The organism is Achromobacter deleyi, assembly GCF_016127315.1.
In the GTDB taxonomy this organism is placed as follows: domain Bacteria; phylum Pseudomonadota; class Gammaproteobacteria; order Burkholderiales; family Burkholderiaceae_B; genus Achromobacter; species Achromobacter insuavis_A.
The window spans coordinates 5,925,748-5,982,332 of the sequence record NZ_CP065997.1; the positions used below are offsets into that span (position 1 = coordinate 5,925,748).

Sequence of the window (56,585 nt, forward strand, 5' to 3'; positions counted from 1 at the left end):
ACGGGTGATCGACCTTTGCCTTGCCCTGCGGGCCGATCATTACCTAACAGGCCACGGCGCGCGCCATTATCTCGACCACCAGGCTTTCGAAGCCCGTGGTATCGCGGTGTCGTACATCAAGTACGGCACCCCGCCCTATCCCCAGTTGCATGGCGAATTCACGCCCTACGTCAGTGCCTTGGATCTGATTGCGAATTGCGGTCCGGAGGGCATCGCGAATATCGGCGGCCAACCCCTCGCCTGGCGCGACTTTCTCTCCACGCCGGCGCCGGCCGCGACTTGAACATGAAACCCGACCTGAACGCCGTCTCTTCGGAATACCGCCCCAACGGCGCGACCGAAATCGAAAACAATCTGGTGCTGAACTGGTACCCACGCAGGATCATCGATCGCTTCAAGCATGCCGATTCGCTGCTGGAATTGGGCCTGGGCCACGGCTATACATCGCGGATATTCGCACAGGCGAGCAACCGTCACGTCATCCTGGATGGCGCCAGCGTGGTGATCGAACAGTTTCGCCAGAACACGCCGGATTTTTCCGGCGAGATCATCGAGACCTATTTTGAGGACTACGCCTCGGACGAACAATTCGATGTCATCGTCATGGGCTTCATCCTTGAACACGTGGAAGACCCCGACCTCATCCTGAGCCGCTACCGGCGCTTTCTGAAGCCTGGCGGGAAAATGTATGTGGCCGTGCCGAATGCGAAATCCATGAATCGGCGCCTCGGGCTGGAACTCGGGTTGATCGACGACATCTACAGCCTCAATGCCAACGACATCGCGCTGGGACACGTGCGACAGTATTGCCGCGATACATTGACCGCCGCCGTGCGCCAAGCCGGCTACCGTATCACGTACGAGGAAGGCATCTACCTGAAACCGCTGCCGCTGGCCGTGCTCAAGACCATGGACGACTTCGATGCGAACCTGCAGGCGATGTTGCGGGTGGGCGTCGATTTTCCCGATCTGTGCGTCGCACTGCTCATGGAACTGGAGCTGCAATGAACCCGCTTGCGGATCAGGGCACTAGCATGGCGGCCGGATCGAAAGGCCCATGGGCGGTCGCCGTCACCGGCGTGGGCGCGATCATCGGCCAAGGCATCGTCAAGAGCTTGCGGCAATGCAAGTATCAGGTGCGCATCATCGGTATCGACCGTAGCGCCGACTCGCCCGGCCCCCGGTTTTGCGACGCGTTCGAACAGAAGCCCGATGCGCCGGAAGACAGCCAAGCCTATCTGGATTACTGGACCCATATCGTCCATACCCATGGCATCCGATTGATCCTGCCCGGCTTGGAAATCGATGTGGCCTTTTTCGACCGGCATCGGGAATTGTTCACGAACCTGGGCGTGCGGCTCGCGCTGAATACCACCGAACTCATCGCAAAAACCAGCGACAAGTGGGATTTCGGCCTCGAATTGGGCGCTTTCGGCTACCCCTCGATTCCTTCGGCACGCCCGACGTCCTGGGTCGACGCCGTCGAACGCCTCGGCCCACCGCCATTGCTCCTCAAACCCCGGCGGGGCAACGGCTCGCGGGGCATCCACGTGCTTGAAGACGAAACCGATTTTGCCTACTGGCAACGCAAGGCCGGATCCGCCTGGATGTTGCAACGCATCGTCGGTAGCGACCAGGAAGAATACACGGTTGGCGTTTTCGGGCTCGGCGGCGTTCGATGGCTGGGCCCCCTGATATTCCGGAGGCGCCTGTCGACCGCCGGCAATACACTGGTCGCCGAAGTGGTAAATGAGCATCCCGTCATCGAGGCCGCCCTCGACAGACTGTGCCAGTACTTCAAACCGTGGGGCCCAACCAATTTCCAGTTCAGAGTGGAAAACGGCACCGCCTTCCTGCTGGAAATCAATCCGCGCTTTTCCAGCAGCAACTCGTTGCGGACGGCATTCGGCTTCAACGAAGCGGAGATGGCGATCGAACTGTACCTGCTGGACCGGGAGCCTGACGCTCCCCGTATCCACCCCGGCAAGGCCTGGCGCTACACCGAGGATTTCGTGACTCATGCTGGCCATCCTCTCTGACATCCACGGCAACCTGCCCGCGCTGCAGGCCGTGGTCGCGGATGCCCGGGCACAGGGCTGCACCCGCTATCTTTCGCTCGGCGACGTCGCCGGCTATTACGCCGAGCCGGGCGCCTGCATCGACCTGCTGCGCGAACTGGACGCGCCCAACGTGCTGGGCAACCACGACAGCTACATCACCCTGGATGAGAACTGCCCACGTTCGCGCGTGGTCACCCAGATCATCGATTTCCAGAAGACCCTGCTCAGCAAGGAGCAGGTGGACTGGCTCAAGGCCTCGCATCCGTTCATCCGCCAGGACGGCATCCTGTTCGTGCACGGCGGTCCCGAGGATCCCCGCGACCAGTATCTGTACACGATCAGCCGCGACAAGATCCCGGCTGACGTGCGCCTGCTGTTTTCGGGGCATACCCACGTCCAGGTGCTGGCCGATTTCGGCGCACAGCGCTATTGCAACCCGGGGTCCGTCGGCCAGCCACGCGACGGCAACAGCAAGGCGGCCTACGCCATCCTCGACGACGACCGGATACGGCTGCGCCGCGTGGCGTACGACATCGACCGCACCGCGCAGGCGATGAAGGACGCAGGCTTCGAGCCGTTCTGCTACGAAAACCTCTACAAAGGCGCCCAGATCGGCGGCAGGGTCGATCGCGTCAACATCACCCATACCTCTGAGTAGACACACCATGGACGCAATCCAGCAGTTCAAAAGCGAAGTACAGGCGAACATCCAGCGGCTGGGCCAGGATCCGGCGCTGGCCGCCGACACCCTCGCATGGATGATCAAGGCAGGCACCGTCGGCGCCTATACCTATAACTTTCAGTGGCTTGGCCGGCCCATCATCCAGTATCCGCAGGACATCCACGCGATGCAGGAACTGATCTGGGCGACGCGTCCGGACGTCATCGTCGAGACCGGCATCGCGCACGGCGGTTCGCTGATCCTCAGCGCGTCCATGCTGGCGCTGCTCGACTATTGCGACGCCCAGGTCAACGGCACGCCACTGTTCCCCGGCAAGTCGAACCGCCGCGTCGTCGGCGTCGACATCGATATCCGCGCCCACAACCGCCAGGAAATCGAAGCCCATCCGCTGAGCCACCTGATCACGCTGATCCAGGGATCCAGCATTGCTCCCGACATCGTCGACCAGGTACGCCAGGCGGTCGGCGACGCCAAGCGGGTATTGGTGTGCCTGGACTCCAATCACACCCACGACCATGTGCTGGCCGAACTGCAGGCCTATGCGCCGATGACGTCCGTCGGCAGCTACTGCGTGGTCTTCGACACGGTGATCGAAGACATGCCGGCCGAGCTCTGCGCCCATCGCCCGTGGGGCCAGGGCAACAGCCCGAAATCGGCGGTCCGTGCCTGGTTGCCGCAGCACCCCGAGTTCGAGCAGGACCTGGCGCTGCAGCACAAGCTGCAGATCACCGTGGCCCAGGACGGTTTTCTGAAGCGCGTACGCTAGCCGGCACCTCGGCATTCCGCCCGACATGCCGGGGCGCCAGCGCAACGCTGGCGTCCCGATGCGTGGGTTCGCTCGCGTCCCGGGCACGCCGAATCTACGCCGAGACCCGTTTTTTCCCAGCTGTTCGGGCTATGCCCCGAAGAGGCCGTCCTTCATAATTCAACACAGCCGTTTTGTATCTATATTTTTCCTAATATGACCACCCCTCGACTCGATCCACTTGCTACGCAGCACGATGGCACCCCGGATTCCGAGCATGAGGGGCCGGAGGATCCGCAGACGGCGCGCCTGCGCGACGAAAACCGCGCCCTGCGCGAGCTGCTGGCGGCGCAGGTGCAGGCCTCGATCCCGCGGCCCGGCCTGTTCAAGCGGCTGGGCTGGGCGCTGATCAGCGCGCCCGGCGCCGCCCTGGTGGGCTGGCGCAGCCTGATCGGCCGCGAGGACGCCACCCCGATTACCGGCAAGCGCGTGGGCTACGCCACCCTGACCGTCCTCTATACGCTGGCGATCTATGGCGCGCTGGTGTTGCTGGTGGTGTCCTGGAGCACGCCCAATGCCGCGCGCACCGGCGTGCACGCCGCCGGGCCGGTGCGGGTGCCGCTCGACGCGCCCCAGGGGGCCGGCCAGGAGCCGGCGAGCCCCATCGCCCCGGCCAACGGGAACAGCGGCGACGGCGCCGCCACGCCTCCCAAGGAAACCGAGCCGCCCCCCGCCCCGGCGCAGGCGCCGCATGGCGCGCCCCAGGAGGACGACCCGGAAACGACCGTGCCGGCCGGCCATGCCGACAGTCCGGCCGCGCGCCCCGCCGCCCCCGCGGGCGCCAATGCCGCGCCGGCAGCTACGCCAGGCACGCCCAAGCCGACGCTGCGGATTACCGAGATCCCCGCCGAGAATCCCCTGGCCTGGCTCGACAGCCTGAAGACCGAGCTGGCGCGCTGCGCGTCCCTGGGCTTTTTCGACCGCCCCGATTGCGCCTGGGCCGCGCGCAAGCAATATTGCGGCCCCAACCGGGGCTGGGGCGCGGTCAAGGAATGCCCGCCGCAGCCTTGATGCCGGCGCCAGCGCCGGAAAATTCCGCCGCGATGCCGCAAACTTTGCGATAATCGTTCAATCCCGGGCTTCGGTCCGGACAGCCTTCCACAGGACACCCGCCATGGATCTTTCCATCAGCAACACCGTGAACACCGGCCTGGCCATGCGCGACGCGCAGCTGATGCAGGAAGTCCAGGCTCGCGTCACCAAGAAAGCCATCAACGCCCAGGCCGACACCGTCGCCACGCTGATGCAATCGCTGCCGGTGGTCGCCATCGACGGCAAGATCGGCACCCGCATCAATACCCAGGCGTAACCGCCCCGGCACTCGCCGCCGCGCCCTTCTCCCTTCCGCTTTTCCCGTCTTCGCCAGGGGCCGTCAGGCCTCCAGGTGGCTGCGCATCAATTCCTCGAACCATTCCAGAAAGACCGCCAGCCGGCGCGAACGCTGCCGCCGGTGCGGATAGAGCAGCGTCACCGGCATGAGCGCGGCGCGATGCGCCGGCATGATTTCCACCAGTTCGCCGGCATCCAGCAGGTCCTGCACGTCGAAGCGCGGAATCTGGATCAGCCCCAGGCCCGCCAGGCAGCAGGCGATATAGCTTTCGGCGTTGTTGACCACCACCCGGCTGGGCACCGCGATGGCCTGGCGGCCGCCGTCGCCGGCCGCCACCTCCCAGGGCAGTTCGCGGCCCGTGGTCGGCGAGGCGTATCCCACCATCCAGTGCTCTCCCGGCAGTTCCTGCGGCGCCCGTGGCACGCCGCGCTCGCGCAGGTAGGCGGGGCTGGCGCAGTTGATCAGGGCGATGCCGCCCAATGGCCGCGACACCAGGCTGCTGTCATGCAGCGCGCCGACGCGCACCGCGCAGTCGACGCCCTCCTGGATCAGGTCGATGGCGCGGTCGCTGGAGCCCAACGACAGTTGCAGCCGCGGATGGCGGCGCAGCAGGCCCGGCAGCGCCGGCGCCACCAGGCGGCGCGCGATGCGGCTGGGCACGTCGACGATGAGCCGCCCGGAAACCTGGCGCTGGCTTTGCTGGAACAGGTGGTCGATGTCCTCGACCTCGGACAGCAGCGGCCGCAGGCGCTCCAGCAACTGGGCGCCGTCGGCGGTCAGGCGCACCTGGCGCGTGGTCCGGTGCAGCAGCCGCGCGCCCAGTTGGGCCTCCAGCTGCTGGACTGCGGCCGAGACGGAAGCGCGCGGCAGCTCCAGCGCATTGGCGGCCTTGATGAAGCTGCCCATCTCCGCCACCTGCGCGAAGACGCGGTACTGTTCGAATCTGTCCATGCTCCTCCGGCTGGCGCGCGCGCCCGCGGCACGGCGCCGCCCATGACAGCATAGCCGGTACGCCGGCCGTCGCGCAGTGCCGGCGGTGGCACAGCGCCAGCGTTGGCGGGCGCCCGGCGTGTGCCGCCACGGGCCGTCGCGATGGCGATGCCCGGGCGGTGGCGGCGATCACTTGGTGGTGTAGCCGCCGTTGATCAGGATGGTCTGCCCGGTGATCCACCAGCCATCGCTGACCAGGTGGCGGATGAACGGCACCACGTCCTCGATGTCGGTCAGGCCGGTCCTGGAGAACGGCGACAGCGCGGCGGCGGTCTTGTGATACGCGACGGCATCGGCGCCTTCGGCCGGATAGAAGAACGGCGTGTCCATCGGGCCCGGCCCCACCGCCGTCACCGAGATGCCGCGCGCGCCGAACTCCTTGGCGGCGGCCCGGGTGTAGTGCTCGACCGGCGCCTTGGAGCCGGCATAGGCGGCGTAGAACGGCGTGAACGCGCCCAGCAGCGAGGTCACCAGGGTGCAGACCTTGCCGTTGTCGTTGACGTGGCGGCCGGCCTCCTTGAGAAAGAAGAACGCCGTCTTGGCGTTGACCGCGCTCATCTCGTCGTACTCGGCTTCGCTGATCTCGGTCAGCGGCTTCTTCAGTACCTTGCCGACGGTGTTGATGGCGATGTCGGGCCGTCCCACCGCCGCCACCGCGTCGGCGAACAGCTTCTCGACCGCGCCCGCGGTGGTCAGGTCGGCCTGCAACGCCACCGCCTTGGCGCCGGCGGCCTGGATCGCCGCCACGGTGGCGTCGGCGTCGGCCTTGGAGGCGGCGCTGTTGTAGTGGATGACGACGGCCTTGGCGCCCTGCTGCGCCAGGTCACGGGCGATCAGTCCGCCCAGGTTCTTGGCGCCGCCGGCGATCAGCGCGACTTTGCCCTTGATGGAATGGTCTGCCATGGAAAATCTCCCGCATGTGTCGATGGAGATTCGATTCTAGGCAGCGGCGCCGCGCGGATCAGCCGGGCGCGCCCGGATGGATCATCCAGGAAATCGTTCCAATGAAAAACAGCCCGAAGGCCGGGAGGCGCTTCGGGCTGCGGTGCCTGCGTCCGGATGCGAAGATCCGGCCAGCCAGGGCGATTTACTTCTTCTTCATCGGCGGCAGGTCGGTGCACACGCCTTCGGCCACTTCGGCCGCCATGCCCACCGATTCACCCAGCGTCGGGTGCGGGTGGATGGTCTTGGCGATGTCGATGACATCCGCGCCCATTTCCACGGCCAGCGCCACTTCGCTGATCAGGTCGCCGGCATGGGTGCCGACGATGCCGCCGCCCAGGATGCGGTGCGACTCGGCGTCGAACAGCAGCTTGGTGAAGCCTTCGTCGCGGCCGTTGGCGATGGCGCGGCCGGAGGCGGCCCACGGGAACACGCCCTTCTCGACCTTGATGCCCTGCTTCTTGGCTTCGTCTTCGGTCAGGCCGACCCACGCCACTTCCGGATCGGTGTAGGCCACCGACGGGATCACGCGGGCGTCGAAGAACGACTTCTGGCCGGCGGCGGCTTCGGCCGCCACGTGGCCTTCATGCACCGCCTTGTGCGCCAGCATCGGCTGGCCGACGACGTCGCCGATGGCGAAGATGTGCGGCACGTTGGTGCGCATCTGGCGATCGACCTCGATGAAGCCGCGGTCGGTCACGGCCACGCCGGCCTTGTCGGCGCCGATCTTCTTGCCATTGGGGCTGCGACCCACGGCCTGCAGCACCAGGTCGTAGCGTTGCGGCTCCTTCGGCGCGCCCTCGCCCTCGAAGGTGACGTAGATGCCGTCTTTCCTGGCTTCCGCGCCGACCGTCTTGGTCTTGAGCATGATGTTGTCGAAGCGGCCGGCGTTCTTCTTCTGCCAGACCTTGACCAGGTCGCGGTCGGCGCCCTGCATCAGGCCATCCAGCATTTCCACCACGTCCAGGCGCGCGCCCAGCGTGGAGTACACCGTGCCCATTTCCAGCCCGATGATGCCGCCGCCGATGATCAGCATCTTCTTGGGGATTTCACGCAGCAGCAAGGCGCCGGTGGAATCGACGATGCGCTCGTCCTGCGGCAGGAACGGCAGCTTCACCGACTGGCTGCCGGCGGCGATGATGGCCTGCTTGAAGCGGATGGTCTGCGACTTGCCGTCGGCGCCCTTGACCGCCAGGTGGTTGGCATCGGCGAATTCGCCCACGCCGGTCACCACCGTGACCTTGCGCGCCTTGGCCATGCCGGCCAGGCCGCCGGTCAGCTTGGCGACCACGCTGTCCTTGTAGCCGCGCAGCTTGTCCAGGTCGATCTTGGGCTCGCCGAAGCTGATGCCGTGGGCGGCCAGCTCGCGCGCCTCGTCGATGATGGCGGCGTTGTGCAGCAGCGCCTTGGACGGGATGCAGCCCACGTTCAGGCAGACGCCGCCCAGCGTGGCGTAGCGTTCGACCAGCACCACGGACAGGCCGAGGTCGGCGGCGCGGAAGGCGGCGGAATAGCCGCCGGGGCCCGCGCCCAGCACCAGCATGTCGTATTCGGCGTCGGCCGAGCCCTTGAAGGTCGCGGCGGCGGGCGCCGCGGCGGCCGGCTTGGCCTCGGCCTTGGGGGCTTCGGCCTTCGGCGCGTCGGCCTTGGGCGCGTCCTTGGCGGCCGGCGCGGCGGCGGCATCGGCCGCTTCCACTTCGAGCACCACGGCGCCTTCGGCGACCTTGTCGCCGACCTTGACCGCGATCGACTTCACCACCCCGCCCTGCGAGGCGGGGATTTCCATCGAGGCCTTGTCGGATTCGACGGTAATCAGGCTTTGCTCGGCCTTGATCGTATCGCCCACGGCGACCAGCACCTCGATGACTTCGACTTCCTTGAAGTCACCGATGTCCGGCACTTTGATTTGAACGGTATTGCTCATAGGGCTCCCCGTTTACAGCGCGATGCGGCGGAAGTCGGCCAGCAAGGCGCCCAGATAGGCGTTGAAGCGGGCAGCGGCGGCGCCGTCGATGACGCGGTGGTCATAGGACAGCGACAGCGGCACGATCAGGCGCGGCACGAACTGCTTGCCGTCCCAGACCGGCTTGTGCGACGAACGCGACACGCCCAGGATGGCCACTTCGGGCGCATTGATGATGGGCGTGAACGAGGTGCCGCCGATGCCGCCCAGCGACGAGATCGAGAAGCAGCCGCCCTGCATGTCGGCCGGCGAGATCTTGCCGTCGCGCGCCTTCTTGGACAGGTCGGTCATTTCCTGGGCGATCTGCAGGATGCCCTTCTTGTCGGCATCGCGGATCACCGGCACCACCAGCCCGTTGGGCGTGTCGGCGGCGAAACCGATGTGGTAGTACTGCTTGAGCACCAGGTTGTCGCCGTCCAGCGAGGCGTTGAACTCGGGGAACTTCTTCAGGGCCGCGACCACGGCCTTGATCAGGAAGGCCAGCATCGTGACCTTGATGCCCGACTTCTCGTTTTCCTTGTTCAGCGTGACGCGCAGCGCTTCCAGGTCGGTGATGTCCGCTTCGTCGTTGTTGGTGACGTGCGGGATCATGACCCAGTTGCGGTGCAGGTTCGCGCCGGATATCTTCTTGATGCGCGACAGCGGCTTGGCTTCGACCGGGCCGAACTTGGTGAAGTCGACCTTGGGCCACGGCAGCAGGCCCAGCGCGGCGCCATCGGCCGAACCGCCGGCGGCGGCCACCGGGCCGGCGGCCAGCGCGGTCTTGACGAAACCGCGCACGTCGTCGGCGGTGATGCGATCCTTCGGACCCGAGCCCTTGACCTTGCTCAGGTTCACGCCCAGTTCGCGGGCGAACTTGCGCACCGACGGCGAAGCGTGCGGCAGCTGGCCGGGCTTGAGGTTGGGGTCTTCCAGCGCGGCGGCCGGCGCCGGGCGCGAGGCGGCGGCGGGGACCGGGGCCTGCTCCTTGGCGGCTGGAGCCTCGGCCTTGGCCGGCGCGGCTTCAGCCTTGGCGGCCGGGGCCGCGGCGGCGGCAGGCGCGCTGCCTTCCACCACGACCACGATCGAGCCCTTGGCGACCTTGTCGCCGACCTTGACCTTCACTTCCTTGACCACGCCGCCCTGCGAGGCCGGGATCTCCATCGAGGCCTTGTCGGACTCGACGGTGATCAGGCTCTGCTCGGCCTTGATGGTGTCGCCCACGGCGACCATGACTTCGATGACTTCCACTTCCTTGAAGTCGCCGATGTCCGGCACTTCGATCTCGATCGGACCGCTGGCGGCGGCCGGCGCGGCGGCCTCGGCCTTGGCGGCGGGCGCGGCGGCGGCAGCGGCCTGCTTGGGCGCTTCGGCCTTGGGTTCTTCCTTGGCGGCCGGGGCGGCGGCGGCGTCGGCCGCTTCCACCTCGAGCACCACGGCGCCTTCGGCGACCTTGTCGCCGACCTTGACCGCGATCGACTTCACCATCCCGCCCTGCGAGGCGGGGATTTCCATCGAGGCCTTGTCGGATTCGACGGTAATCAGGCTCTGCTCGGCCTTGATCGTGTCGCCCACCGCCACCAGCACTTCAATGACTTCCACTTCCTTGAAGTCGCCGATGTCGGGAACCTTGATTTGCACGACGTTGCTCATGTCTCTTTACCCTCAGGCGTATTGCGGGTTGGCTTTGTTCGGGTTGATGCCGTACTTCTTGATGGCTTCGGCCACCTTGGCAACCGGCACCTTGCCTTCGTCGGCCAGCGCGCGCAGCGCGGCGACCACGACGAAGTGGCGGTCCACCTCGAAGTGCTCGCGCAGCTTGGCGCGGAAATCCGAACGGCCGAAACCGTCGGTGCCCAGCACCTTGTATTCGCGGCCCTTGGGCACGAACGGACGGATCTGGTCCGCGAACAGCTTCATGTAGTCGGTCGACGCGATGATCGGGCCTTCCGTCTTGGCCAGCTGTTCCGTGACGTAGGCCACCTGCGGCTTCTTCTCGTCGGGGTGCAGCATGTTGTGGCGTTCGGCGTCCAGGCCGTTGCGGCGCAGTTCGGTGAAGCTGGTGACGCTCCACAGATCCGAGGCCACGCCCCAGTCGGCTTCCAGCAGTTCCTGGGCCGCCATGACTTCGCGCAGGATCGTGCCCGAGCCCATCAGCTGCACGCGGTTCTTGCCCTTGCCGTGCGACTTGAGCTTGTACATGCCCTTGATGATGCCTTCCTCGTCGCCGGCGGTCAGGCCAGGCTGCGGGTAGTTTTCGTTCATCACCGTCAGGTAGTAGTAGACGTTTTCCTGGTCTTCCACCATGCGCTTGAGGCCATGCTGGATGATCACGGCCAGTTCGTGGCCGAAGGTCGGGTCGTACGAGACGCAGTTGGGGATGGTCGAGGCCAGGATGTGGCTGTGGCCGTCTTCGTGCTGCAGGCCTTCGCCGTTGAGCGTGGTGCGCCCGGCGGTGCCGCCCAGGAGGAAGCCGCGCGCCTGCATGTCGCCGGCCGCCCAGGCCAGGTCGCCGATACGCTGGAACCCGAACATCGAGTAGTAGATGAAGAACGGGATCATGATGCGGTTGTTCGAGGAGTACGACGTGGCCGCCGCGATCCACGAGCTCATGGCGCCCGCTTCGTTGATGCCTTCCTGCAGGAGCTGGCCGTCGGCCGCTTCCTTGTAGTACATGACCTGGTCCTTGTCGACCGGGGTGTACTTCTGGCCTTCCGGCGCATAGATGCCGATCTGGCGGAACAGGCCTTCCATGCCGAACGTGCGCGATTCGTCGGCCAGGATCGGCACGACGCGCGGGCCCAGCTGCTTGTCGCGCAGCACCTGGTTCAGGATGCGCACGAAGGCCTGGGTGGTGGAGATCTCACGGCCTTCGGCGGTGGGTTCCAGCACGGCCTTGAAGGCGTCCAGCGCGGGGGCCTGGAGCTGCTCGTCGGCCTTGGCGCGGCGGCGCGGCAGGTAGCCGCCCAGCGCGGCGCGGCGCTCGTGCAGGTACTTCATTTCGGGCGAGTCTTCCGCCGGCTTGAAGTACGGCAGGTCGGCCAGCTGGTCGTCCGGGATGGGGATGCCGAAGCGATCGCGGAATTCGCGGATCGAATCCAGCTCCAGCTTCTTCTGCTGGTGGGTCGGGTTCTTGGCCTGGCCCACGTGGCCCATGCCGTAGCCCTTGATGGTCTTGGCCAGGATCACGGTCGGCTGGCCTTCGTGCTTGGAGGCCGAGTCGAAGGCGGCGAACACCTTGTGCGGATCGTGGCCGCCACGGTTCAGGCGCCAGATGTCCTCGTCGCTCATGCGCGACACGGCTTCCAGCAGCTTGGGGTGCTTGCCGAAGAAGTGCTCGCGCACGAACTTGCCGTCGTTGGCCTTGTACGCCTGGTACTCGCCGTCGACGGTGTCTTCCATGATCTTGCGCAGGATGCCTTCCTTGTCGTGCGCCAGCAGCGGATCCCAGTAGCCGCCCCAGATCAGCTTGATCACGTTCCAGCCCGAACCGCGGAAGTCGCCTTCCAGTTCCTGGATGATCTTGCCGTTGCCGCGCACCGGGCCGTCCAGGCGCTGCAGGTTGCAGTTGATGACGAAGATCAGGTTGTCGAGCTTTTCACGCGCGGCCAGGGCGATGGCGCCGAGCGACTCGGGTTCGTCCATTTCGCCGTCGCCGCAGAACACCCAGACCTTGCGGCGGCTGGTGTCGGCGATGCCGCGGGCGTGCAGGTACTTGAGGAAGCGGGCCTGGTAGATGGCCATCAGCGGGCCCAGGCCCATCGATACCGTGGGGAACTGCCAGAAGTCCGGCATCAGCTTCGGATGCGGGTACGAGGACAGGCCCTTGCCGTCCACTTCCTGGCGGAAGTGGTTCAGCTGTTCTTCGGTCAGGCGGCCTTCGAGGTAGGCGCGGCCGTACATGCCGGGCGAGGTGTGGCCCTGGAAGTAGACTAGGTCGCCGCCGTGGTTTTCGTCTTCGGCGTGCCAGAAGTGGTTCTGGCCGCAGCCGATCATGGTGGCCAGCGAGGCGAACGAGGCGATGTGGCCGCCCAGGTCGCCGCCATCCGGCGGGTTGTGCTTGTTGGCCTTGACCACCATGGCCATGGCGTTCCAGCGCACGTACGAGCGGATGCGCGATTCCAGTTCCAGGTTGCCCGGGTGCGCCGGCTCCAGGCCGGGGGGAATCGTGTTGACGTAAGCGGTATTCGGCGAGAACGGGATGTGGGCGCCGGAACGACGGGCTTCGTCGATCAGGCGTTCCAGCAGGTAGTGCGCGCGCTGCGGTCCTTCGCGATCAAGGACTGCCGCCAGGGCTTCGAGCCACTCCTGGGTTTCTAGGGTGTCTTCGTCGTTGGCAGCCTGCACGGCGCCAGCCTGGGCGAAAGAGGACATCGTGTGTCTCCTGTTGGGGTTCGTTCGTGACCACACCCGCTTATTTATCTACTCGCGGACATGCCATGGTAGTCGGGATCATCCGGGCTACCATGCCATGCATGGGTCGGGGTGTTGTGCTGGATGTCGGGGTCTGGGCCCTGTCAGCCGGCATTCTAAGAAAGAAGATTAACCGGTCGCAAGGAAAATTTCATGTTGCGGTACGGCATTTCATAATGCGAAAATATGAACAGAAGCTGAAAAGACCGGCGGGCACTTTTTTAGCCCATCCCCCTTCCGGCTGGCTTGATTCCCGGCAATTCCCCGCCAACACGCACTAAAATGCCGGGTCTATCCCGCCCGAATTCCATGTCCAGCGCGCCCAAGTCCAATATACCCACGCCGTTCCACGACCACGCCCGCACGCGCAGACGCGGGGTGTACTGGGTCACGCCCGCGATGGTGCTGATCCTCTATATCTGTGTGATGGCGGTGTTCTTCTGGTTGCAGCGCATCCATGACGACAGCGTCATGTTCGTGACCATCGACCAGGAAATGCGGCAGCAGCGCCTGATCTGGGTGGTGCTGGCGCTGTCGTGCGTGATCGTCATCAGCCTGCTGATGCTGTGGCGCTATACCCGTTTCCGCTCGGCCGCCGAGGCCGCCCTGATCGCCGAGACCGGCTTTCGCCGCGCCATGGAGAACTCCATGTCGACCGGCATGCGCGTCCTGGACATGGAAGGCCGCATCGCCTACGTCAATCCGGCCTTCTGCCGCATGATCGGCTGGAACGAGGCCGACCTGATCGGCCGCAGCCCGCCCTTCCCCTACTGGGTGCCGGGCCGCCACGAACAGCACCAGCACACCCTGGACGTGCTGATGTCCGGCAAGACCCCCAGCAGCGGCCTGGAAGTCGAGGCCCAGCGCCGCGACGGCTCGCGCTTTACGGCCCGCATGTACGTGTCGCCGCTGCTCGACCCCAACGGCAACCAGATCGGCTGGATGACGTCGATGACCGACATCACCGAGCCCAAGCGCATCCGCGAGGCCCTGACCGCCGCGCACGAGCGCTTCATGACGGTGCTGGAAGGCCTGGACGACGCCATCTCGGTCACCGCCGACACCCACGACGGCCTGGAGCTGCTGTTCGCCAACCGCACCTACCGCCGCGTGTTCGGCGCCCAGACCGGCGGCCACGACGAGCTGCTGGCCGGCCGCCGCGGCCGCTTCACGGATGAATCCGTGGAAGTCTTCGCGCCCTCGGTGCAGCGCTGGTTCGAAGTGCACCACCGCATGCTGGCCTGGACCGACGGCCGCCGCGTGCGCATGCAGGTGGCGCGCGACATCACCGAGCGCCGCGGCCACGAAGAAGCCTCGCGCGTGCAGCAGGAAAAGATCCAGCTCACCAGCCGCCTGACCACGATGGGCGAGATGGCCTCGTCGCTGGCGCACGAACTGAACCAGCCGCTGACCGCCATCGCCAACTACAGCATGGGCGCGGTGGCCCTGGTCAAGGCCGGCCACACCAGCCCCAACATGCTGCTGCCGGCCCTGGAAAAGGCCGCCTCGCAGGCCGAGCGCGCCGGCAAGATCATCAGCCGCATCCGCGAATTCGTGAAGCGCAGCGAGCCTCGCCGCCAGCGCGTGGCGATCGGCCGCATTGTCGACAACGCCATCGGTTTTGCCGAGATCGACGCTCGCAAGCGTCGCATCCGCATCGACAGCTTCGTGCCGTCGAACGCGCCGGACGTGCTGGCCGACCCGATCCTGATCGAACAGGTGCTGCTGAATCTGCTCAAGAATGGCCTGGAAGCGATGGAAAAGAGCGAGTCCGACGAGCTCAAGGTGGCCGTGATCCTGCACGAACAGCACATCGAGGTCGCGGTGGTCGACCGCGGCCATGGCCTGGCCGAGCCGGAACGCCTGTTCGAACCCTTCTTCAGCACCAAGACCCAGGGCCTGGGCATGGGACTGAATATCTGCCGTACCATTATCGAATCGCACCACGGCCGCCTCTGGGCGGACCCCAATCCCGCCGGCGGTACTATTTTCCGCTTTACCCTGCCCTGCGCTGCGTCTCAGACGCAGGCTCAGAATGATCAGTCCGAGGAGTTGCACGCATGAACACGCCCCACCTGTCGAGCACGGTATTCATTGTTGACGACGACGAAGCGGTCCGCGATTCGCTGCGCTGGCTGCTTGAAGCCAACGGCTACCGCGTCCGCGCCTACGCCAGCGGCGAGTCGTTCCTGGAAGACTACGACGCCAGCCAGATCGGCGTGCTGATCGCCGACGTGCGCATGCCCGGCATGAGCGGCCTGGAACTGCAGGAGCAGTTGATCGCCCGCAACGCCCCGCTGCCCATCGTCTTCATCACCGGCCACGGCGACGTGCCGATGGCCGTGTCGACCATGAAGAAGGGCGCCGTCGACTTCCTCGAGAAGCCGTTCAACGAATCCGATCTGCGCGAAATCGTGGCGCGCATGCTGGAGCAGGCCACGCAGCGCGTGAGCAAGCACCAGGCCCAGAAAGACCACGAAGCCATGCTGGCGCGCCTGACCGCGCGCGAGCAGCAGGTGCTGGAGCGCATCGTCGCCGGCCGCTTGAACAAGCAGATCGCCGACGACCTGGGCATCAGCATCAAGACCGTCGAGGCGCACCGCGCCAACATCATGGAAAAACTTGAAGTGACCACCGTTGCCGACCTGATGAAAGTGGCCCTGGCCAAACCGGAGGCGCATGCATGAGCCGCCGGGCCGTTCCCAAGGCGAATACCGTAGCGCACCGCGCGGAGGTTGCCTAATGTCCGCCAGGATTATTGACGGCGCCGCCCTGTCGCAGCGCATTCGCGAAGAAGTCGCCCAACGCGTCGCCGCCCTGGCCGCCAAGGGCACCCGCCCCGGCCTGGCCGTGGTGCTGGTGGGTGAAGACCCCGCCTCCCAGGTGTACGTGCGCAACAAGGTCGCCGCGTGCGAGAAGGCCGGCCTGCATTCCGTCAAGGAGCAGTACCCCGCCGACATGACCGAGGCCGAACTGCTGGCCCGCATCGACAAGCTGAACCGCGATCCGTCCATCCACGGCATCCTGGTGCAGCTGCCGCTGCCCAAGCACATGGACGCGCACAAGGTCATCGAAGCCATCGCCGCCGAGAAGGACGTGGACGGCTTCCACGTCAGCAACGCCGGCCTGCTGATGACCGGCCAGCCGCTGTTCCGCCCCTGCACGCCCTACGGCGTCATGAAGATGCTGGAATCGGAAGGCGTGGCCCTGCGCGGCGCCGAGGCCGTGATCGTCGGCGCCAGCAACATCGTCGGCAAGCCCATGGCCATGCTGCTGCTGGCCGCCGGCGCCACCATCACCATCTGCAACTCCAAGACGCGCGATCTGGCCGCCCAGACCCGCCGCGCCGACGTGCTGGTGGTGGCCACCGGCAAGCCCGGCATGATCGACGGCTCGATGATCAAGCCCGGCGCCGTCGTCATCGACGTGGGCATCAACCGCGGCGCCGACGGCAAGCTGTGCGGCGACGTCGACTTCGCCTCCGCCAGCCAGGTGGCCGGCGCCATCACCCCCGTGCCGGGCGGTGTCGGCCCCATGACCATCGCCATGCTGCTGGTCAACACCGTCGAAGCGGCGGAACGGGCCGCGGCCTGAAGACCGGTCCCGCGCCCCGCCGTGGCACCCTTGTGGGTTTGCCCCGCGCCCTTCCGGGGGACGGGGGCAAACCCACAGTCGTCTCTGGACGCGCCGCGCGGAACGGGGCGCGCCCGCGGCTGACCCCGCCCTTGCTTTTCGGCCTGCCGCCCCAACCTGATCCCTATGCCTGCCGGCGCGCCCGCGTGCTGCCCGCCCTTCTCTCACGCAATTGGTAACACCATGACCCAGAATCCCCTGCTCGCCCCCGTCTCCGACCTGGTCGACTACCAGGCGGTCAAGCCCGCCCACGTGGTGCCCGCCATCGAGGAACTGCTGGGCATCGCCCGCCAGGCCGTGGACCGCGCCGCCGATCCGGCGCTGGCGCCCACCTGGGAAGCCGTGGTCGAGCCGCTGGATACCGCGTCCGAGCGGCTGTGGCGCGCATGGTCGGTGGCCGGCCACCTGAACGCCGTGGTCAACACCCCCGAACTGCGCGAGGCCTACAACGCCGCGCTGCCGCTGGTGACCGAGTTCTCGACCTGGGTCGGCCTGCACGAAGGCCTGTACCAGCAGTACCAGCGCCTGGCCGCCGCGCTCGATTTCGCGTCGTGGACGCCGGTGCGTCGCCGCATCGTCGAGATGGCCCTGCGCGATTTCCGCCTGAGCGGCGTCGAGCTGCGCGGCGCCGACCGCGAACGCTACGCCGCCATTTCCGACCGCGAGGCGCAGGCCTCGCAGAAGTTCTCCGAGAACGTGCTGGACGCCATCGACGCCTGGTCGCTGCGGATCGAGGACGAGGCCCGCCTGGCCGGCATCCCGGCCGACGTGCTGGCCGCCGCCCGCGCCGCCGCCGAGGAAGACGGCCAGCCGGGCTGGAAGCTGACGCTGAAGATGCCGTGCTACCTGCCCGTCATGCAGTACGCGCAGGACCGCTCGCTGCGCGAGGCGCTGTACCGCGGCTACGGCACGGTGGCGTCCGAACAGGGCGATGCCCAATTCGACAACTCGCCGCTGATCGAGGAGCTGCTGTCCCTGCGCGCCGAGGAATCGAGCCTGCTGGGCCTGGGCACCTTCGCCGCGCTGCGCCTGCAGACGCGCATGGCGCGCGACGCCAAGGAAGTCACCACCTTCCTGCGCGACCTGGCCGCGCGCGCCAAGCCCTACGCCCAGCGCGACCTGGCCGAGCTGAAGGCCTACGCCGCCGCCGAGCTCGGCCTGGCCGAGCTGCAACCGTGGGACGTGGCCTATGCCTCCGAGCGCCTGCGCGAATCGCGCTACGCCTATTCCGAAGACGAGGTGAAGCAGTACTTCACCGAGCCGCGCGTGCTGTCCGGCCTGTTCGAGGTCATCGAGACCCTGTTCGACGTGCGCCTGGCGGAAACGCCGGTGTCGTCGTGGCATGCCGACGTGCGCGGCGTGCGCGTCGAGAGTCCCAAGGGCGACCTGATCGGCTACCTCTACCTGGACCTGTACGCCCGCGCCGGCAAGCAGAGCGGCGCCTGGGTCGACAGCGAGCGCACCCGGCGCGTCGTCGCCGGCCGCGTGCAGACGCCGATCGCCTACCTGACCTGCAATTTCTCGCGCCCCAACGGCGACCGCGCCGCCGTGCTGACGCACGATGACGTCATCACGCTGTTCCACGAAACCGGCCACGCCCTGCACGCGCTGCTGTCGGAAGTGGACGAGCCCGGCGCCGCCGCCTTCGCCAGCGTCGAATGGGACGCCATCGAGCTGCCCTCGCAGTTCATGGAAAACTTCTGCTGGGAATGGGCCGTGGTGCAGAAGCTGTCGGCCCACGTCGACAGCGGCGAACCGCTGCCGCGCGCGCTCTACGACCGCCTGGTCGCGGCCCGCAACTACCAGAGCGGCATGCAGACCGTGCGCCAGATCGAGTTCGCGCTGTTCGACATGCTGATGCACGACCGCGCCAAGGGCGCCAGCATCACTGAAGTGCTGGCCCTGCTGCAGGAAGTGCGCGCCGAGGTCGCGGTGCTGTTCCCGCCCGCCTGGCACCGTCTGCCGCACGCCTTCTCGCACCTGTTCGCGGGTGGCTACGGCGCCGGCTACTACAGCTACAAGTGGGCCGAGGTGCTGTCGGCCGACGCCTACGAGGCGTTCGAGGAAGCCGCCGCCAAGCAAGCTGGCAACGCCCTGGGCACGCTCGATCCGGCCACCGGCGCGCGTTTCCGCCGCGAAGTGCTGGCCGTCGGCGGCTCGCGCCCCGCGGCCGAATCGTTCGCGGCCTTCCGCGGCCGCGCGCCGCGCATCGACGCCCTGCTGCGCCACAGCGGCATGAGCGCCGCCTGAGCGCACCGCGCCCGCAGGACCGACGGCCCGCCTCGCGCGGGCCGTTTTTCATGCGGCGGCGGCGGGAACAGGCCGCCGCCACCGCGCCGCGCCTGGCGACCGATGGCCGGCCAGTTCAAGGCGCGGTTGACCCTCGACGCACCCTAGGCCGGCCGCCGCGCCGACACCACCAGCCAGCGCCCATGCACCGACGGATCCGATCCGGCCTGGCGCCAGAAGTGGCGGCTGTCCTCGTCCTGCGCGTGCTTCAGCCGGGTCTGGCAATAACGCCGCGCCGGCCAGCCCAGCAGGCGATCCAGCCAGCCGCGGCGCCCAGCCTCGGCGACGTTGTGCAGGGTGATGTCGCCAAAGCCATGCCGCGCCAGCAGCAGATGCAGCTGCGCAAAGCCCCACGGCAGTACCGCGGCGCGCGCGCCGGCGTCGGCGCGGCCCGCGCCGGTCCACGGATCCGCATGAAAGCCCCGCACCAGCGCCTGCAGCCGGCCGCGCACGTGCCAGGCGTTGGGCGCGGTCAGCACCAGCGTGCCGCCCGGTCGCAGGACGTCGCGAAAGCCGCGCACCAGCAGGCCCGGATTGGTCGCCCGGTGGATGGCCTCGCTACAGACCACCGCGTCGTAGGCCGCGGTGGCGGGTAACGGCGTTTCCAGGTCATGCACGGTCAGGCGCCGGTAGCCATTGGCCGGCGCCGGCAGCATCGCCGGACCGATGCCGTCCACCTCGACCAGACGCCCGGTCGCCGGGCGCGCCATGTCGCCCAGCCAGCCGCGGTCGCACGGCGCGTCCAGCACGCTGTCGGCCAGGCGGCTGCGCAGGATGTCGAGCACCACGGGGTAGTACGGGAAATAGGGATAGCCCAACGCGGGATTGGCCGTGGCATTCATGGAGGGCACCTCGCCGGTCACTGACAAGGCCCTGAATGTACCGATCCGCGACGGCCGCGTGGGCGCTTTTGCCTGTTCTCAAACAATATTCCGACAAAGCTTCACAACTGTCCCCCGCCCCGCTTTGCGCCAGGACAAGCCCGCCCCCGCGCGACCCGGCGGCGGCCCCACCGGCTGCGGGTAGAATCGACGGGTTTATCCCTCAACCGGCGATGGAACCCATGCGACACCTGATTACCGGCCGCGCCTGGCGCGGCTTGCTGTTGGCCCTGTGCATGCTGCTTGCCGCCTGCGGCGACCGCAATGTCGATTGGACGCTCTACAACGTCAAGGGCCACCTGCCCGACCTGAAGTTCTCGCTGCCGGGCGCCGGCGGCAAGACCGTCAGCAGCGATGACCTCAAGGGCAAGACGGTGCTGCTGTTCTTCGGCTACGCCAGTTGTCCCGACATCTGCCCGACCACCCTGGCGCAATTGACGGCGGTGCTGCAGAACCTGGGCGACAAGGCGCGCGACGTGCGCATCCTGTTCGTCAGCGTCGATCCGCACCGCGACACGCCGGATATCCTGCAGGCCTACGTCAATGCCTTCAACAACAACGCCATCGGCGTCACCGGCAACGAGAAGCAGGTGGCCGACCTGGCGCGCCGCTACCGCGTCGCCTACCAGATCGAAAAGCCCCGTCCCGGCGACGACCCCGACCAGTACGAAGTGACCCACAGCCGCGGCGTGTACATTTTCGACAACCAGGGCCGCGCCCGCCTGCTGGCCTCGGACACCGACAGCATCGAGGCGATGACCAAGGACCTGCGCCAGCTGATCGACCTGACGTCGTGAGGCCCCGTGCAACATTGCTGCATCGACGATGCGCCGCAACATGTTGCGTCCTTGCCCCACACACCAGTTGTTACAGCCCCGGCGGCGCGCGCGTGAGTAATATCAGGGCACATCGCCCTTTACCCTCGCAAGGAGTACGCGCATGAGCATCATCATCATGATCATCGTCGGCTTCATCGTCGGGCTGATAGCCCGCGCGATCATGCCCGGAGACCAGAACATGGGGATCATCATGACCACCATACTGGGCATCGTGGGCGCGGTCGTGGCCGGCTTCCTCGGCCAGCACCTGGGCTGGTATGCCCCGGGCGAACCGGCCGGCTGGATCGGCTCGGTGGTCGGCGCGATCATCGTGCTGTTCGTGGTCGGCCTCATCGCCAAGAAGCGCGCCTGACACCGCGGCGCACGCATCAAGCCAAGCGGGCCGATCTTTCGATCGACCCGCTTTTTTCATGCCTGCGTCGTGCTCAGCCCGGCTGGCCGGCGGCCGCGGGCGTCTCGCCCGTGGCCGGCTGCGCGGCCGTGACGGTGCGCTCGGTCCAGCCGCCGCCCAGCACCTTGTACAAGGTGACCAGGTTCGACAGGCGCGACAGGCGCGTATCGACCAGCGACTGCTGCGCGGTGTAGAGCGAGCGCTGCGAATCCAGCACCGTCAGGTAGTCGTCGATGCCCTGGCGGAAGCGCTGCTCGGACAGATCGTAGGCGCGCTGATTGGCGGCCACCAGCAGTTGCTGGGCCTGGATCTGCTCGTCCAGCGTGCCGCGCCCGGCGAGCGCGTCGGCGACTTCGCGGAAACCGGTCTGGATCGACTTCTCGTACTGCGCGACCTGGATGTTCTTCTGCACCTTGGCCAGGTCCAACCCTGCCAGCAGCGAGCCGCCGGCGAAGATCGGCACCGTGATCTGCGGCACGAAGCTCCAGGCGCCCGAGCCCCCGTCGAACAAGCCGCCCAGGCTGGCGCTGGCGGTGCCGGCGGAGCCCGTCAGGCTGATGGTCGGGAAGAACGCCGCGCGCGCCGCGCCGATGTTGGCGTTGGCGCCCTTGAGCTGGTGCTCGGCCGCGCGGATGTCCGGGCGGCGCGCCAGCAGTTCGGACGGCAGGCCGGCCGGCAGCGCGGTCGGCAGCATGCCGTCGTCCAGCTTGATGGCGTTGTCCAGCGCGGCCGAGATTTCCGGCGACAGCGGCTGGCCCACCAGCAGCACCAGCGCGTTGCGGTCCTGCGCGGCCTGGCGCGTGTACTGCGACAGGTTGCGCTGGGCGGTGCGCAACGACACTTCGGCCTGGCTCAGGTCGAGCGCGGTGGACAGGCCCTGGTCGAAGCTCTGCTTGGTGAGCTTGTACGAGTCGTCCTGGCTCTTGAGCGTGTCGCGCGTCAGGCTCAGCAGCTCCTGGTCGGCGCGCAGCGTCAGGTAGGCGTTGGCCACCTCGGCGATCAGCGTCAGCTGGGTCGCGGTGCGGGTCTCGTCCAGCGCCAGGTACGATTCCAGCGCCTTGTCGCTCAGGCTGCGGATGCGGCCGAACAGGTCCAGTTCCCACGAGGACAGCGCGGCGCCGACCTGGTAGTTGTGGCTGGTGCTGGCCTGGCCGCTGGGCGACAGGTCGGCCGGCGTGCGCTGGGCCGTTTCCTTGCCGGCGATGCCGACGCTGGGCAGCAGGTCGGCGCGCTGGATGCGGTACTGCGCCCGCGCCGCCTCGACGTTCAGGGCCGCCACGCGCAGGTCGCGGTTGTTGGCCAGCGACTGCTCGATCAGCTGTTGCAGCAGCGGATCGGCGAAGAAGTCACGCCAGCCGATGTCGGCCGTGGCCACGGGGCCGGCGGCGTCGGCCTTGTAGGCCGGGCCGGCCGGATAGGCCGACGAGACCGGCGCGTCGGGCCGTTCGTAGGTCGGGGCCAGCGAGCAGCCCGCCAGGGCCGCCGCCAGGGAAAGGGAAACCAGGGTTCTCATCTGCAGCTTCATTGCGGTTTTCCTTCGACGGACACGTCCTGCGCGTCGTTAGCGCTGGGGTCGTGCGGATCGCGTCGCGCGCTCATGCGTTCCACCTTGAACAGGCGCAGCATGATCACGAAGAACGCGGGGACGAAGAAGATGGCCAGGAAGGTCGCCGTCAGCATACCGCCGATCACGCCGGTGCCGATGGCGTTCTGGCTGCCCGAACCGGCGCCCGAGGAGATCGCGAGCGGCACCACGCCCAGGATGAACGCCAGCGACGTCATCAGGATCGGACGCAGGCGCTGGCGGGCGGCGTGGATCGCCGATTCCGTCAGGCTCGCCCCGGCCTCGTAGTGCTCCTTGGCGAACTCCACGATCAGGATGGCGTTCTTGGCCGCCAGGCCGATGGTTGTGAGCAGGCCCACCTGGAAGTACACGTCGTTGGACAGGCCGCGCAGCAGCGTCGCCCCCAGCGCCCCGATGATGCCCAGGGGCACCACCAGCATGACCGCGGACGGAATCGTCCAGCTTTCATACAGCGCCGCCAGGCACAGGAACACCACGATCAGCGAGATCGCGTACAGCGCCGGCGCCTGGGCGCCCGACAGGCGTTCTTCGTACGACATGCCGGTCCATTCGAAGCCCACGCCCACCGGCAGCTTGCCGGCGATGCGTTCCATTTCGTCCATGGCCGCGCCCGAGCTGTAGCCCGGCGCCGCCTGGCCCTGGATGTTGTACGACGGCACGCCGTTGTAGCGGTTCAGCTTCTGCGGGCCGAAGCTCCAGGTGGCCTTGGCGAACGCCGAGAACGGCACCATGTCGCCATCCTTGTTGCGCACGTACCATTTGTCCAGGTCTTCGGGCAGCATGCGGGCCGAGGCCTCGCCCTGCGCGAACACCTTCTTGACGCGGCCGCGGTCGATGAAGTCGTTGACGTACGACGAACCCCAGGCGGTGGACAGCGTACTGTTGATGTCCGACACGGCCACGCCCAGCGCCCGCGCCTTTTCGCGGTCGATGTCGAGCTGGTACTGCGGCGCGTCCTCGATGCCGTTGGGGCGCACGCCCTGCAGGATCTTGCTTTGCGCCGCCTCGCCCAGCAGCTGGTTGCGCGCGGCCAGCAGTTTTTCATGGCCCACGCCGGCGCGGTCCATCAGCTGGAAGTCGAAACCATCGACGTTGCCCAGTTCCATCACCGAGGGCGGCGGCACCACGAACAGCATGGCGTCGCGCTCGGTCTTCCTGAAGTGGGCGTTGGCGCGCGCCGCCACGGCGGCGGCCTTGAGCTTGGCGTCGCCGCGGTCTTCCCAGTCGCGCAGCTTGATGAACAGGATCGAGGCGTTCTGGCCGCGGCCGCCGAAGTTGAAGCCGTTGACCGCGAACACCGACGTGACCGCGTCCTTCTCTTCGGTCAGCAGGTAGTTGGTGGCCTCGTCGATGACGGCCTTGGTGCGCTCGGCGGTGGCGCCGGCGGGCGTCTGGATCTGGGCGAACAGGATGCCCTGGTCTTCGCCCGGCAGGAACGCGGTCGGGATGCGGGTGAACATCCAGCCCATGGCGATGACGATGGCCAGGTAGACCACCATCAGGCGCTTGGTGCGGCCCAGGCCGCGCGCCACGGTATTGGCGTAGCCGTGGCTGCTGCGGTCGAAGGCGCGGTTGAACCAGCCGAAGAAGCCGCGCTTGGTGCCGTGGTGGCCCTTGGGGATCGGCTTGAGCAGCGTGGCGCACAGCGCCGGCGTGAAGACGATGGCGACAATCACCGACAGCACCATCGAGGACACGATGGTGATGGAGAACTGGCGATAGATCACGCCGGTCGAGCCGCCGAAGAACGCCATCGGGATGAACACCGCGGCCAGCACCATGGCGATGCCGATCAGCGCGCCGGTGATCTGGCCCATGGACTTGCGCGTGGCCTGCTTGGGCGTCAGGCCCTCTTCGGCCATCACCCGCTCGACGTTTTCCACCACCACGATGGCGTCGTCCACCAGCAGGCCGATGGCCAGCACCATGCCGAACATCGTCAACGTGTTGATGGAGTAGCCGAACGCGGCCAGCACGCCGAAGGTGCCCAGCAGCACCACCGGCACCGCCAGCGTCGGGATCAGCGTGGCGCGGAAGTTCTGCAGGAACAGGTACATCACCAGGAACACCAGGATGATGGCTTCCACCAGCGTCTTGAACACTTCCTCGATCGACAGGCTGACGAACGGCGTGGTGTCGTACGGATACACCACGTCCATGCCCGGCGGGAAATACGGCTTGAGGTTGTTGATGGTGTCGCGCACCGCCTGCGCCGTATCGAGCGCGTTGGCGCCCGGGGCCAGCTTGATCGCCAGGCCCGAGGCGGGCTTGCCGTTGTAGTAGCTGTCGATGGCGTAGGTCTGGCCGCCCAGCTCGATGCGGGCGACGTTGGCCAGGCGCACCTGGGAACCGTCGGCATTGACCTTGAGCAGGATGCGGCCGAAGTCTTCCGGACGCTCCAGGCGCGACGGGCCGATGATGGTGGCGTTGAGCTGCTGGCCACGCACCGCGGGCAGGCCGCCCAGCTGGCCGGACGAAACCTGGACGTTCTGTTCCTTGATCGCGTTGACCACGTCGACCGTGGTCAGGCCGTAGTTCACCAGCTTGGACGGATCCAGCCAGATGCGCATGGCGTACTGCGAACCGAACAGCTGGAAGTCACCCACGCCCTGCGTGCGGCTGATGGGATCCTGGACATACGAGGCGACGTAGTCGGCCAGGTCGTCCTTGGTCATCGTGCCGTCGGTGGACACGAAGCCCGCCACGATCAGGAAGTTCTTGGTGGCCTTGGTGACGCGGATGCCCTGCTGCTGCACTTCCTGCGGCAGCAGCGGCTGCGCCAGCGACAGCTTGTTCTGCACCTGCACCTGGGCGGTGTCGGGGTTGGTGCCCTGGCGGAACGTCAGCGTGATGGACATGCTGCCGTCGGAGTTGCTTTCCGAGGAAATGTACTCCAGGCCGTCAAGGCCGTTCATCTGCTGCTCGATCACCTGCACCACGGTGTCCTGCACCGTCTGCGCCGAGGCGCCCGGGTAGGTCACCGCGATGCCGATGGCCGGCGGCGCGATATTCGGATATTGCGAAACCGGCAGCTTCAGGATGGACAACGCGCCGGCCATCATCAGCACGATCGCGATCACCCATGCGAAAACCGGTCTATCGATAAAAAACTTTGCCATGCAAGGCTCCCTGACTACTGCTTGGCCGCCGCGGCGCCCGCTTGCGGTTGCTGCGCCGGCTTGGCGCCGGCTTCAGTGGCAACCACCTCGACACCCGGGCGCACCATCTGCACGCCTTCCACGATGACCTTTTCACCGGCCTTCAGGCCGTCGGTGACCAGCCACTGGTCGCCGATGGCGCGGTCGGTCTTGAGTTCACGCAGTTCCACTTTGTTCTCGGCATTGACCACCAGCGCCGTCGGCAGGCCGCGCTGGTTGCGCGTCACGCCGCGTTGCGGCACCAGCAGGCCGTCGGCGGCGACGCCGTCGACCAGGCGGGCGCGCACGAACATGCCCGGCAGCAGGCGGCGGTCCGGATTGGGGAACACCGCGCGCAGCGTGACCGAGCCGGTGCCCGGATCGACCGTGACTTCGGAGAACTGCAGCTTGCCCTGCTGGGTGTATTGCGACCCGTCTTCCAGGGTCAGCGTGACCAGCGCGGCCTGCTCGCCCTCGGCCTTCTTGAGCTGGCCGCTGGACAGCGCATTCTGCAGGCGCAGCAGCTGCACGCTGGATTGCGTCACGTCGACGTAGATCGGATCGATCTGCTGCACGGCGGCCAGCGCCGTGGCCTGGTTGGCCGTGACCAGCGCGCCCTCGGTGACCGAGGAACGGCCGATGATGCCGTCGATCGGCGACAGCACCTTGGTGTAGACCACGTTGATGCGCGCGGTGTCGAGCGCGGCCTTGGCGGACATCACGTCGGCGACGGCCTGGTCGCGCGTGGCGACGGCGTTGTCGTAGGTCTGCTGGCTGACGGCGCGGGTGGCCACCAGCGGCTTGTAGCGCTCGGCCAGCAGCGCGGCGGTCTTCTGCTGCGCCTGGGCGCGCGCCAGGGCGGCCTTCTGGCTGTCGAGGCTGGCCTGGTAGAGCGCGGGGTCGATCTGGTAGAGCTGCTCGCCGGCCTTGACCTCGCCGCCTTCGGTGAACAGGCGCTTTTGCACGATGCCGTTGACCTGCGGCCGCACTTCGGCGACGCGGAACGGCGAGGTGCGGCCCGGCAATTCAGTGGTGAGGGAAACCGGTTTGGTGGTCAGCGTGACGACCGTCACCTGCGGCTTGCCCGCCTGGGGCGCGTCCTGCTTCTTGCCGCAAGCGGCCAACGTCAGGGCCGATGCCGTCAGCGTAAGCACCGCCGCACCGCGCCACATCGCGTTTTTCTTGTTCATAGATTGCATTCCCGATTTCCAACTAAAAAGGTAGCCTCGAGCCCGCCCGCCGGGGCCTGCGCCCACGGGGAGACCGCGGCGGCCGCCGGACATCTGGCGGCAACAACGGCGCGACCCGGACCGTGCATCGGTTCGGCTCGTGAGGATTGACTGGGGTGTGGTTTCGCCTCAGACATTCAGGCAGGGCATCGACGCTTTGCTGCATTGCAGAATTGGCATTTTGCGTTATCCCGCCCGAGAAACAAAGAGGCATATTGAGAAAACATCATTCCAGATATGGGACAATAAATCGCCCCATCGTGTGACAGAATCCCTTCCATGAAACGTCTACAAGGCATGGAGCTCTTCGTGGAGGTGGCCAAGACGCACAGTTTTAGCCGTGCGGCCGCCGCCCTGGGAGTGCCCAAATCGACATTGTCTCGCCAGGTGGCCGAACTGGAACGGTCCGTTGGCCTGCGCCTGCTCAGCCGCACCACCCGCAAGGTGGAGCTGACCGACGCCGGCCGGCTGTACTTCGAGCGCTGCCAGCGCATCGTCGCCGAGGCCCAGATCGCCCACGAGGAACTGCAGAAGCTGGTCGACACGCCGTCGGGGCCGCTGCGGGTGAACATGCCGGCCGATTTCGGCACGGACTTCCTGGCCGAATCGTTCATGGAGTTCTCGCGCCGCTATCCCGACGTCACCTTCTTCCTGGACCTTGCCAACCCGGACCACGCACAACGCGTGTTCCAGACCTGCGATATTTCCATCGAGATCGGCGAACTGCCCGACTCGACCCAGATCGCGAGACTGCTGGGCATGCTGCCCGCCCATCTGTATGCCTCGCGGGAATACCTGGAAAAGCACGGGGAACCCAAGCACCCCAGTGACTTGACCCGCCATGAGTGCATCGAGTTCCGCGCCGAAGGCGCCGGCCGCGTCACCCGCTGGCCGCTGAACAGCGGCGACCAGCACATCCAGTTCACGCCCGGCAACCGCTTTTCCGTGAACGGCGTGGCGATGGCCCGGCGCCTGGCCATGCTGGGCGCGGGCATCACCGTGCTGGTCGGCGGCCAGACCGCCGAGCAGAAATCGGGCCAGCTGCGGCGCGTGCTGCCGGACTGGCAACTCGGACCCTTCCCGGTGTATGCCGTCACGGAAACCCGGCTGCTGCCCGCCAAGACCCGGATCTTCATCGAATTCCTGATGGAGCGCCTCGGGGGTGACGGGCAGGCGAAGGATACCGCGCCATTCATGAAATGACGGCGGCTCGGAAACAGACTGAAAAATTTGCTCGCGGCCGGTAGGCGCCGGCCCGCCATGCGCGCGGCGGCGCCCGGCCGCCGCCGCGGTCAGAAGCGTTCGTCGTCGCGCAGGTAGCGCCACTGCCCCAGCGGCAGGTCGCCCAGGGCCACGCGGCCGATGCGCACGCGCTTCAGGCCCACCACCTTCAGGCCCACCAGCTCGCACATGCGGCGGATCTGGCGCTTCTTGCCCTCGCGCAGCACGAAGCGCAGCTGGTCGTGGTTCTGCCAGCGCACCTGGGCCGGCTTGAGCGCCTTGCCGTCCAGCGACAGGCCGTGGTTGAGCAGCGCCAAGCCATTCTCGGACAGATCGCCCTGCACCCGCACCAGGTATTCCTTGTCGACGCTGGAATCCTCTCCGATCAGCAGTTTGGCCACGCGGCCATCCTGCGTCAGCACCAGCAGGCCCTGCGAATCGATGTCCAGCCGCCCGGCCACGGCCAGGCCGTCCAGGTGGCCGCGCTCGAAGCGATGCGGGCTGCGGTCGCCCGCAAAGCGCGAACGCGCGTCGATCAGCGCGACCGCGGGCGTGTAGCCCTTTTCGGCCTGGCCCGAGACATAGCCCACCGGCTTGTTGATGAGGATGGTGACGCGCGAGGTCTGGCGCGCCTGGGCGGCGCGTTCCAGCGTGATGGCCTGGTCGGGGAAGGCGCGCGCGCCCAGTTCGGACACCACTTCGCCATCGACCCGCACCCAGCCGCGCTCGATATAGCTGTCGGCCTCGCGGCGCGAACAGAGTCCTCGCTCGGACATGAGCTTGGAGATTCGTACTTTTTCCATGGGCGGTATTGTATGCGGAGCGCACCCGGCGGCCACCGGCCACGTGCCGCGCCGGCGCGGGGGCCTGCGGCAATCGGCCACAGGGGCAGGCATCGAAGCCCAGCCCCGGCCTTGGCATAATACGCAGCCATGATGACCTCAGCAGCAGCACATCGCCCTCCCCTCGCGGCTGGCTGGCTGGCCAGCGCGCCGCCGATCCTGTCGCTCACCCAGCGCCACTGGCTGTTCCGTCCCGGCGCCCTGACCGCCGGCCTGCGCCAGGTCGGCCACGTGCGCCTGCGGGTGCTGGCCGAGTATGCCGACGGCGCGCCGGCCGACGAAGCCCGCGCCATGCGCATCGCCCCCGGCGCGCCGGTGTGGGTGCGCGAGGTGCTGATGTCGGTCGACGGCATCGACAGCGTGCCGGCGCGCAGCCTGACGCCGCTGCGCGCCTCGCACGGCGCCTGGCAAGGCATGCGGCGCCTGCTGACGCGGCCGCTGGCAGACATGCTGTACCACGACAGCACCGTGGTGCGCTCGCCGTTCGCCTGCCGCCTGCTGGCGTCGCCGGTGCCGTTCCACGCCACCGCCGCCGGCGTCCTCGTCCGCAATGGCCGCGAGCGCGACGCGCAGCGCGTCTGGGCCCGGCGCTCGGTGTTCTGGCGCCAGGGCGAACCGCTGCTGGTGGCCGAATGCTTCCTGCCCGACTTCTGGGCCTTGCAGGCGGGCCGTCAGGCTCCGCCCCTGGTGCCGCACCAGCGCACCCCGCGCTGACCGCCCCGCCGCGCCGCGCTCAGGCATGCGCGGCACGCGGCCGGGTATCCACCGCCAGGCACAGCAAGGCCGTCAACAGGGCCAGGCCGACGTGGCCCAGGTACAGCGGATCGAAATCGGCATGGCTGAGCGCGCCCTTGCCCAGCAACAGCACGGTCAACGCCACGCCCAGCACGGCGCCGATCTGGCGCGTGGCCTGGTTGACGGCGCTGCCCACCGCGTAATGCTGCGGCGGCAGGCGGTTGACCGCGGCGCCGGCCAGCGACGGCAGCACCAGGCCCACGCCCAGCCCGCTCAGGATCAACCCGGGCAGCCAATGCGCCAGATAGGCGGGCTCGGCGCCCGGCACCAGCAGGAACCACAGCCCGCTGGCGGCGTACACCAGTGACCCGCCGACCAGGAACGGGCGATGGCCCAGGCGCGCGGCCAGCTTGCCGGTGATGATCGCGGTCGGCATCACCAGCAGCGGCCCCGGCGTGACCGCCAGGCCGGCCTTTGGCAGGCTGTAGTGCCAGACGCCGGTCATATAGAAGAAGAACGCGAAGAACATCATCGCGAAGGCGATGCCGAAGCTGAGCGTGGCCAGGTTCACGTAGCGATAGGTGCGGTGCTTGAACAGGGCCAGGTCGACCAGCGGATGCGGCGTGGTGCGGGCCCAGCCGACGAAGGCCGCCAGCGACACCAGCCCCACCGCCGCCACCATCCAGAGCTCGCCGCGGCTCCAGTGCGGCGATTCCGACTGCACGATGGCCAGCGCCACCGCGCCCACGGCCACCATCAGCAGGGCCATGCCGACGCCATCGACCCGGCGGCGCGCCTCGGGGCGCACCGATTCCTTGAGGCGGTTGGCGCCGAACCACAGCGACAGCGCCCCCAGCGGCAGGTTGATGTAGAAGGCCCACGGCCAGCCGGCGGCATCGACCACGAACGCCCCCAGGCTGGGGCCGACCGCCGCCGCCAGCGCGGCCACGGCGCCCCACAGGCTCACCGCCACCGAGCGCTGCGAGGCCGGGAAGGCCGCCAGCACGATCGACAGCGAGGCCGGCGTCAGCAGCGCCGCCCCCACCGCCTGCGCCACGCGCGCCGCGATCAGCCAGCCGACCGTGCCGGCCAGGCCGCAGGCGGCGGACGAGGCCAGGAACAGCAGCACCCCGATCATGAACATGCGCTTGCGCCCGTGCGTGTCGGCCAAGCCGCCGGACGGGATCAGCATGGCCGCGTAGACCACCGTGTAGGCGTTCAGCACCCACGACATGTCGGCGGCCGAGGCCTCGGGAAAGCCGGCGCGCATGGCGCTGAATGCGGCGTAGAGCATGGTCGCGTCGAGCGAGACCAGGAACACGGCGACGCTGGCGATCCAGAAGATCGGCCAGGGCGACGCGGCCGCGGACGGCGAGGCGGCGGCGGAAGCCGCGGGGGTGGCGTGGGAGTGCATGGCGGTCGGGCTTGGAGGAAACGAGGGATCGGAAGGAAAAGGAGCGGCTTACGCCAGCAGATAGGAGGCCGGGCTGGCCGACAGGCCCTGCTTGACCTGCCGCGTCGCGTCATCGGCCAGCACTTCCTCGGCGCCGGCTTCGAGGGCGTCGAAAGCCTGGACCACGACGTCCTCGGGCGCGAGCTTGGGCGCGTCCAGGTCGCGCGTCAGGTCGGTGTCCACGAAACCCATGTGCAGGCCCAGCACCTGCGTGCCCTGCTCGCGCAGTTCATGGCGCAGGCCGTTGGTCAGGGCCCAGGCAGCGGACTTGCTCATGCCGTACACGCCCAGGCGCGGCCGGTTGATCCAGCTGGCGATCGACAGCACGTTCAGCAGCGCGCCGCCGCCGTTGGCCGCGAGCACCGGCGCGAACGCCTGGGCCACGCGCAGCGAGCCCAGCAGGTTGGTTTCCAGGTGGCGGCGCGCCGACTCGATGCTGTCTTCGGCCAGGAAGCCGCCGATCGCCGCGATGCCGGCGTTGTTGATGACCAGCGTCACGTCCTTGGCCAGCGCGGCCGCGGCGGCCACGTCCTGGTCGCGGGTGACGTCGAGCTGGATGGCCTGCACGCCCGGCAGCGTGACGCTGGCCGGATCGCGCGCGCCGGCGTAGACCTTGCGGGCGCCGCGGGCCAGCGCCTCGCGGGCGAAGGCCAGGCCGATGCCGCGGTTGGCGCCGGTGATGAGGACGGTGGCGTTCTTCAATTGCATGATGGATCTCCTGGGTGCTGCGTTCGGCTGTGGCCGGTGGTGCCGGCCGGTTATATAAATATGATGATCGTCATATTTACGGTGGAAAGAATGGCCGCGCAATGCGGCCTGGGATGAACCGGGTCAGTGCGACGCTTGCCGTCCCTCGCTGTCGTATTGCGCCAGGATGGACTCGCGCGCCGCCGCCAGCATGGCGCGCCCCTGCGCGTTGTCGCCCAGCGCGCGCGCCAGCTGGATCGCGCCCACCAGGTTGCTGGTGATCGCCATGGCGGCGTGCGGCGCGGCGTCGGCCGGCAACGCGCGTCCGACCACCTCCACCAGGCCCTGCACGCGGCTGGCGGACATCTCGCGCACCTCGGGCGACTGGCGCGGCATTTCGGAGGCCAGCGCCGAAATCGGGCAGCCGCCCTCGCAACTGGCCAGGTGGGTCTCGGACAGATAGCCCTCGACCAGGGCGCGCAGCGGGCTGGCGCCTTCGGCGCGCCGGCGCGCGATGCTCTGGGTCATGCGGGCGGCGCCGTCGCGGCCGGCTCGCTCCATCGCCGCCACCAGCATGGCGTCGCGCGACGGGAAATGCGCGTAGAAGCCGCCGTGCGTCAGCCCGGCTTCCTTCATGACGTCGGCCACGCCCACGCCGGCATACCCCTCGCGGCGGATCGCGCGCGCGGCCGCGTCCACGATGCGTTCGTGCGACAGCTCTTTACGGGAAGCGGGGCCGGCCATGGTCGGGACTCCTTGAATATGATGACCATAATATAAATCCGCCCCGCGCACTTTGCACGCTTTTTTTGTTGCGGCGCACTAATTGGCCGCGGCCGCCCAGGATGGCAAACGGCCGGCCGCGGAAAACCGGGCCGGCCGTTGAAAAAACGGGGACAAAAAGCCTGGCGCGGTCAGCGCCAGATTTCGGGCTCGATGCTGACTTCGCCCTTGTCGGCCGAGAAATACACCACCCCGTCCGAGATATTGGCGTTCAGCTGCATGGTGCGTTCGGCCAGGCTGGCCAGCGCGCGGGTCTGCTCGGACGGCAGGTTGATGACCTTCAGGTTGCGGGTGCGTTCCAGCTTGTTGCGCACGCCGTCCCACCAGATCTTGCTGGCGGAGCCGCCGTAGCAGTAGATGATGACCTGTTCGGCGCGGCCGCAGGCGCGCAGGATGCGGCGCTCTTCGGGCTGGCCGACGTCGATCCACAACGTGATGGCGCCGGTCAGGTCCTTGACCCACAGGTCCGGCTCGTCGGTGTCGCTCAGGCCCTTGGTGAAGGCCAGCTCTTCCTGGGCCTGCAGCGCGTAGGCCACCAGGCGCACCATCATGCGCTCGTCGGTTTCGGAAGGATGGCGGGCGACCGTCAGCGAGTGGCTGCCGTAGTAGTGCCGATCGGTGTCGGCCACGTTGAGGTCGGCCTTGTAGATAGTGGCGCGCAGGGCCATGGCGAAAAAATCCGTTGAATGGGGCTAATGGCGAAGGCCGCCATGATACCGCCTGCGGCCGGCCGCCCCGCTGCCGGGGCGATCCGCCCGCCGGCGAGGCGGCGGGCGGGAACCTCGGGTTCAGTAGACGCCGATGGGATGGCGGGCGACGAAGTGCCCTTCCCCGACCTGCACCAGCGGCGCGACCAGCGGATCGTCGCCCAGCTTGCGCATCGGGCTGGGGATCTCGTCGACCAGCAGCGAACGCTCGCGGTGGCGGCGCTGCGGATCGGCGATCGGCACCGCCGCCATCAGCTTCCTGGTGTAGGCATGCTGCGGATTCTCGAAGATGGCGCGGCGCGGGCCGATCTCGACGATCTGCCCCAGGTACATCACCGCCACGCGATGGCTGACCCGTTCGACCACGGCCATGTCGTGCGAGATGAACAGGAACGACACGCCCAGTTCGCGCTGCAGGTCCAGCAGCAGGTTGACGATCTGCGCCTGGATCGACACGTCCAGCGCCGACACCGATTCATCGGCGATCACCACCTTCGGGTTCAGCGCCAGGGCCCGCGCGATGCAGATGCGCTGGCGCTGGCCGCCCGAGAACTCGTGCGGGTAGCGGTCGATCATCTCGGGCACGAGGCCGCACTTGTCCATCAGCCAGCGCACCCGCTCCTCGGCCTTGGCGCCGCTGGCGACGCGGTGGATCAGCAGCGGCTCCATGATGGAGTAGCCGACCGTCATGCGCGGATCGAGCGAGGCGAACGGATCCTGGAAGATGAACTGGATGTGCCGGCGCAGCGTCTGCATGGCGCTGCCGCGCAGCGCGCCGATGTCCTGGCCGTCGAATTCGATCGAGCCGCCGCGGCTCTTGACCAGCTGCAGCAGCGAGCGGCCGGTGGTGGTCTTGCCGCAGCCGGACTCGCCCACCAGCGACAGGGTCTCGCCGGGATACAGGTCGAAGCTGACCTTCTCGACCGCGTGCACGCGCTTCTGCACGCGGCCGAGGATGCCGCCGGTGATGTCGAAGGTGGTGGTCAGGTCGCGCACCTTCAGCACCGGGCCGTTCTCGCGGCGCACGGTGGACGGCGCCGCCATGGCGGGCTCGGCGGGCGCGCCAGGGCGCGCCGCGTCCTCGACCTTGAGCAGCGGGAACGGGGCCGGCTCGTCGGTGCCGTGCATGGCGCCCAGGCGCGGCACGGCCGACAGCAAGGCGCGGGTGTAGGCATGCTGCGGCCGCGCGAAGACTTCGTCGGAACCGCCCTCCTCGACCTTGTCGCCGCGGTACATGACCAGCACCCGGTCGGCCACTTCGGCCACCACGCCCATGTCGTGGGTGATGAAGATCACGCCCATGTCCATTTCTTCCTGGAGCTGGCGGATCAGCTGCAGGATCTGGGCCTGGATGGTGACGTCCAGCGCCGTGGTGGGCTCGTCGGCGATCAGCAGCTGCGGCTTGCAGGACAGCGCCATGGCGATCATGACGCGCTGGCGCATGCCGCCGGACAATTGGTGCGGATAGCGGTCGAGGATGGCGCGGGCCTCGGGGATGCGCACCCGTTCAAGCATGCGCAGCGTCTCGGCGCGCGCCGCGGCCGCGTCCAGCCCCTGGTGCAGCTGCAGCGCCTCGGCGATCTGGTTGCCGGCCGTGAAGCTCGGGTTGAGCGAGGTCATCGGCTCCTGGAAGATCATGGCCACGTCGGCGCCGCGCACGCGTTGCAGCGTGCTGTCGGGCGCGTTGACCAGGTCCAGCACGTCGCCGTTGCGCCGGCGCAGCAGCATGCCGCCGTTGACGATGCGGCCGCCGCCGTATTCCACCAGCCGCATCAGCGCCAGCGAGGTGACCGATTTGCCCGAGCCGGATTCGCCGACGATCGCCAGCGTCTCGCCGCGATCGACGTGGAACGACACGTTGCGCACCGCTTCGACGACGCGGTCCGGGGTCTTGAAGCGCACGGTCAGGTCGTTGACCTGGACGACGCGTTTGGGATCCATTGTTGCCATGATGATTACTTGTCCTGACGGGGATCCAGCGCGTCGCGCAGCCCGTCGCCCAGCAGATTGAAGCCCAGCACCACCAGGAAAATGGCCGATCCGGGGAAGATCGACATCCAGGGCGCCTGGGTCATGAAGTTCTTGGCCGTGTTCAGCATCGAGCCCCACGACGGGTTCGGCGGCTGCAGGCCCAGGCCCAGGAACGACAGGCTGGCCTCGGCGATGATGGCCGTGGCGATGGTGATGGTGGCCTGCACGATCAGGGGCGGCATGACGTTCGGGAACACGTGGCGGCAGATGATGCGCAGGTCCGAGGCGCCGAGCGCGCGGGCGCTCTGCACGTAGTCCTCGCTCTTGACCGCCAGCACCTGGCCGCGCGTGAGCCGCACGAACTTGGGCGCGGCCGACACGCCGATGGCGATCATGGCGTTGGTCAGGCTGGGCCCGAGGAAGGCGGCCAGCGCGATGGCCAGGATCAGGAACGGGATCGCCAGCAGCGCCTCGGTGGCGCGCGAGATGCAGCTGTCGGTCCAGCCGCCGAAATAGCCGGCGGCCAGGCCGAACGGCACGCCCACCACCAGCGCGATCAGCACCGACACCAGGCCGGCCATGAGCGAGGCGCGGGCGCCGTAGACCATGCGGCTGAAGATGTCGCGGCCGAGCTCGTCGGTGCCCAGCCAGTAGGACGCCGACGGCGCCTTGCGGATGGTGGTGAAGCTGGTCTGGAACGGATCGTGGTTGGCGATCAGCGGCGCCAGCAGCGCCAGCAGCACGAAGAACAGCACGATCGCCAGGCCCAGCATGGCGACGTGATTGCGTTTGAACTTGCCCCAGGCGCGATTGCGGCTGCGGGGCGGCGTGACGGCAGCGGCCGTTGCGGGAAGTGCGCTCATGCGTGCCTCAGGCGGGGGTTGACCAGGATGTAGAGGATGTCGGCCAGCAGGTTCATCAGGATGAAGCCCACCGCGACGCAGAGCACCACGCCCTGCACCACCGCGTAGTCGCGCGTGAAGACGGCATCGACCACCAGCTTGCCGAAGCCCGGAATGGTGAAGACCTGCTCGGTCAGCACCGCGCCCGCCAGCAACTCGCCGAACAGCAGCGTCACCAATGTGACGATCGGCATCAGCGCGTTGCGCAGCGCGTGCCGCAGCACCACGCGGCGCGGCGACACGCCCTTGGCGCGGGCGGTGCGCACGTAGTCGGCCGACAGCGCCTCGAGCATGGCCGACCGGGTGTGGCGCATGAGGTAGGCGGCGATCGCGGTGGACAGCACCAGCGACGGCATCAGCATGGTCTTGATCGACAGCCACAGGTCCTCGGTCGGCGAGACGTAGCCGGAGGCCGGCAGCAGCTTCCATTGCACCGACACCACCATGATGAGGATGATGCCGAGCCAGAAATTGGGAATCGACATGCCTGACAGCGCGGCGATGTTGGCCCCCATCTCGACCGGCTTGCCCTTGCGCACGGCGGCCACGATGCCCATGGGAATGCCCACCAGCAGCGCGAAGAACATGGCCATCGCCGCCAGCTGCAAGGTCACCGGCAGCTTCTGGGCGATCAGCGTGGTCACCGGCACGTCGGTGCGCAGCGACTTGCCCAGGTCGCCCTGCAGCACCTGGCCGGCCCAGGCCGCGTACTGCATCGGCAGCGGATCGTTGAGACGGTATTTGTCGCGCAGGTAGTCCAGCACGGCGGGATCGCGCTCTTCGCCGGCCAGGGTCAGCACCGGATCGCCGGGCAGGATTTTCTGCAGCATGAAGACGATCATCGACACCAATATCAGGGTCGGTATCGCGACGATCATGCGGCGCAAGATGAGTTTAAGCATGTGGAAAAACCGTAGAAAACAAAAGGCCACGCGCGCGTGGCCGGCGGGCGCGGCGGCGAACCGCCGCGCACCGATTTACTTCTGCGCGAACGTCACGCCCTTCAGGCGGATCATGCCGTCCGGGTACGGCACGAAGCCCTTGACCTTCTTGGCCAGCGCGAACGGCCACGGCTGGTAGTAGTTGTACACGCCGGGCAGCTCGTCCTGGATGATCGTCTGCGCCTGGTCGTAGATGGCGCGGCGCTTGGCCTCGTCCGGCACCGTGCGGGCCTCGTTGAGCAGCTTGTCGACTTCCGGGTTGCAGTAGTGGCCGTCGTTGAGCGCGCCCTTGCAGGTCACGAAGGTGTGGATGTTGCCGTCCGGATCGACCCGGCCCGACCAGCCCAGCATCACCACCTGGAAGTTGCCGCCGGCCGATTCCTTCTGCAGCGCGGCGTACTCGGTGGGCCGCAGCGACAGGTCGAAGCCGGCCTCGGACGCCATGGCCTGGACCATCTCGGCCACCGACGAGGTGGTGGTGTTGTTGCCGAACATGACCTCGGCCTTGACGCGGTCGAAGCCGGCCTGCTTGAGCAGCGCGCGGGCCTTGGCCACGTCGCGCTTGGTCACCGGGAACTTGTCGCTGTGGTAGGGACTGGCGGGCGGGAACGGCTGCTGCGCCGGTTCGAAGATGCCGCCGCCGGCCACTTCGTTGATGGCGTTGCGGTCGATGGCCAGCTGGAACGCCTGGCGCACCAGCTTGTTCTTGAACGGGTTGTCTTCGGCGCGCTTGCCGTTGCCGACGTTGAACATGAATTGCTGGAAGCCCAGGCCGGCCACCGGCGCGAAGGTCAGGCTGGCGTCGTTCTTGACCTGCGGCGCGTCGGACGGGTTCAGGCGCTCGAGCAGGTCCAGGTCGCCGGCGCGCAGGTTCGACAGGCGCACGGTGGTGTCCGGGATCGGCAGGAAGGTGATGCGCTTGAAGGCGTAGTCCTTGGCGTCGTAGTACTGGTCGAATTTCTCCAGCACGACGCGGTCGTTCTGGATGCGCTCGACGAACTTGTACGGACCCGAGCAGATCGGCTTGCGGCCGACCGCGGCGACGTCGGCATCGGCGAACGACTTGGGCGACAGCATCATGCCGGCGCGGTCGGACAGTTGCGCCAGCAGCGTGGCGTCGGGCTGCTTGAGCGTCAGCACCAGCGTGGTGGCGTCGGGCGCCTCGACCTTGTCGACCGAGCCCAGCTCGCCCTTGCGCAGGCTGTCGGGCAGCGTCATGGCGCGTTCCAGGTTGGCCTTGGCGGCCGCGGCGTCGAACTTGGTGCCGTCATGGAACAGCGCGTCGTCGCGCAGCTTGAAGGTCAGCACCTTGTTGTCCGGGCTGAACGACCACGAAGTGGCCAGTTGCGGCACGAAGTGCAGCTTGGGATCGATGTCCACCAGCTTGTCGCACAGCGAGGTGAAGACGATGCGGCCGACGTAGGTGCGCGCGCGGTGCGGGTCCAGCACGTCCGGATCTTCCTGCAGGCCGATGCGGATGTTCTGGGCGCAGGCGGCGCCGGCGGCCAGCGCCAGCAAGCCGGCGCCGAAGGTCATGGTCAGGCGTTTCATTGTGTTTATTCCCCTTGTGGCTGCAATGCGCAGGTCAGAAGCCCACGGCCTGGCCGTCGCGCCGGCTGTCGCTGGCGGCGACGTAGCCGAGCTCGTTGTCGCTTTCGGACATGCGCCAGATGAATTGTCCGGCGCCGAAGTCCATGTACGGGTCGTCCACGGACTTCAAAGCATGCCCGAGGTCTTTCAGGCCCGCAATAGTGGAAGCCTTCATATTGGTCTCGATATCCAGCGAGAAATCGCGGTTGACCTTCCAGCGCGGCGCGCAGCAGGCGGCCTGCGGGTTCTGGTGGTAGTCGACCATGCGGATCACGGTCTGCAGGTGGCCCTGGGGCTGCATGTCGCCGCCCATCACGCCGAAACTCATGACCGGCTTGCCGCCGCGCGTCAGGAAGCCCGGGATGATGGTGTGGAACGGCCGCTTGCCGCCCTCGACCACGTTGGCCGACTTGGGATCCATCGAGAAGCCGACGCCGCGGTTCTGCAGGCTGATGCCGGTGCCCGGCACCACCACGCCCGAGCCGAAGCCCATGTAGTTGGACTGGATGAACGAGATCATCATGCCGTTCTCGTCCGCGGCGGTCAGGTAGACGGTGCCGCCGGCGGCCGGACGGCCGGCGCCGAAATGGGTGGCGCCGTCCAGGCGGATCAGCTTGGCGCGGCTGTCCAGGTAGTCGTCCGACAGCATCTGCTCGGGCGTGACCTCCATCGAGCGCGGGTCGGCCACGTACTTGTACAGGTCGGCGAAGGCCAGCTTCATGGCCTCGATCTGCACGTGCTGCGACTGCACCGAATCGACCGGCATGTCGGCGATGTCGAAGCGCTCGACGATGCCCAGCGCGATCAGCGCGGCGATGCCCTGCCCGTTCGGCGGGATTTCGTGCAGCTCGTAGCCGCGGTAGGACCGGGAAATCGGCTTGACCCACTCCGGCCGGTAGCCGCGCAGGTCTTCCAGCGTCATGGCGGCGCCGCATTCCTGGCTGAAGGCGGCGATGCGCTCGGCCAGCTCGCCTTCGTAGAAGTCACGGCCCTTGGAGGCGGCGATGCGGCGCAGCGTGTTGGCCGCGTCCGGGAAGCGGAAGTGCTCGCCGACCTTGGGCGCGCGGCCCTCGGGCATGAAGGCCTGGGCGTAGCCCGGCTGGTTGCTCAGCTCCTTGGCGGCGGCGGCCCACTTGTGCGCCACCACCGGCGGCACGGCGTAGCCGCGCTCGGCGATCTCGATGGCCGGCTCGAACAGCTGCTCGAAAGGCAGCTTGCCGAGCTTTTCGTGCAGCGCGGACCAGCCGGCCACCACGCCGGGCACCGTGACCGCGTCCCAGCCGCGCTTGGGCTGGATCGCCAGGCCGTCGGCGCCGACGCCGTGCTTGCGCTTGAAGTATTCGACATTCCAGGCGGCCGGGGCCACGCCCGACGAATTCAGGCCATGCAGTTCCTTGCCATCCCAGACGATGGCGAAACAGTCGCCGCCCAGGCCGCAGGAGACCGGCTCGACCAGCACCAGGGTGGCGGCCGCGGCGATCGCGGCGTCGACCGCGTTGCCGCCCTTGAGCAGCATGCGCAGGCCGGCCTGGGCCGCCAGCGGGTGCGAGGTGGACACCACGTTGCGCGCGAACAGCGGAATGCGGATGGAGGGATACGGGTTGACCCAGTCGAAGGATTTCATGGCGCCTGTCTCACATATAGGTAAGCAGGCGAAGGTACTCCCGTGATCTAATTAAATCAATTTGATTTTTTGTTCAGTCATAAAAGAATTTTTTGTGAATTGACCCCATGAGCACCATCCGATTCCTGCGCACTTTCCTGGCCGTCGCCCACCATGGTTCGTTCTCCGAGGCGGCCGAGCAGGTGGCCCTGACGCAGGCCGCCGTCAGCTTCCAGATGCGCTCGCTGGAGGCCGAGCTGGGGCGCGAGCTGTTCGATCGCAGCGGACGCCTGGCCATCCTGAACGCCGCCGGCCGGGAATTGCTGCCGGAAATCAAGCACTTGCTGGATTTATACGACCGCATGCGGCTGCCGCGCACGGTGCCGGGCGAACTGGCAGGCTCGGTCTCGGTGGGCAGCATCGTGTCCTGCATGGGCACGCTGTCCAAGGTGGTGTCGGGCATGAAGAAGTCGCACCCCAAGCTGGACGTGCGCATCCTGTCGGGCAAGGCCAGCGAACTGGCCGGCAAGGTCGAGGACGGCGAACTGGACGCGGCCTTCCTGGTGGAGGCCGGCCGCAAGATGGCCAGCACCCGCTGGACCCCGCTGTATGAAGAGCCGCTGGTGGTGATCGCCCCGCCCTCGGCCGCCGGCCGCGACGCCCGCCAGGTGCTGGCGGGCAATCCGTTCCTGCGCTTTGACCGCACCCAGCGCACCGGGCTGCAGATCGACCGGCTGCTGCGGCGCCTGGCGGTGCCGCTGGACGAATTCCTGGAGTTGAACGCGATCGAGACCCTGGTCGAGCTGGTGCGCCAGGAGGTCGGCGTGACCCTGCTGCCGCTCATCAACGGCTCGAACTGGAGCGACAGCCCGCAGCTGCGCATCCTGCCGCTGCCCGGCGACCTGGGGCCGACGGCGCGCGCCATCGGCATGCTGGAGCGGCGCGAGCACGCCCGCCAGGGCATCACGACAGCCATCTGCGATGCTTGCGCCGCGGCGTTCCGGGCGCGCGAGCCGCAGGCCGCCGCGTAGCCGGCCCGCCACTCGCAAGAACGCCCCGCCTCGCCTCCCGGGCGGGAGCGAGGCGGGGCGTTGCGCCCGACGCGGCCGCCACCGGCCGCGCCGCGGGTGGCGCGCTTACTGGCCCATCGCCGGATCGGTGACTGACGGCTTGCCCGTCTCCACCCGGCCGGCGAAGCGGCGGATGTAGGCCGGGTCCTCGTTCAGGCGCGCGGTGAAGTCGAACCAGGCGCCGCTGGCCTTGAGCGACCACGATTGCTCGACCTGGCTGCCCGCCGGCACCGTCAACGTCCACTTCTCATTGTTGGTGTAGTAGGCGTTGGGCGTGACGACGAAGGTGCAGGGTTTCTTGCCGTTGTTGATGAAGCTGGTGTAGACGTCGCCGTTGGCAATGTCGTAGCAGACCCGGATTTCCGCGCCCAGCTCCTCGGTGCGGGCCAGCGCCAGGTCGCCGGCGAAATGGCGCAGGTAGCCGTTCGGGCCCATCACCCACAGGTCGTACTTGCCGCCATCGGCGGCGGCGTCCCAGCTGCCTTCGAGCTGCTTGCCGGGCTCGACCGCGTAGCGGCGCGGCAGGCGGTCCAGGTGCAGGCGGTCATAGACGTGGAACACCGCGGCGGCGGAGCCGGTGTTGGCGAACACCAGCCACATGGCGCTGGTGCCGGGCTGGGCGCGGCCGCTGGTGTGCAGTTCGTAGGGCAGCGCGCGCGAGTAGCGCACGCCGGTTTCCTGCTTCGGCTTGGCCTGGGTGGCGGTGTCCGGCAGCGGCACCTGCGCCAGGGCCTGCTGATCGGCGCGGGTCTGGTCGGCCTGGGCCTTGGTCAGCAGCGTCAGGTCGGGCAGCTGTTCGTTGTTGGGCGTGGCGAAGTTGAAGGCCGAGGTCAGGTCGCCCAGCACCGCGCGGCGGTAGGCGCTGATGTTCTTTTCGGCCACGCCGAAACGCGCTTCCAGGAAGCGCAGCACCGAAGTGTGGTCGAAGGCCTGCGAATTGACCCAGCCGCCGCGGCTCCAGGGCGAGACGATGTACATCGGCACGCGCGGGCCGGGGCCGTAGACGCGGTTGTCGGCCGCATCCTGCTGCGACGGCTTGATGTGGCGCTCCAGGTCGGTGTTGATGGTGGAGGCGCCCGCCATCGAACCGTCCGGGTTGAGCGACGGCGCGGCCGGCGACGGCACGTGATCGAAGAAGCCGTCGTTCTCGTCGAAGTTGACCAGCAGCACGGTCTTGCTCCAGACGTCCGGATTGGCCGTCAGGGCGTTGAGCGTTTCCTGGATGTACCAGGCGCCCTGCACCGGGCTCGACGGGCCGGGGTGCTCCGAATAGGCGGCGGGCGCCACGATCCACGACACCTGCGGCAGCGAGCCGTTCAGCACGTCGTCGCGGAAGCCCTGCAGCAGGCCGTTATCGCTGGCCATGGTGTTGGCCACGCCCTTGTACAGCGGATTGGCGGCGTCGGCCGCGGGCGTCCAGGCCGGCGGGCTGGGGTTGCCGGCGGTGGGGTCGTTGCCGGACAGCTCATAGGCCTTGCGGAACTGGCGGAAACCGGCCAGCGGGTTGTCGGTGAAGTTGTCGGGCAGGTTCTGGTAGACCTTCCAGCTCACGCCGGCTTCCTGCAGGCGCTCGGGGTACGTCTTCCAGGTCCAGCCGATGGTGGACGCGCCCAGGCCGTCCCACTGGTTGCGGGTCGAGGGGCCGTTGCCCTGCGCCAGCGGATCGTTGGTGCCGGTCCAGTGGAACAGGCGGTTGGTGTTGGTGCCGCCGTGCGAGGCACAGTGGTAGGCATCGCACAGCGTGAAGGCTTCGGCCAGCGCGTACTGGAAGCCGAGTTCCTGGCGCGTGTAGTAGCCCATCGACTGGTTCTGCTTGTAGCGCGGCCATTGGTACAGGCGGCCGCCGTCCCAGGCGTTCTGGGCGTCGAGGTAGTCGTGCGGGGTGCCGGACACGCGCTGGGCGTTGCCCTTGGTGCTGTCCAGGTGATACGGCAGCACCACGCGGGTGCCGTTGGTCTGTTCCCAGACCGAGCGGTTCTGGGGCAGCGGCACCGTGATGCGGTCGCCGAAGCCGCGCACGCCCTTGAACGAGCCGAAGTACATGTCGAACGAGCGGTTCTCCTGCATCAGGATGACCACGTGCTCGACGTCATTGATCGTGCCGGTGCGGTTGTTGGCGGGGATGGCCAGCGCGCGGCGGATGGCCGGCGGGAACATCGACAAGGCGGTCAGGCCGGCGCCGGAGGCGGCGGCGTTGCGCAGGAAGCGGCGCTTGCCGGCGTGGATCGGGTCTTTATGGGACGTCACGGATGCGATTCCTTGAATTCTGAAAAATGGCGCGGCGTCAGGGCGCGCAACGCAGGAGAGGCTTGGCCGGCTGGGTCGGCGTTTCAGGCTGGCTGCCAGCGTTGTCGTCGTCGTCCTTGTCGCCGCCGCAGGCGGTCAAGGTGGCGGCCACCATCAGCACGGCGCCCAGGCGCAGGAACGCGCGCAGGATCGGGGAAGCAGTATTCATGTCGTGTCTATCCTCGGGACATCAGGGGAACAATTCGGAAACGGACTTGCCGGACAGGGCCAGCGACTTGACCTCGGTTTCGGTCAGGGCGCGCGACCAGAAGGCCAGGTCGTCGAAGTACATCGTGTAGGGGCCCTTGGTACCGGCGCAGCAGACGCCGTAGGTACCCTTGCCGTCTTCGTTCAGGCCCAGGTGCGGGCCGAACACGCCGGCGATCTGGGCGAAGTTGACGGTGCCGGTGGAAATCGAGCGGCTGAACCAGCCCATTTCCGTGTCGTAGACATAGGCGGCCATGGTCTTGGCGGTCTTGTCGATGACCATCGCCACGTAGACCGGCTTGTTGGGCGTGAACTTCACGCCGTTGATGTCGACGCGGGTGCCGCCGGCCAGGTTGAAGCGCAGCTCGGGGCCGGCCCACTGGGCGATCGTGATGCCGGGGTTGGCGCCGGAGTTGTAGTCCTTGTTGCCCAGGATCGAGCGGTCGTTGGCGGTGCCGTCGGACTGGTACCAGAAGCCGATGGTGAACGCCTGGACGCTGTCGAGCAGGCCCGCCGGGTAGTCCAGCTTGAAGGCGCCGGTCGGATCGCCCGAGCGCTGGTTCTGGAACATCTTTCCGAACACGCCGTTGTTGCTGAACGCCGGCGCCTGGACACCGTCGTAGGGCGTGATCGCGCCCCCGCCGGCGGCCTTGTCGGTCAGGTTGCCCTCGAACGGGAACAGCATCGTCAGGCCGGTTCGCAGCGACGGCAGCAGCAGCACGGGCGCCGTATACACCACGGTGGCGCGCACCGCCGTCACGGCGTTGCCGACCGAGATGGCGTAGTTCAGTTCATGCACGCCTTCGGTGGTGAACGTGAAGCCCGTATCGACATAGTCGGTGGCGGTGCCCGGCAGGCGCGCGACTTCCTTGCCGTCGCGGGTGATCACGATCTCGCCGGAGGGCGTGCCGACGCGGGTCCAGTTCAGCGACACGCTCTTGTTGTCCATCGAGGTGCGGCTGGCCGCGCGGCGCAGCGCCACCGGCTCGAACAGGGAAGCGCCCGCCAGGTCGTACTGGCCGGCGGCGGGCGACGCGCCCAGGTACGCCAGGATGGTCGGCGTGGCGTCGGCGCCGCTGGGCAGGCCGTACCAGGCGGTGTTCCAGGCGCCGTCGAACGAGGCATCGTCGGCGCTGCCGCCCAGCATCTGCGGGCGGTTCATGGCCAGCAGCGTGGTCTTGTTGGGCGACAACTGCAGGCCGTCGCTGCCGCCGGTGCGGTCCAGGCCATGGCTGGAGGCCACCACCACCAGCCAGTTCTCGTCGGGGTTGCTGCTGCGACGGCCGGCCAGCTGCGCCAGCAACGCGCCGATGGCGGCATCGGTCTGGCGCAGGGTCGCCTGGTAGCCGGCGCCGAAGCCGCCGCTCGCGGCGGCGCGTTCGGCCGCGCCGAACTGCGCCACCACCACGTCATAGCCTTCGGTGATGCGATCGCGCGCCTGGCTGGCGACGCAATCGTCGACGCCGGCACAGTCCGTCAGGCTCTGCAGGAAGCCCGCGTCGCGGTCGCCGCCCGTCAGGCTGGCCAGCAGCGACGAGTTGAATGCCGCCGCGGTGCGCGCGGCGGGCTTGGCCGTCTTCACGCGCTGGAACAGCGTCGGGGTCTTGGGCGCCTGGCCCTGCGCGTTGCTGCGCACGCCGTGCTGGTCGGCCCATTGGCCGGTCAGCAGCGTGGCCCAGCCGGGCGCCGACAGCGTCGGCTGCTGCGTGACGGCGCCGGTGACGCCGCCGGTCCACGACCGGGTCACCGTCAGTTGCGCCAGGTTGGGCATGGACTTGTCCGCCACGCCCTGGCGATAGGCGTCATAGGTCAGGCCGTCCACGCCAATGAACAACACTTTGGTGGCCGAGCCACCGCCGGGCTGCACGGCCGGCGGCGTCGACGTGTCGTCGTCGCCCTTGTCGCCGCCGCAGCCGGCCAACGCGCCCAGGGTCGCCAACGCGACGCCCCAGCGCTTCCAATTCGATACCTGCATGTTCTTTCCCTTTCGAAACCCGCTTTGTGGGTGGCCCACATAGTGGCTTCGCAAGGTGAACGACCGATGAAGCAAAGAAAGGAATCGTTGATCGACGGATCAGCTTTTTTTCCCAGTGCGACACAGTCGGCAACAAAAGCATGGGACCGGCGAGCCGGTCCCATGCACCCTGCGACGCGCCGGCCGCGGCATGCGCCGCGGCCAGCTGGCGGACGATCAGGCGCCGATCTTGACGCCGGTCAGGTAGCCGACCGACGCGCCGAAGCCGTCCTTGTAGTTGGCCTTGACCAGCGGCTCGAGCACCGGACGCACCGTGTTGAACACCGCGTTCTGCGGCGTGCCCCAGTCGGCGGCGTGCTGGAAGTTGCTGGTGATGTAGGTCCAGCCGTTGAGCTCGTCCACGGCCTGCAGGCCGGTCGATTCGGCCGCCACCGGGCACGACAGCAGGCGCGACAGCTGCTTGGTGTCGACGTTGTAGGCCCACAGGAAGTTGTTGACGTGGCCGCCGCTGTCCTCGCCCACGAACAGCGTGCGCAGCTTCTCCGAGAACTTGAGGTTGTCGGGGTTGGAGATCTTGTCGGCGTTGTGGGTGTTGCCCAGCGCGTCGACCGGCGAGATCGGCGCGCCGACCAGTTCGGCCACGGCGGCCATGTCGACCGGCACCCATTCGCTGTCGATGGCCTGGCCGGTGGTGTCGACCTGGCCCGACTTCAGGTGCAGCTGATACACCGCGCCGGCCGAGTTGGCCTGCACCTGCATGCCGGGCACGGTGCCGTCGATCATCGACTTCTCGATGCGCGACATGGCGCTGTAGGCGATCTTGTCCTTGACGTTGACCGTGGTGCCTTCCATCTTGGTGAAGCCCAGCGAGCCGCCGACCAGCGCGGCATAGCGGTGGGTCTCCAGGAACGCGGCGGCCTGGCGGCGGCCCGGCAGCAGCTTGACCCAATTGTTGCCGCCGTTGTAGCGGATCTTGGTGAAGGTGTTGTCGGCCGGATCGGCGGTGCGCACGTCCATGATGTCGGCGGCGGTAAGCTGGTCGGCCAGTTCCTTCACTTCGGCGCTGGTGGCGTGGCCCAGATTGATCCAGGTCAGGGTGGCGGCGCCCGGGCCGGTGCCCGAGGTCTGGGCCCACTTGGCCACGTACAGCGTGCCGGACGACAGGTCGGCCTTGCGGTCGGCCACGAACATGAACAGGCCGCCGTTGGTGGCGTCGTCGCCCATCAGCGCGGTGCGCTGGTCGGGCATGATCTGGACCAGCTCGTGCGAGATGCGGCCCATGCAATAGTGTTTCTTGATGCTGCCGGTGCCGTCCGGGTTGACCGTCACTTCGGGCATGTGGCCGTAGTGGTACGGGTTGGCGCGGTTGGGGTCGCCGAACAGGTTCTGGCTGTAGGCCTGGAATTGCGCGTCGGCGCGGGCCACGGTGGCGTCGGGTTCGTACTCTTCGCTGGACAGGTGGGTGTTCCACGGCGACAGGCTGGCGCCACAGGTGATCCACAGGCCATTGACCGACGAGGTGTCGACGTTGCTGTACTTGACCAGGCTGAGCTGGCCAGTGGCCGGGTCCTGCGCCAGCGTCAGCACGGCGATCGGCGACGGCAGGCGGCCGTACATGTCGGCGCCGGACTGGTCCATCGACTGGTATTCGAACTGCACCACGGCGAACAGCGTGTTGCCGTTGACGCCGGCCACCTTGGGCGCCTCCAGCTTCAGCAGCGACATGCCGTCCGGACAGTTCGAGAAGAACTGGCGCACCTTGGCGGGCACCGAGTTGTCCATGATGGGCGCGCCAGTGCTATTGAAATACGCGCCGGCGATGATGGTGCCGCCCTTGCCGTCCGGCACGGCGTCGCCGGTCATGAAGAACGGCTGGTAGCCCAGCTCGACCTTGCGGGTCGAGCCGTCGCTGAACGTCAGCACCATGGACGACCCGACCGTGGTGCGAGCCATCAGTTCGGGGGCGGCCAGCGACGGCGCGGCCATCGAGGTGAACGACGCCGACTTGAACGTCACGCCCGGCGCCGGGCTGCCAGGCGAATCGTCATCGTCATCGCTCGAATTACAGCCCGTCAACAGCGCGGCCATGCTGACGCCGCCCAGCGGCAGCATCGGCGCGCCGCCGAGCATTTTCAGAAGGCGGCGGCGGTTGGCGTGAGTCGTGTCTTGCATCGTTGTTTCCTGTGGGGTGGGATCGATGCCGCGACGCATGGCCGCAGCGTGCACGCATGCTAGAGAGACGCCATGCAAGGTTGATGACAGCGCGATGTTGGATTTTTGAAAGCACGGGGCCGGCTTATCGCGGGACTGTCATGATGGGCTGCTAGAGTCGGGCGCATCTTCGTCGTGCTGTCCGCCGCACGGTTCGCCGCGTTTATCCGCCGCGCTTTTCCGTTTGATCTTCATGCCCCTGTCCTTGCGCCTGTCCCCGCCCGCGGCCCCCGCCGTGTTCCGTGTCGTTGCCGTGCTGGCGTTGGCGGCCGGGCTGGGCGTGTGGGGCGCCGTGCTGCTCGCGCCCAAGCCCCCGCCCTGCCCGCCGCCGTGTCCGCGCCGGCCCCGCGCGCGGCCGACAACATGCCGGTGGCGCTGTGGTTCGGCCGCGATGAAGTGCTGCGCACGCAGATCAGCGTGCTCGGCGTGATCGCCGCCGGCGCCGACGGCGCCGCGGTGTTCAGCATCGACGGCGGCCCGCCCGTGGCCTGGCGCGTCGGCGACGAAGTCGCGCCCGGCGTCGTGCTCAAGGACGTCGGCGCCGACGCCGTCACGGTCGAGCAAGGCGGCCGCCCCAGCCGGCTGGCCACGCCCGCCTCGCCAGCGCCGGAAGGCGGCATCGCCAGCGCCGCCAAGTGATCCCGCGCACCTCATATTGCTGTCATATTTCATGTCCACAATCGCACGCTTCTCACTGAAATACCGGAGTCGTGAAGTGCGCCAGTCATCGCGTGGGCTCGCCCGCCAGCAAGGTTTCACCCTGATCGAGATCATGGTGGTCATCGTGATCATGGGGATTCTTGCGGCCCTGATCGTGCCGCGCGTGCTGGACCGTCCCGACCAGGCCCGCCAGGTCGCGGCGCGCCAGGACATCGCCGGCATCATGCAGGCGCTCAAGCTGTACCGACTGGACAACGGCCGCTATCCGACCACCGCCCAGGGCCTGCGCGCGCTGGTGGAAAAGCCGGAAGGCGCGTCCAACTGGCGCGGCTACCTGGACAAGCTGCCCAATGACCCCTGGGGCCATCCGTATCAATACCTGAGCCCCGGCGTCAAAGGCGACATCGATGTGTTCTCGTTCGGCGCCGACAACAAGCCCGGCGGAGAAGGCGGCGATGCCGACATCGGTTCGTGGGAACTCTGAGCGCGGATTCACGCTAGTCGAAGTCCTGGTGGTGCTGGTGATCGTCGCCATCGCCGCCAGCATGGTGAGCCTGTCCATCGGCAAGCGCGCCGACCCGTTGCGCGAGGACGCGCAACGCCTGGTCGACGCCTTCACCGTGGCCGAAGGCGAAGCCCGCAGCGATGGCCGGTCGATCCGCTGGCTGCCCGCCAGCGGCGGCTGGTCGTTCGAGCGCCAGGGCCGTTCCGACGCGCCTACCGCGCAGGATGACGCGCCCCTGCCGGTCGACAAGCTCGAGCGCGACGAGGCCCTGCGGCCGCAGGCCTGGCTGGCCCGCCAGGTGCAGCTGCGGCTGGCGCCCGACCGCCCGCTGGTCTTCAACACCGAATGGGTGGCCGACCCGTTCAGCGTGCAGCTGCGCGCGGGCGATTCGCTCGTGACGGTGACACGCGACGCCGCCGGACGCTATGACATCCACTGAATTTCCTCCCGTGCGCCCCGCGCGGCGCCAACGCCAGTGCGGCTTCACCCTGATCGAGGTGCTGGTGGCGCTGGCCATCATCGCCGTGGCGATGGGCGCGGCCCTGCGCGCCACCGGCGTCATGGCCGCCAACAACCGCGCGCTGCAGGACAAGACGCTGGCGCTGCTGGCCGCGCAGAACGCGCTGACCCAGCTGCGGCTGGAGCAGACCCTGCCGCGCGCCGGCTCGCAGACCGTCGCCTGTCCGCAGGGCGGCCTGGCGCTGCAATGCGAACTGGTGTTCACCAATTCCCTGAACCGCAGCTTCCGCCAGGTGTCGGTCAAAGTCCGCGACGCGGGCAATGGCGCGGCCCTGCTGCAGCTGGACGGCCTGCTGTCGAGCCTGCGATGACCCGCCGCCGCCCCCACGCCCGCGCCCAGGCGGGCTTCACCCTGATCGAAGTGCTGGTGGCGCTGGCGCTGATGGCGCTCGTCAGCCTGATGGCCTGGCGCGGCCTGGACAGCGTCTCCAGCGCGCGCGACTGGATCGCGCAGCAATCCGACGACACCGACGCCATCGTCCGCACGCTGGGGCAAATGGGACGCGATGTCGAACTGGCCTACAACGGCCCGTCCTTCGCCGCGCCCGGCATCGACACGCAGGTCTTCACGACCGGCGTGCGCCTCTTGCGCGGCGCCGCCGGCGCGCAGGTGCTGGAGATCCTGCGGCCCGATCCGGACGGCGACGGCCGCTGGCAACGGGTGCAATGGTCGGTGCGCAAGGACGGCCTGTGGCGCGCCAGCGGCCTGCCCGCCGAACAGGGACCGCTGCCGCCCGTCGGCGACGGCGTGCTGCTGCTGCCGGGCGTGCGCGACCTGGCGCTGCGCGGCTGGGTGCCGGGCGCGGGCTGGATGGACACCCGCTCGCCCTTCTCCGCCACGCCCAGCGGCATCGAGATCACGCTCGACCGCGGCCCGGCCGGCGACGTGCGGCGCTACAGCCGCGTCCTGGAGCTGCCATGAACACGACCCTGCCGCGCGAGCGCGGCGCCGCCGTCGTCAGCGCGCTGATCATCGTCGCCATCGTCGCGGCGCTGACCACCAGCCTGTTCCAGCGCCAGACCGCCAGCACCCGCCGCATCGAGAACGAAATGGCGCGGGTGCAGGCGCGCATGCTGCTGGCCGGCGGCATCGACTGGGCCCGCCTGGTGGTGCGCGACCACGGCAAGCGCGAGTCCACCACCCGTGGCGACCAGATCTGGGCCACGCCGGTGCTGGACACCCGCATCGAGCGTCCCGGCGACGACCGCGTCGCGGTGTTCTCCGGCAAGGTGCAGGACGAACAGGGCAAGTACAACCTGACCAACCTGGCCAGCAACGGCGTGCCGCAACCGGAACAGGAGCAGGCGCTGCGGCGGCTGCTGGGCGCCCTGCGCCTGCCGGACACGCTGGCCGGCCGCATCATCGAGATCATCGCCGCCAGCCAGCCGCCGGCGCCCGCCGCCAACGCGCCCACGCCGGCCCAGGGCGGCCAGGCGCCGCAGGCGCGCGCGCCATTGCCGCGCGGCATCGACGACGTGGCGGCGCTGCTGGGGCTGGAGCCCGCCGTGCGCGCCGAACTGCGGCGCACGATGACGGTGCTGCCCACCGCCACCAACGTCAACGTCAATACCGCGCCGCCCGAAGTCATCGCCGCGCTGGTCGCGGGCCTGTCGCTCAGCCAGGCCCGCGCCATCACCGGCGAACGCGACCGCGGCAACTGGTTCAACAACAGCGGCGACTTCGCCAACCGGCTGGCCGCCACCGGCGTCAAGACGCCCGCGCCCGCCGTCAGCACGACCAGCGGCTGGTTCCTGGCCAGCGGCGCGGTCGTTTACGAACGGGCCCGGGTCTCGATGCAGGCGCTGATACGCAGCGCGCCGCCCGCCGCGCCCGACACTATCTGGACGAGAGAAACCCCTTGAAGAATTCCTTGCGCATCGCGCTGGCCCCGCTCGCCGAACTCGGCCCAGGCTCGCTGCTGCCCTTTGCCTGGTTCGACCGCCGCGGCCGCTGCGCGCGCCAGGGCGAGCTGACGCTGCACGCCCTCGGCCAGGCCTATCCGCAGGCCGCCTGCGAGGCCGTGCTGCACCCGGCCGACGTCATCGCCGCCACCGTCCAGGTGCCGGCCGTGGCCAAGGCCCGCTTCGCCGCCGCCGTGCGCGGCTCGCTCGAGCCGCTGGTGCTGAGCGACCTGGACGACCTGGCGATCGGCCATGGCCCGCGCGGCGCCGACGGCAACGTGGCGCTGGCCTGGGCGGCGCGCGAACCGGTGCGCCGCGCCTGGAGCCTGCTGAACGCGCAGGGCCTGCGCGCCCACGCCCTGATCGCCCCGCAGACGCTGGCGCCCGAAGACCTGACGCCGCTGCGCGATCCGGCCGACCCGCGCTGGCTGGCGCCGTCGCCCTCGTGGTCGCTGGCGATGCCGCAGCTGGCGCCGGCGCGCGTGTCGCGCTGGCGGCCGGTATGGCGCTGGAGCGCCGTCGCCGCCGTGGTCTGGATCGGCGGCCTGAACCTGCACGCGGCGCAGCTGCGCGGCGAGGCGCAGTCGCTGCGCGACGGCATGCGCCGCCAGGTGCTGGCGGCGTTTCCCGAGCTGCCGGTGGTGCTGGATCCCGCCCGCCAGGCGCAGCAAGGCCTGGACGCGCTGCAGAACCGCCGCGGCGCCGCCAACGCCAGCGACTTCCTGCCGCTGGCGCGCGCCGCCGCGCAGACCCTGCCGTTCGCCGCCGACAACGTCGCCCGCCTGTCCTATGCCGACCAGGCGCTGACCCTGCAACTGGCCGACGCCGGCGCCCAGGCCCAGCGCGTGGCCGAAACGCCCGCGCTGATCCAGCAGGCCGCCTCGCAGGGCCTGAAGCTGGAACGCGGCGACACCGACAACACCTGGCGCATCACGCGCAGCCAACCATGAAGCCCATTGAACGCCTGAGCGCCGCCTGGCGCGCCGCCCTCAAACCCCTGGCGCCGGCCGCCGACCGCGCGCGCCAGCGCTACCAGGCCCTGGCGCCGCGCGAACGGCGGCTGGTCAACGGCGCCGGCGCCCTGCTGGGCGCGGTGCTGGTCTTCACGCTGCTGATCGAGCCCGCGCTGGACTCGTCGCGCAAGCTGCGCGACGAACTGCCAGGCCTGCGCGGCCAGGCCGCCGCCGTGGCGGACATCACCACGCAGGCCATGGCCCTGCGCGGCAAGGCCGCCGCGCCCGCCGCCACCCTGCCGGCCGCCGCCGACATCGGCGCCAGCCTGGAACGCGCGGGCCTGCCCGCCGACCACTGGAAGCTGGAGCATCCGGGCCAGGGCGACAGCGTCACGCTGGCCGTGACCGAAGTGCCTTCGTCGGCGCTGCTGCGCTGGCTCGAGAACGCCGCCGGCGACTGGGGCCTGGCGGTCAGGCAGGTCGAGCTGACCCGCGCCGCCAACGTCAATGGCCGGCCCTTGCCCGGCCTGGTCAACGGCAGCATCAAGCTGGCCCTGCCGGCCCCGCAGGCCCGCTCCTGATGCGTCTGCCCCGCCTGCCCAAGCGCACCGGCCTGGCGCTGGCCTGCGCCGCCTGCGCGCTCGCGGCCGCGGCCGCCGTGCTGCCGGCCCGCTGGCTGCTGGCCTTCCTGCCCGCCGACGCGCCGGTGGCGCTGGCCGACGCCGCCGGTACGGTCTGGAACGGCAGCGCCTGGCTGGCGCTCGGCCCGCCCGGGGCGCGCCGCATGCTGCCGCAGGCCCTGCAATGGCAGTGGCGCTGGTCGTCAATGACGCTGGAGGTATCGCATCCCTGGCTGCGCGGACCGGTGCGCGCCGGCCTGGGCTGGGACGGCCTGTCGCTGTCGGCGCAATCGCTGCGGGTGCCCGCCACGGTGCTGCCGGCGCTGGGCGCGCCCTGGAACACGCTGGCGCCCGAGGGCGCGCTGGAGATCAGCTGGCAGGCGCTGAAACTGGGCGGCGCCCTGCCCGACGCACCGCTGGCCGAACTGCGCTGGCGCGACGCCGCCACTGCCTTGTCGCCGGTGACGCCGGTCGGCACCTACGTGCTGCGGGTGCGCGGCAACGGCCGCGCCGGCGCCACGCTGGCGCTCAGCACCGAAAGCGGCCCGCTGGCGGTCACCGGCCAGGGCAGCGTCAATGCCCGCGGCGTGCGCTTCCAGGGCCAGGCGACCTTCGCGGCCAGCGCCAGCGAGGCCGACCGCACCGCCCTCGACGGCCTGATGTCGACCCTGGGCCGGCGCAGCGACGACGTGGTGGTCTTCGGCACCGGCAAGTAATCCGAAACGCGGCCACGCGGCCGCCACCGCCCCGACATCTCGGCCCAGTATCAGACCGGCTGACGTTGACGCAAATTTTCATAAAACATAACGTTTTGAATAATTTTCGTCACGGCAGATTCGCGTCATTCCATGGGCATTTCCCTGCGCCACACCGCTGCGTCCCGCCCCGCCTCGCGCCGGGCGCGGCCGCGTGTCGCGCCGCGCGCGCCCGGCACGGTTCCCTGTCTCAACTGAACGCGCCGCGGCGCGGGCGCCATGCGCCTGCGCCGCGGCCGTCCGTTCCTGGAAACCGCACGCCCGATGCCTCTTGCCATGTCTTTCGCCTTCCCCTCCCGCACGCCCTCCCGCTTCCGGCTCGCCGCCCTGGCGGCGGCGCTGACCGCCGCCGGCGCCACGCAGGCCCAGACCACCGCGCCCGCCGACCACACCGCCACGCTGCCCGCGATCACCGTCATCGACCGCTCCAACCAGGGATCGATGCGGCCCGGCGCCCTGCGCGACGAACTGGTCAAGACCGAATCCATCAGTGAACGCGCCATCGCCAAGGCCGGCGCCACCAACATCAACGAAGCGCTCGACAAGAATCCCGGCATCGCCGTGCAGGTGGAATGCTCGATCTGCAACGTGCGCAACGTGCTGCTGAACAACCTGCCCGGCCGCTACACCACGATGATGATCGACGGCGTGCCGATCTTCTCCTCGGTATCGTCGGCCTACGGGCTGGACAGCGTCAGCGTCTACGGCGTCGAGCGCATCGACATCGCGCGCGGCGCCGGCGCCAGCCTGATCGCCCCCGAAGCCCTGTCCGGCTCGGTCAACATCGTCACCAAGCGCCCCACCGAGGCCGAGAACCGCGCCCGCGCGCAGGTCGGCAGCTACGGCTCGCGCCAGGGCGACGCCTACCTGGCGCGGCCGTTCGAGGGCGGCGCCATCACCGCCACGCTCAACTACAACAAGCATGACTCGGTCGACGCCGACCACAACGGCATCTCCGAATACACCGGCTACGACCGCCGACTGGGCGGCGTCGGCTTCTTCCTCGACGACGCCGGCGGCTTCAAGGTGCGCGGCCGGGTCGACGTGGTCAATGAAAAGCGCGGCGGCGGCGCGCTGGGCAATGATTACTCGGCCATCAAGCACAGCACTCGCGGCAACCCGTTCGACTGGCGCCAGGGCGTGCACGGCTCCCCCGACCGCGACGGCTGGGTCAACCCGTCGGACGGCAGCATCGAACCCTACGACGAAGGCCCCGGCGGCGATCGCGGCGGCCGCGGCGGCATGTCCGAGATCATCTTCACCGACCGCCTGCAGTTCATCTCCACCGCCGAAAAGTCGTTCGGCGACAGCGTGCTGCGCCTGGCCGTCGGCGCCGCCCAGCACAAGCAGGACAGCTTCTACGAACAGGCCACCTACATCGCCCGCCAGAAGCAGTATTACGCCGAAGCCAGCTGGCAGACGCCCATCGCCGGCTGGCTCACCACCGCCGGCGCCAACCTCCGCTACGAAGACCTCAAGAGCCACGGCAGCATGGAAGACGGCACGCCGGTGCAGGGCGTCGACGACTACCTCTACCGCACGCCGGCGCTGTTCCTGCAGGCCTACCGCACCTTCCTGGACGACGCCCTGGAAATCAACGGCTCGGTCCGCTACGACCGCCACAACGTCTTCGGCGGCATCACCTCGCCGCGCCTGAACGCGCTCTACCACCACACCGAGCGGCTGGCCAGCCGCTTCAGCGTGGGCAAGGGCTTCCGCGCGCCCACCAGCTTCTTCGAGCAGGAACACGGCATCCTCAACACCATCCACATCGACCGCCAGATCACCAAGCCCGAGGAATCGTTCAACGCCAGCTATGCGCTCAACTACGCCGACGACCGCCTCGCGGTGACCGGCTCGTACAACTACAACCACATCAAGAACTTCGCCATGCTCGACCCCGACCAGCACGATGCGGCCGGCAACGACATCACGGTGTTCTCCAGCGCCCGCCAGCCGGTCATCGTGCAGGGCGTCGACCTGACGATGTCCTACCTGGTGACGCCGGCCCTGAGCGTGATGGCGGCGGCCGAGGCGTTCAACTACCGCTTCCCCGCCAAGACGCTGATCTTCGCCCGCCCCAACGCCAAGGCCTATCTCGGCCTGGACTACGACCGCGGCGATTTCGACTTCAACGCCAAGCTGGTCTGGACCGGCCCCATGAACCTGCGCAAGTTCCACGACGATGGCTCGGGCAGCCCGAACCGCTACGACCTCGACGGCCATCCCAAGCGCGACAAGAGCCCCGGCTTCTTCACCCTGGACCTGCGCGGCGAATACGCGGTCAACAAGCACTTCACGCTGTATGCCGGCGTCGACAACCTGTTCGACTACAAGCA

49 protein-coding genes (2 of these 49 only partly in view) are annotated in these 56,585 nt (G+C 68.3%); 26 read left to right on the plus strand and 23 right to left on the minus strand.

Annotation, left to right across the window (positions count from 1 at the left end; translation table 11 throughout):
* The 7 genes from I6I07_RS26685 to I6I07_RS26715 all read left to right on the plus strand — a co-directional run.
* A protein-coding gene (locus I6I07_RS26685) for a WbqC family protein (RefSeq protein ID WP_232625758.1) crosses the window boundary here: on the plus strand, positions 1 to 283 show its 3' end. It extends 473 nt beyond the left edge of the window; the window shows 283 of its 756 coding nt (coding positions 474-756); its start codon lies beyond the left edge, outside the window; it ends in the stop codon at positions 281 to 283.
* 2 nt (positions 284 to 285) lie between these two features.
* A complete protein-coding gene (locus tag I6I07_RS26690) occupies positions 286 to 1,008 on the plus strand; it encodes a class I SAM-dependent methyltransferase (protein ID WP_198484377.1) in 723 nt (240 codons plus the stop codon).
* Positions 1,005 to 2,039, plus strand: coding sequence for an ATP-grasp domain-containing protein (locus I6I07_RS26695; RefSeq protein WP_198484378.1), 1,035 nt, complete (start codon positions 1,005 to 1,007; stop codon positions 2,037 to 2,039). The genes I6I07_RS26690 and I6I07_RS26695 overlap by 4 nt, the downstream gene beginning before the upstream one ends.
* Positions 2,020 to 2,718, plus strand: a complete 699-nt coding sequence (locus tag I6I07_RS26700; protein WP_198484379.1) for a metallophosphoesterase family protein — start codon at positions 2,020 to 2,022, stop codon at positions 2,716 to 2,718. Before I6I07_RS26695 ends, I6I07_RS26700 begins: the two co-directional genes overlap by 20 nt.
* A 7-nt stretch (positions 2,719 to 2,725) precedes the next feature.
* A complete protein-coding gene (locus I6I07_RS26705; protein ID WP_061071547.1) occupies positions 2,726 to 3,508 on the plus strand; it encodes a cephalosporin hydroxylase family protein in 783 nt (260 codons plus the stop codon).
* Between the two features lie 195 nt (positions 3,509 to 3,703).
* Positions 3,704 to 4,558, plus strand: coding sequence for a hypothetical protein (locus I6I07_RS26710; RefSeq protein ID WP_198484380.1), 855 nt, complete (start codon positions 3,704 to 3,706; stop codon positions 4,556 to 4,558).
* 103 nt (positions 4,559 to 4,661) lie between these two features.
* Entirely contained in the window at positions 4,662 to 4,856 is a 195-nt protein-coding gene (locus I6I07_RS26715) for a putative motility protein (RefSeq protein WP_054431993.1), read from the plus strand.
* A gap of 63 nt (positions 4,857 to 4,919) precedes the next feature.
* On the opposite strand, the gene I6I07_RS26720 is transcribed toward I6I07_RS26715, so the two are convergent.
* From I6I07_RS26720 to aceE, 5 genes are all read right to left on the minus strand, one after another.
* Positions 4,920 to 5,828 (minus strand): LysR family transcriptional regulator, encoded by a 909-nt coding sequence (locus I6I07_RS26720; protein WP_198484381.1) that lies wholly within the window; start codon positions 5,826 to 5,828, stop codon positions 4,920 to 4,922.
* Positions 5,829 to 5,996: 168 nt separating this feature from the next.
* The gene (locus tag I6I07_RS26725) at positions 5,997 to 6,770 is read right to left on the minus strand and encodes an SDR family oxidoreductase (protein ID WP_198484382.1); all 774 of its coding nucleotides are present in this window, start codon (positions 6,768 to 6,770) and stop codon (positions 5,997 to 5,999) included.
* A 184-nt stretch (positions 6,771 to 6,954) separates the two neighbouring features.
* The gene (gene lpdA / locus I6I07_RS26730; RefSeq protein ID WP_198484383.1) at positions 6,955 to 8,733 is read right to left on the minus strand and encodes a dihydrolipoyl dehydrogenase; all 1,779 of its coding nucleotides are present in this window, start codon (positions 8,731 to 8,733) and stop codon (positions 6,955 to 6,957) included.
* A gap of 12 nt (positions 8,734 to 8,745) precedes the next feature.
* Positions 8,746 to 10,404, minus strand: coding sequence for a dihydrolipoyllysine-residue acetyltransferase (gene aceF / locus I6I07_RS26735; protein ID WP_198484384.1), 1,659 nt, complete (start codon positions 10,402 to 10,404; stop codon positions 8,746 to 8,748).
* 12 nt (positions 10,405 to 10,416) lie between these two features.
* Complete coding sequence (gene aceE, locus I6I07_RS26740) at positions 10,417 to 13,125, minus strand: pyruvate dehydrogenase (acetyl-transferring), homodimeric type (protein WP_198484385.1); 2,709 nt, start codon at positions 13,123 to 13,125, stop codon at positions 10,417 to 10,419.
* A gap of 348 nt (positions 13,126 to 13,473) precedes the next feature.
* Between aceE and I6I07_RS26745 the strand changes: the two genes are divergently transcribed.
* From I6I07_RS26745 to I6I07_RS26760, 4 genes are all read left to right on the plus strand, one after another.
* Complete coding sequence (locus I6I07_RS26745; RefSeq protein ID WP_006394402.1) at positions 13,474 to 15,228, plus strand: PAS domain-containing sensor histidine kinase; 1,755 nt, start codon at positions 13,474 to 13,476, stop codon at positions 15,226 to 15,228.
* A complete protein-coding gene (locus I6I07_RS26750) occupies positions 15,225 to 15,851 on the plus strand; it encodes a response regulator transcription factor (protein WP_006219003.1) in 627 nt (208 codons plus the stop codon). Before I6I07_RS26745 ends, I6I07_RS26750 begins: the two co-directional genes overlap by 4 nt.
* 55 nt (positions 15,852 to 15,906) lie before the next feature.
* On the plus strand, positions 15,907 to 16,758 hold the full coding sequence (folD, locus tag I6I07_RS26755; protein ID WP_020927317.1) for a bifunctional methylenetetrahydrofolate dehydrogenase/methenyltetrahydrofolate cyclohydrolase FolD: 852 nt from the start codon (positions 15,907 to 15,909) through the stop codon (positions 16,756 to 16,758).
* Between the two features lie 222 nt (positions 16,759 to 16,980).
* Complete coding sequence (locus I6I07_RS26760; RefSeq protein WP_198484386.1) at positions 16,981 to 19,047, plus strand: M3 family metallopeptidase; 2,067 nt, start codon at positions 16,981 to 16,983, stop codon at positions 19,045 to 19,047.
* A gap of 143 nt (positions 19,048 to 19,190) precedes the next feature.
* Here I6I07_RS26760 and I6I07_RS26765 read toward each other — a convergent pair whose 3' ends face one another.
* Positions 19,191 to 19,928 (minus strand): class I SAM-dependent methyltransferase, encoded by a 738-nt coding sequence (locus I6I07_RS26765; protein ID WP_198484387.1) that lies wholly within the window; start codon positions 19,926 to 19,928, stop codon positions 19,191 to 19,193.
* Between the two features lie 221 nt (positions 19,929 to 20,149).
* Here I6I07_RS26765 and I6I07_RS26770 point away from each other — a divergent pair, with 221 nt between their 5' ends.
* Positions 20,150 to 20,764: an SCO family protein gene (locus tag I6I07_RS26770; protein WP_198484388.1), complete on the plus strand. Its 615-nt coding sequence runs from the start codon at positions 20,150 to 20,152 to the stop codon at positions 20,762 to 20,764.
* Positions 20,765 to 20,906: 142 nt separating this feature from the next.
* Positions 20,907 to 21,158 (plus strand): GlsB/YeaQ/YmgE family stress response membrane protein, encoded by a 252-nt coding sequence (locus I6I07_RS26775; protein ID WP_006394392.1) that lies wholly within the window; start codon positions 20,907 to 20,909, stop codon positions 21,156 to 21,158.
* A 73-nt stretch (positions 21,159 to 21,231) separates the two neighbouring features.
* On the opposite strand, the gene adeC is transcribed toward I6I07_RS26775, so the two are convergent.
* The 3 genes from adeC to I6I07_RS26790 are packed head-to-tail and all read right to left on the minus strand — an operon-like array spanning position 21,232 to position 27,109.
* Positions 21,232 to 22,722, minus strand: coding sequence for an AdeC/AdeK/OprM family multidrug efflux complex outer membrane factor (gene adeC, locus I6I07_RS26780; RefSeq protein WP_198484389.1), 1,491 nt, complete (start codon positions 22,720 to 22,722; stop codon positions 21,232 to 21,234).
* Positions 22,719 to 25,901: an efflux RND transporter permease subunit gene (locus I6I07_RS26785; RefSeq protein ID WP_198484390.1), complete on the minus strand. Its 3,183-nt coding sequence runs from the start codon at positions 25,899 to 25,901 to the stop codon at positions 22,719 to 22,721. Before I6I07_RS26785 ends, adeC begins: the two co-directional genes overlap by 4 nt.
* Before the next feature lie 14 nt (positions 25,902 to 25,915).
* Complete coding sequence (locus I6I07_RS26790; RefSeq protein ID WP_420094526.1) at positions 25,916 to 27,109, minus strand: efflux RND transporter periplasmic adaptor subunit; 1,194 nt, start codon at positions 27,107 to 27,109, stop codon at positions 25,916 to 25,918.
* Between the two features lie 336 nt (positions 27,110 to 27,445).
* Here I6I07_RS26790 and I6I07_RS26795 point away from each other — a divergent pair, with 336 nt between their 5' ends.
* Entirely contained in the window at positions 27,446 to 28,351 is a 906-nt protein-coding gene (locus I6I07_RS26795) for a LysR family transcriptional regulator (protein ID WP_006394388.1), read from the plus strand.
* An 89-nt stretch (positions 28,352 to 28,440) separates the two neighbouring features.
* Here I6I07_RS26795 and I6I07_RS26800 read toward each other — a convergent pair whose 3' ends face one another.
* Positions 28,441 to 29,172, minus strand: coding sequence for a pseudouridine synthase (locus tag I6I07_RS26800; protein WP_198484391.1), 732 nt, complete (start codon positions 29,170 to 29,172; stop codon positions 28,441 to 28,443).
* 132 nt (positions 29,173 to 29,304) lie between these two features.
* On the opposite strand from I6I07_RS26800, the gene I6I07_RS26805 reads away from it, so the two are divergent.
* Positions 29,305 to 29,925: a chorismate--pyruvate lyase family protein gene (locus I6I07_RS26805; RefSeq protein ID WP_198487684.1), complete on the plus strand. Its 621-nt coding sequence runs from the start codon at positions 29,305 to 29,307 to the stop codon at positions 29,923 to 29,925.
* Between the two features lie 19 nt (positions 29,926 to 29,944).
* Here the strand turns inward: I6I07_RS26805 and I6I07_RS26810 are convergent, their stop codons facing one another.
* The 9 genes from I6I07_RS26810 to ggt form a co-directional block, all read right to left on the minus strand.
* On the minus strand, positions 29,945 to 31,360 hold the full coding sequence (locus I6I07_RS26810; RefSeq protein WP_198484392.1) for a DHA2 family efflux MFS transporter permease subunit: 1,416 nt from the start codon (positions 31,358 to 31,360) through the stop codon (positions 29,945 to 29,947).
* Between the two features lie 48 nt (positions 31,361 to 31,408).
* A complete protein-coding gene (locus tag I6I07_RS26815) occupies positions 31,409 to 32,107 on the minus strand; it encodes an SDR family oxidoreductase (RefSeq protein WP_198484393.1) in 699 nt (232 codons plus the stop codon).
* Between the two features lie 123 nt (positions 32,108 to 32,230).
* The gene (locus tag I6I07_RS26820; protein ID WP_198484394.1) at positions 32,231 to 32,830 is read right to left on the minus strand and encodes a TetR/AcrR family transcriptional regulator; all 600 of its coding nucleotides are present in this window, start codon (positions 32,828 to 32,830) and stop codon (positions 32,231 to 32,233) included.
* Between the two features lie 170 nt (positions 32,831 to 33,000).
* The gene (locus tag I6I07_RS26825; protein WP_198484395.1) at positions 33,001 to 33,537 is read right to left on the minus strand and encodes a YaeQ family protein; all 537 of its coding nucleotides are present in this window, start codon (positions 33,535 to 33,537) and stop codon (positions 33,001 to 33,003) included.
* A gap of 120 nt (positions 33,538 to 33,657) precedes the next feature.
* A complete protein-coding gene (locus I6I07_RS26830) occupies positions 33,658 to 35,517 on the minus strand; it encodes a dipeptide ABC transporter ATP-binding protein (RefSeq protein WP_198487685.1) in 1,860 nt (619 codons plus the stop codon).
* A 14-nt stretch (positions 35,518 to 35,531) separates the two neighbouring features.
* On the minus strand, positions 35,532 to 36,410 hold the full coding sequence (nikC, locus tag I6I07_RS26835) for a nickel transporter permease (RefSeq protein ID WP_198484396.1): 879 nt from the start codon (positions 36,408 to 36,410) through the stop codon (positions 35,532 to 35,534).
* Entirely contained in the window at positions 36,407 to 37,351 is a 945-nt protein-coding gene (locus I6I07_RS26840) for an ABC transporter permease (RefSeq protein ID WP_116522644.1), read from the minus strand. The genes nikC and I6I07_RS26840 overlap by 4 nt, the downstream gene beginning before the upstream one ends.
* 75 nt (positions 37,352 to 37,426) lie before the next feature.
* On the minus strand, positions 37,427 to 38,941 hold the full coding sequence (locus I6I07_RS26845) for an ABC transporter substrate-binding protein (RefSeq protein ID WP_198484397.1): 1,515 nt from the start codon (positions 38,939 to 38,941) through the stop codon (positions 37,427 to 37,429).
* 34 nt (positions 38,942 to 38,975) lie between these two features.
* A complete protein-coding gene (gene ggt, locus I6I07_RS26850; protein ID WP_198484398.1) occupies positions 38,976 to 40,604 on the minus strand; it encodes a gamma-glutamyltransferase in 1,629 nt (542 codons plus the stop codon).
* A gap of 107 nt (positions 40,605 to 40,711) precedes the next feature.
* Between ggt and I6I07_RS26855 the strand changes: the two genes are divergently transcribed.
* Positions 40,712 to 41,614 carry a LysR family transcriptional regulator gene (locus I6I07_RS26855; protein ID WP_061071564.1) on the plus strand — a complete coding sequence of 301 codons (903 nt, stop codon included), beginning with the start codon at positions 40,712 to 40,714 and terminating at the stop codon, positions 41,612 to 41,614.
* A gap of 105 nt (positions 41,615 to 41,719) precedes the next feature.
* On the opposite strand, the gene I6I07_RS26860 is transcribed toward I6I07_RS26855, so the two are convergent.
* The 4 genes from I6I07_RS26860 to I6I07_RS26875 all read right to left on the minus strand — a co-directional run bounded on the left by I6I07_RS26860 (position 41,720) and on the right by I6I07_RS26875 (position 48,293).
* Complete coding sequence (locus I6I07_RS26860) at positions 41,720 to 43,900, minus strand: phosphocholine-specific phospholipase C (RefSeq protein WP_198484399.1); 2,181 nt, start codon at positions 43,898 to 43,900, stop codon at positions 41,720 to 41,722.
* Positions 43,901 to 43,937: 37 nt separating this feature from the next.
* Positions 43,938 to 44,108 (minus strand): hypothetical protein, encoded by a 171-nt coding sequence (locus I6I07_RS26865; RefSeq protein ID WP_198484400.1) that lies wholly within the window; start codon positions 44,106 to 44,108, stop codon positions 43,938 to 43,940.
* Between the two features lie 21 nt (positions 44,109 to 44,129).
* Positions 44,130 to 46,121: an alkaline phosphatase family protein gene (locus I6I07_RS26870; RefSeq protein WP_198484401.1), complete on the minus strand. Its 1,992-nt coding sequence runs from the start codon at positions 46,119 to 46,121 to the stop codon at positions 44,130 to 44,132.
* 216 nt (positions 46,122 to 46,337) lie between these two features.
* The gene (locus I6I07_RS26875) at positions 46,338 to 48,293 is read right to left on the minus strand and encodes a PhoX family protein (RefSeq protein ID WP_198484402.1); all 1,956 of its coding nucleotides are present in this window, start codon (positions 48,291 to 48,293) and stop codon (positions 46,338 to 46,340) included.
* A 369-nt stretch (positions 48,294 to 48,662) separates the two neighbouring features.
* Here I6I07_RS26875 and I6I07_RS26880 point away from each other — a divergent pair, with 369 nt between their 5' ends.
* From I6I07_RS26880 to I6I07_RS26925, 10 genes are all read left to right on the plus strand, one after another.
* A complete protein-coding gene (locus tag I6I07_RS26880; protein ID WP_232625761.1) occupies positions 48,663 to 48,971 on the plus strand; it encodes a hypothetical protein in 309 nt (102 codons plus the stop codon).
* 133 nt (positions 48,972 to 49,104) lie between these two features.
* Positions 49,105 to 49,476, plus strand: coding sequence for a type II secretion system major pseudopilin GspG (gene gspG / locus I6I07_RS26885; protein ID WP_231689890.1), 372 nt, complete (start codon positions 49,105 to 49,107; stop codon positions 49,474 to 49,476).
* Positions 49,448 to 49,936 (plus strand): type II secretion system minor pseudopilin GspH, encoded by a 489-nt coding sequence (gene gspH, locus I6I07_RS26890; RefSeq protein WP_198484403.1) that lies wholly within the window; start codon positions 49,448 to 49,450, stop codon positions 49,934 to 49,936. Before gspG ends, gspH begins: the two co-directional genes overlap by 29 nt.
* Positions 49,923 to 50,327 (plus strand): type II secretion system minor pseudopilin GspI, encoded by a 405-nt coding sequence (gene gspI / locus I6I07_RS26895; RefSeq protein WP_198484404.1) that lies wholly within the window; start codon positions 49,923 to 49,925, stop codon positions 50,325 to 50,327. The genes gspH and gspI overlap by 14 nt, the downstream gene beginning before the upstream one ends.
* Positions 50,324 to 50,938: a prepilin-type N-terminal cleavage/methylation domain-containing protein gene (locus tag I6I07_RS26900; RefSeq protein ID WP_198484405.1), complete on the plus strand. Its 615-nt coding sequence runs from the start codon at positions 50,324 to 50,326 to the stop codon at positions 50,936 to 50,938. The genes gspI and I6I07_RS26900 overlap by 4 nt, the downstream gene beginning before the upstream one ends.
* Complete coding sequence (gspK, locus tag I6I07_RS26905) at positions 50,935 to 51,879, plus strand: type II secretion system minor pseudopilin GspK (RefSeq protein ID WP_198484406.1); 945 nt, start codon at positions 50,935 to 50,937, stop codon at positions 51,877 to 51,879. The genes I6I07_RS26900 and gspK overlap by 4 nt, the downstream gene beginning before the upstream one ends.
* Positions 51,876 to 52,868 (plus strand): type II secretion system protein GspL, encoded by a 993-nt coding sequence (gspL, locus tag I6I07_RS26910; RefSeq protein WP_198484407.1) that lies wholly within the window; start codon positions 51,876 to 51,878, stop codon positions 52,866 to 52,868. The genes gspK and gspL overlap by 4 nt, the downstream gene beginning before the upstream one ends.
* The gene (gene gspM / locus I6I07_RS26915; protein WP_198484408.1) at positions 52,865 to 53,452 is read left to right on the plus strand and encodes a type II secretion system protein GspM; all 588 of its coding nucleotides are present in this window, start codon (positions 52,865 to 52,867) and stop codon (positions 53,450 to 53,452) included. The genes gspL and gspM overlap by 4 nt, the downstream gene beginning before the upstream one ends.
* Positions 53,452 to 54,207, plus strand: a complete 756-nt coding sequence (gspN, locus tag I6I07_RS26920) for a type II secretion system protein N (protein WP_198484409.1) — start codon at positions 53,452 to 53,454, stop codon at positions 54,205 to 54,207. Before gspM ends, gspN begins: the two co-directional genes overlap by 1 nt.
* Positions 54,208 to 54,522: 315 nt before the next feature.
* On the plus strand, positions 54,523 to 56,585 hold the 5' portion of the coding sequence (locus I6I07_RS26925) for a TonB-dependent receptor plug domain-containing protein (protein ID WP_232625763.1). Its footprint extends 115 nt past the window's final position; 2,063 of the gene's 2,178 nt are visible here — the first part of the coding sequence; the start codon lies at positions 54,523 to 54,525; its stop codon lies off the right edge, out of view.

Excerpts from the sequence above, each read along its gene's own strand:
- I6I07_RS26690 (WP_198484377.1), top strand. The coding sequence starts at position 286 with ATGAAACCCGACCTGAACGCCGTCTCTTCGGAATACCGCCCCAACGGC.
- I6I07_RS26695 (WP_198484378.1), top strand. The coding sequence starts at position 1,005 with ATGAACCCGCTTGCGGATCAGGGCACTAGCATGGCGGCCGGATCGAAA.
- I6I07_RS26700 (WP_198484379.1), top strand. The coding sequence starts at position 2,020 with ATGCTGGCCATCCTCTCTGACATCCACGGCAACCTGCCCGCGCTGCAG.
- I6I07_RS26705 (WP_061071547.1), top strand. The coding sequence starts at position 2,726 with ATGGACGCAATCCAGCAGTTCAAAAGCGAAGTACAGGCGAACATCCAG.
- I6I07_RS26710 (WP_198484380.1), top strand. The coding sequence starts at position 3,704 with ATGACCACCCCTCGACTCGATCCACTTGCTACGCAGCACGATGGCACC.
- I6I07_RS26715 (WP_054431993.1), top strand. The coding sequence starts at position 4,662 with ATGGATCTTTCCATCAGCAACACCGTGAACACCGGCCTGGCCATGCGC.
- I6I07_RS26720 (WP_198484381.1), bottom strand. The coding sequence starts at position 5,828 with ATGGACAGATTCGAACAGTACCGCGTCTTCGCGCAGGTGGCGGAGATG.
- I6I07_RS26725 (WP_198484382.1), bottom strand. The coding sequence starts at position 6,770 with ATGGCAGACCATTCCATCAAGGGCAAAGTCGCGCTGATCGCCGGCGGC.
- lpdA (WP_198484383.1), bottom strand. The coding sequence starts at position 8,733 with ATGAGCAATACCGTTCAAATCAAAGTGCCGGACATCGGTGACTTCAAG.
- aceF (WP_198484384.1), bottom strand. The coding sequence starts at position 10,404 with ATGAGCAACGTCGTGCAAATCAAGGTTCCCGACATCGGCGACTTCAAG.
- aceE (WP_198484385.1), bottom strand. The coding sequence starts at position 13,125 with ATGTCCTCTTTCGCCCAGGCTGGCGCCGTGCAGGCTGCCAACGACGAA.
- I6I07_RS26745 (WP_006394402.1), top strand. The coding sequence starts at position 13,474 with ATGTCCAGCGCGCCCAAGTCCAATATACCCACGCCGTTCCACGACCAC.
- I6I07_RS26750 (WP_006219003.1), top strand. The coding sequence starts at position 15,225 with ATGAACACGCCCCACCTGTCGAGCACGGTATTCATTGTTGACGACGAC.
- folD (WP_020927317.1), top strand. The coding sequence starts at position 15,907 with ATGTCCGCCAGGATTATTGACGGCGCCGCCCTGTCGCAGCGCATTCGC.
- I6I07_RS26760 (WP_198484386.1), top strand. The coding sequence starts at position 16,981 with ATGACCCAGAATCCCCTGCTCGCCCCCGTCTCCGACCTGGTCGACTAC.
- I6I07_RS26765 (WP_198484387.1), bottom strand. The coding sequence starts at position 19,928 with ATGAATGCCACGGCCAATCCCGCGTTGGGCTATCCCTATTTCCCGTAC.
- I6I07_RS26770 (WP_198484388.1), top strand. The coding sequence starts at position 20,150 with ATGCGACACCTGATTACCGGCCGCGCCTGGCGCGGCTTGCTGTTGGCC.
- I6I07_RS26775 (WP_006394392.1), top strand. The coding sequence starts at position 20,907 with ATGAGCATCATCATCATGATCATCGTCGGCTTCATCGTCGGGCTGATA.
- adeC (WP_198484389.1), bottom strand. The coding sequence starts at position 22,722 with ATGAAGCTGCAGATGAGAACCCTGGTTTCCCTTTCCCTGGCGGCGGCC.
- I6I07_RS26785 (WP_198484390.1), bottom strand. The coding sequence starts at position 25,901 with ATGGCAAAGTTTTTTATCGATAGACCGGTTTTCGCATGGGTGATCGCG.
- I6I07_RS26790 (WP_420094526.1), bottom strand. The coding sequence starts at position 27,109 with ATGAACAAGAAAAACGCGATGTGGCGCGGTGCGGCGGTGCTTACGCTG.
- I6I07_RS26795 (WP_006394388.1), top strand. The coding sequence starts at position 27,446 with ATGGAGCTCTTCGTGGAGGTGGCCAAGACGCACAGTTTTAGCCGTGCG.
- I6I07_RS26800 (WP_198484391.1), bottom strand. The coding sequence starts at position 29,172 with ATGGAAAAAGTACGAATCTCCAAGCTCATGTCCGAGCGAGGACTCTGT.
- I6I07_RS26805 (WP_198487684.1), top strand. The coding sequence starts at position 29,305 with ATGACCTCAGCAGCAGCACATCGCCCTCCCCTCGCGGCTGGCTGGCTG.
- I6I07_RS26810 (WP_198484392.1), bottom strand. The coding sequence starts at position 31,360 with ATGCACTCCCACGCCACCCCCGCGGCTTCCGCCGCCGCCTCGCCGTCC.
- I6I07_RS26815 (WP_198484393.1), bottom strand. The coding sequence starts at position 32,107 with ATGCAATTGAAGAACGCCACCGTCCTCATCACCGGCGCCAACCGCGGC.
- I6I07_RS26820 (WP_198484394.1), bottom strand. The coding sequence starts at position 32,830 with ATGGCCGGCCCCGCTTCCCGTAAAGAGCTGTCGCACGAACGCATCGTG.
- I6I07_RS26825 (WP_198484395.1), bottom strand. The coding sequence starts at position 33,537 with ATGGCCCTGCGCGCCACTATCTACAAGGCCGACCTCAACGTGGCCGAC.
- I6I07_RS26830 (WP_198487685.1), bottom strand. The coding sequence starts at position 35,517 with ATGGATCCCAAACGCGTCGTCCAGGTCAACGACCTGACCGTGCGCTTC.
- nikC (WP_198484396.1), bottom strand. The coding sequence starts at position 36,410 with ATGAGCGCACTTCCCGCAACGGCCGCTGCCGTCACGCCGCCCCGCAGC.
- I6I07_RS26840 (WP_116522644.1), bottom strand. The coding sequence starts at position 37,351 with ATGCTTAAACTCATCTTGCGCCGCATGATCGTCGCGATACCGACCCTG.
- I6I07_RS26845 (WP_198484397.1), bottom strand. The coding sequence starts at position 38,941 with ATGAAACGCCTGACCATGACCTTCGGCGCCGGCTTGCTGGCGCTGGCC.
- ggt (WP_198484398.1), bottom strand. The coding sequence starts at position 40,604 with ATGAAATCCTTCGACTGGGTCAACCCGTATCCCTCCATCCGCATTCCG.
- I6I07_RS26855 (WP_061071564.1), top strand. The coding sequence starts at position 40,712 with ATGAGCACCATCCGATTCCTGCGCACTTTCCTGGCCGTCGCCCACCAT.
- I6I07_RS26865 (WP_198484400.1), bottom strand. The coding sequence starts at position 44,108 with ATGAATACTGCTTCCCCGATCCTGCGCGCGTTCCTGCGCCTGGGCGCC.
- I6I07_RS26870 (WP_198484401.1), bottom strand. The coding sequence starts at position 46,121 with ATGCAGGTATCGAATTGGAAGCGCTGGGGCGTCGCGTTGGCGACCCTG.
- I6I07_RS26875 (WP_198484402.1), bottom strand. The coding sequence starts at position 48,293 with ATGCAAGACACGACTCACGCCAACCGCCGCCGCCTTCTGAAAATGCTC.
- gspG (WP_231689890.1), top strand. The coding sequence starts at position 49,105 with ATGGTGGTCATCGTGATCATGGGGATTCTTGCGGCCCTGATCGTGCCG.
- gspH (WP_198484403.1), top strand. The coding sequence starts at position 49,448 with ATGCCGACATCGGTTCGTGGGAACTCTGAGCGCGGATTCACGCTAGTC.
- gspI (WP_198484404.1), top strand. The coding sequence starts at position 49,923 with ATGACATCCACTGAATTTCCTCCCGTGCGCCCCGCGCGGCGCCAACGC.
- I6I07_RS26900 (WP_198484405.1), top strand. The coding sequence starts at position 50,324 with ATGACCCGCCGCCGCCCCCACGCCCGCGCCCAGGCGGGCTTCACCCTG.
- gspK (WP_198484406.1), top strand. The coding sequence starts at position 50,935 with ATGAACACGACCCTGCCGCGCGAGCGCGGCGCCGCCGTCGTCAGCGCG.
- gspM (WP_198484408.1), top strand. The coding sequence starts at position 52,865 with ATGAAGCCCATTGAACGCCTGAGCGCCGCCTGGCGCGCCGCCCTCAAA.
- gspN (WP_198484409.1), top strand. The coding sequence starts at position 53,452 with ATGCGTCTGCCCCGCCTGCCCAAGCGCACCGGCCTGGCGCTGGCCTGC.